Raw genomic sequence first — 42,566 nt, 5'->3', positions numbered from 1 at the left:
GCGGGCTCGCTGCTGCTGTTGTCGATGACGCCGGCGGTGGCGGTCCAGGGGGCGGCGCTGCCGGTCTCGAAGCCGGCGTTGCCGAGGAGCTGGGAACCGCAGCCGCTGCCGCCGCCGCTGACGGTCCAGCTGAAGCTGGCCGAGCCGTTGGCGCCGGTGGTGTCGGTGGCCTTGACGCTCACGCTGTAGGTGCCGGCGGTGGAGGCGGTGCCGGAGATCAGGCCCGAGGAGCTGATCGACAGGCCGGTCGGCAGGCCGGTGGCGGAGTAGGTCAGGGTCTGGCCGGAGGCCGAGTCACTGCCGTTGACCTGGAGGCTGACCGAACCGCCGGTGGTGGTGGTCTGGTTGCCGGGGCTGGACACCGTGACGGTGTTGCCACCGGTGGAGCCGGTCTCGGTCCAGCTGAAGGAGGTGCTGCCCGAGGCGCCGGTGCTGTCCGTGGCCTTGACGGTCACCGAGCTGGTGCCGGCAGCGGTCGGGGTGCCGGAGATCAGGCCGCTGGAGGCGTTGATGCTCAGGCCCGCGGGGAGACCGGTGGCCGAGTAGGTCAGCGAAGCGCTACCCGAGTCGGAGGCACTGATCTGCAGCGAGGCCGCGGTACCGACGGTGCCGCTCTGGCTGCCCGGGTTGGTCACCGTGACGGTGTTGCCCTGGCCGCCGCCGCCCACGATCGGGTGCGAGATGGAGCACGCGTTGGTGTCGTTGGACCAGCTGGCCTGCTCGGCGAAGGTACCGGCGGTGCCCATGGTGACCATGGCCGCGCCACCGGCGGTGCCGGGCGCCAGCCACGCGCACTCGTCGGAGTTCTCCTGGCCGTTGAACGAGCTGCCGCTGACCTGGTTGGTCCAGCCGCCGGCCGGGAACTGGTCGGACATCATCTCGTGCCACTCGTGGCCGAGGGTCATCGTCCAACCGTCCAGGGTGCCGGGCGAGGTGACGAAGCCGACGCCACAGCCCTGGCCCGAGTCCATGTTGTACGGCTGGTTGCTGAACGCGAGGTCGCCGTAGGGCGAGTTCACCGCGCCACCGGTCAGCGAGGAGTCACCGGTGTAGTCGTGCCAGGCGCAGTACTGGCCCTGGTAGCTGTCCGGGTTGGTCCCGGTCGGCGACATGATCACGTAGTACGCGTGCCGGTTGGACGCGGCCGTGGTGTTGCCGAAGTGGGCGGCGGCCTTGACGGCCTCCGCGCCGAGCTGGTTCCCGGTCGTGGCACTCGGCGAGGCGGCCGAGTTGTCGTAGTACACGCCCGAGAGGATGCCGCCGGCCTGGTACGGCACGAAGCTGGCGTTCGAGGGGCAACTGGTCGCGCCGGTGGCCACGTTCGGGCCGTCGCACCACTGGGTCAGGTCGGCCGACCACAGCTCGTTGCCGGTGCCGATGCCCTTGAACATCTGCTGGGCTGCGCCGGCGGCGCCGTCCGCGTCGCCCGAGAACTTCGCGTTCCCGTTGCTGTCGGTGCTCTGGCTGCCCCACTGGGAGCCGTAGAACACCAGGTAGACCTGGGACTTGCCGTCGTTGACGCCGACCCCGTTGACGCCGCCGCCGTAGGACAGCGTCTCCGGCCCGGTCGCCGCGTTCGGCGAAGCCTGGCCGGCGGCCCACGACTTCATCTTGGCGTTCTGCTGGATGGTCGGCATCGCCCCGTGCCGGTACGCGTGCTGGTACTCGGGGCTGTAGGGGTCGGTGACGCTGCTGCTGACCTGCGTCGGGTGCGCAACCGGCGCGGCCACTGCCTGGGGTGCGGCAACGGCCAGCATGGCACCGGTTACCAGGGACAGCGACGCGACGCCGGTCAAGGCAAGTCGGGCCGCGCCGCGGATGTGGGGGGTACCCATTCTGTGGGGGATCCTCTCTGCTGCTGATCGCCCGCTGCCGGTTCGGCAGAACGGGCGGTCGGCTATGGGGGTCAGGGCAGCGAGACGCACCAGAGGCGTGCATGGCCTCCTGCGCAGTGACGAACGCCTGGCAGCTGCACATCTGGGCACGGCGTGACGTGGAACCCGGTGGAGCGTGGAACCTGAACCGGTGGAACCAACCATGCGGGCTCGCACGGTGTTTGGCCGTATGACAGGTAGTGCGCCGTTCGCTGCCGTGAAGCAAAGCAGAGTTGACGAAGGGGGGTCAACGGGCTTGCACAGCCCGATCCGGCTACCGCCGATATTCAGAGAGAACTGAGAAGTTGGCTCCCCGCCTCGGCCGCGCGGAACGTCCCGTCCCGCATTCCGGCGGGATTCGCGCGGGCCTGCGCATTCGACCTCGGGTATTCAGAGGATTCTCAGAGCGGTGCGGGACTGGCCGCCGGGCCGACGGTGAGTCAGGATCGGTCCACCGCAACGGCGTCCGTGCGCCGGCGGCGGTCCGTTCGGGCGCCCGGAGTGGGTGTGCACCGGCCCGATCGTCGACAGTTCCCGTCGGGCCAGCCCGCGGGGTCGGGTGCGATGGGGTCGCACGCCCGACGGGAACTGCCGATCGCGCACTCAGCGCCTCAGGCGGTCCCAGACCTGGACGCCGGTCGAAGCCACCGTCGCCAACGCCGCAACGCTCGGCGTCCACCGGCGAACGGCCCGTCCCGCACGGCGAGTTGCCCGCCGCCGTCGTCCGCTCCAGCCACTCATGGACGGCCCTCCCTCGCACGACTCAGCACCGCCTGTCACAGCATCAGGACTCTAGGACCTCACGCGTCCCTGCTGTCCGCCCGCACGGCGTCCTGTACACAAAAACCCGGCCCAGCCGGAAAGATGGCCCAGCCGACCGGTCCGCCATAGTCACGCCACAGCCGCGCCATGCAGACCACCTGGGCAAGGTGTACACACTCCGGGCTTTCGGCTCCGGGGCCCCTCGCTGCCTCCCTACACTCCTGCCATGACCAAGGAGTTCGTCCCCGTCCGGGAAGCGCGCGCCCGGTTGGCGGACGTCATCGCCCGCGCCACCCAGGGCCGCACCACCGTCATCACCCGCCACAACCGCCCGGTCGCGGCCGTGGTGCCGACGGAACTGCCGATCGAACACCAGCAGTTGCAGGTCGAGAAGATCGACTGGCTGCTCAGGGAGGGCCGGCACGAGTCCACCCACAGCCTGAGCGAAGTGAAGCTCGCCATCCACGATCGACGGCGCAACCGCCGCCACGAACGCGAGCTCAACGAGCATCTGCAAGAGCGAGAGGACCGGTGAGCTACACGGTCCGGCTCATCGCTTCGGCCTGCTCCCAGGCGCTGCGGCTCCCCGAGCACACCGCGCTGGCCGTCCTGGAGGACCTGGAGGTGCTGAGGCACTCCCCGTGCGCCCCGCCGTCGGCTCCACTGAGCTCCGGGCCGAGCTCCACCGGCCTGCGCTACCAGCGGAAGGCCGCGAGTGGGCACCAGGTCCTGTACACGGTCGACGAGGAGCGGAAGGCGGTCGTGGTCGTCCACATCGGTCGCCGCCCCTGATCGGGCCGGTGGCCGGTCAGGGGCGGCGCAGCCGTCCTACTCGCCTACTCCCGCCTACTCGACCATCGTCGAACCGGCAGCGTCCACCATGCCGTCGGCGACCGCGACGCCGCTCGAACCGCCGTTGTGCGAGCCGACGGTGTTGTCGTTGGCCGCGTCGAAGATGTCGTTCGCGGCGAGCTGGTTGTCGTTGCCCATCACGAACGTGTTGTTCGAGACCGCGTCCGCGTCATCGTCGCTCGCCGTCCCGGTGCCAGTGCCGGTGCCGGTGCCGACACCGACGCCCGACTGGGCGCCGTTGTAGGAGCCGACCGTGTTGTCGTGGCCGGCGTTGAAGATGTCGTCTCCGGCGAGCTGGTTGTCGTTGCCGATCACCAGCGTGTTGTTCGAGGCGGGCACCGCGTCGTTCGCGAAGGCGGCGGTGGGCAGGCAGACAGCGCCGAGAGCGGCGAGCACGACTACCGCGATTCTGACCGGGCGTCCCATGTCGGATCCTTCCGTTTCCTGGTTAACTTCCTAACACGGAGAGTAAGGTTCCCAGGTCCAAGCCTCGTGGACCGTCCCCCGGATGGCGTGTGTCGCCCGCGCCGTCCGTCCCGGATGTGGCGCCGACGGCCCGGGTGGTCCGGGATGATGGGCCTATGTCGCATTCGTTGAGCCGGCACCAGAACCGGCGGCAGCAGGTCGAGGAGGCGCCGGTAGCGGGGCCCGAGGTGGTCCCGGGTCGGCGGGGGCGGGCGCGGCTGCGGGCGGCCTGGCAGTGGGTGGGGGCGTGGGTGGCGACCGCGCCCGGCAGCTACATCTGGCTGCTCATCCTGACCGTCACGGCCCTGCAGTTCGCCCAGCTCCCGGCCCGGACGGCCAACGTCGTGCTGCGGGTGGACAGCACCAACCTGTCGGAGCTCTTCCACCACCCGGTCGCCGTGTTCATCCTCAGCGCGCTGTGGACCCAGACGCCGTCGCTGCTGAGCTACATCGCGCTGTTCCACGTCTTCCACATCCCCCTGGAACGGTGGGTGGGCACGGCCCGCTGGCTGATCACGGTCGTCTCCGCGCACGTCGGTGCGACGCTGATCAGCCAGGGCACGGTCTGGCTGGCGATCCGCTGGGGCGCCGCACCCGCCCACATGGCGCACACCCTGGACGTCGGCGTCAGCTACAGCCTGGCCGGGGCCGCCGGGCTGCTGGGGTACCGCCTCACCAGGCCCTGGCGCTGGGTCTACTTCGCGGTGGCGCTGGCCTACCTGGCGGCCAAGGTCGGCATCGGGCAGACCTTCACCGACGTCGGCCACCTCGCGGCACTGGTGATCGGCATGCTCTTCTACCGCTTCACCCGCGGCCGCCCGCTCTGGGACCCGCCACAGCTGGCCCGCGCCCTGGCAGCCAGGATCCGGACCAGCCGGAGTCGGGCTCAGTAGAGCGCGGCGACCAGCAGAACTTCGGATCTACTCGGCTACGGACGGCGGGCCAGCAGGTGGGCGTCGAGGAAGCCCCGTTCGGAGGCCGGGTCGTGGAGCAGCCGGGCGAAGGGGACGAGCCCGGCGTCGGCCAGGAGTTCGGCGAGGCGGTCCACCGGCCAGCTGTAGGCAGGTGTCACCTTGTGGTCGAATCGGACCGGCTCCGGTCCGTGGGTCCCGAAGAACGAGACCAGGAGCAGGCCGCCCGGGGCCAGGACGCGTACCTGCTCGGCGAGCAGCTCCGGCAGTTCCTCCGACGGGGTGTGGATCATCGAGTAGTGGGCCAGTACTCCGCCGAGCGCGCCGTCCTCGACCGGCAGGGACTCCATCCGCGCCTCCTGGAAGCGCAGCGCCGGATGGGCCCGCCGGGCGTGGTCGACCATGCCCGGGGAGACGTCGAGTCCGAAGGCGTCCAGGCCCAGTTCGTGCAGCATGGCCGTCAGGTGTCCGGGCCCGCAGCCGACGTCCGCTGCCCGCGGGTTGCCCGTCGCGCGCACCAGTTCGGCGAAGGTGCCGATCATGGCCCGGGCGAACGGCTGCCTCTCCAGCCCGTCTGCGAACAGCGACGCGTAGAGCTCGACGACCCCGTCGTAGGCCGCCCTGGTTTCGTCCTGATGATCCGCCACGGGAAGGACTCTAGTGCTGATCCGATGAAGCTCTACGAGCCCCGGGGGTAGCTGCGCTTGATGGTGCCCTTGGGGTCGGCCTCCAGGTAGCCGCTGCCGTCGTAGGCGTCGGAGAGGTAGACGCTGATGCTCGGGCTGCCGTCCATGAGGTCGGGGCCGACGATGACGTAGCGGCTGGTCGGGTGGGCGACGTTGAGGGTGTCCTGGGCCTTCTGGAGCAGGGCCGGCAGGATGCTCCAGTCGAAGGTGCGCAGGTCCACCGTCGCGTTGTCGCCGCTGTCCACCGAGCCGCCGGGCGAGTGGGTGACGGCGCCGTCGCGGTAGTCGACCTCGTCGTAGTGCAGGGGGTCGGCGGCGGTGGGCACCTCGGCGCTCGCGTAGCCGGGGTAGACGACGAGCTGGACGACCCGGCCGTTGGTCATCAGCGGGCTGATCGCCGCGACGGTGCTGCGCATGCCGTCGGGGGTGAGCAGGTCCTTGACGTCAGCGGCGGGCGTGGACGCGGCGGCGGGTGCGGACCCGCTGCCGGTGGCGGGTGGGACGGCGGCGGCGCCGGGGGTGGTGCTGCTGGACGCGCGCGGGGTGCTGCCGCCGCTGGGGCTCAGGGACCAGACGAGGACGCTCGCCAGCGCGACCGCCGCGATCACCGCGACGGAGCTCGCGCCCACGACCCTGCGTGCGCGGCGCGCGGAGGGTGCCGGGTGGGCGGGGCCGCCCTTGTCCAGGTTCACCACCGGGCCGAAGGAGCCGACCGGGCCCGGGTAGTTCACCGTGGGAGCCGGGGCGGCGAAGGCAGCTGACGGCACGCGGTCGGTCGGTGCCCACGTGGTCGGGACGGCGTCGTGGGCAGCGTCGTGGGTAACGTCCTGCTCGGCCGCGGCGAGCAGGCGGTCGAGTTGCTCGGCGTCCGGGCGGGCGGCCGGGTCGCGGGCCAGCAGCGCCGCCAGCATCGGGCCGAGCGGTCCCGAGCGGACCGGCGGCGGCAGCGGCTCGTCGAGGACGGCGGCCAGCGTGGCGAGCGTGGTGCCCCGGCGCAGCGGGTGGTGGCCCTCGACGGCGACGTACAGCATCATGCCGAGCGACCACAGGTCGGAGGACGGATTGCCCTCCTCGCCGCGGATCCGTTCGGGAGCGATGTACTCGGGCGAGCCGATCAGCGCACCGGTCGCGGTGAGGGTGGCGGAGCCGTGCACGGCGGCGATGCCGAAGTCGGTGAGCACCGGGGTGCCGTCGGTGCGCAGCAGCACGTTGCCGGGCTTGACGTCCCGGTGCTGGATGCCGGCGGCGTGCGCGGCCCGCAGGGCGGACAGCACGCCGCGGCCGATCCTGGCCGCCTCCGGCACGCTCAGCGGGCCCTGGGCCAGCCGGTCGGCGAGGCTGCCACCGCCCACCAGCTCCATCACCAGCCACGGGTGGGCGTGCTCGGCGGTGTCGACGATGTGGTGGATGATCACGACGTTGGGGTTCTGGAGACGGGCCAGCGACCGCGCCTCGCGCAGCACCCGCTCGCGCATCTCCAGCTGGCCCGCCGGGTCGGCCGCGGCCATCGCCGGGTCGCCGGTGCGGACCTCCTTGAGCGCGACCTCGCGCTCGAGGGCGCAGTCGCGGGCCCGCCAGACCAGGCCCATGCCTCCGCCGCCGAGCTGGTTCAGCAGTTCGAAGCGGCCGTCGATGAGCCGTGTTTCCGGCCCGCCAGTGTTCATGACGGTCATCGTAGGGGTCGGGACCGACGCCCCGGTGCCGGGTACCCGGCACCGGGGCGGGTCAGCACCCGTCGTGCGTCACCGCTCGTTCTTGGCGAACCGTGCGATGGCCTCCAGGACCGCCTGCCCCATGGCGGGGCTGCCCGTGTGTCCCGAGTCGTCGATCACCTTCAGCTCGGCGTCCGGCCAGGCCTTGGCCAGCTCCCACGGGCCCTTCAGCGGGCAGCCCAGGTCGAGCCGCCCCTGGACGATCACACCCGGGATGCCGGCCAACCGGTGGGCGTCACGCAGCAGTTGACCGTCCTCCAGCCACGCGCCACGGGCGAAGTAGTGCGCGCAGATCCGGACGAAGGCCAGCAGCGCATCGTCCGGCCGGTCGCTGTAGACATGCGGGTTGCCGAGTGCCTCGTGGGCGACCACCGCGTCCTCCCAGGTGCACCAGTCGCGTGCCGCCTTCATCCGGGCCGCCTCGTCCGGGCCGTTCAGCAGCCGGTCGTAGGCCGCCAATAGGTCGCCGTCCCGGTCCGCGGCCGGCAGGGCGTCGCGGAACGCCTCCCAGGGGCCGGGCAGCAGCCGGCCCACACCGCGGTAGAGCCAGTCGATGTCCTCCTGCCGGCCCGTGAAGACGCTGACGATGACGATCTCGGACACCCGCTCGGGATACCGCTCGGCGTAGGCGAGGATCAGCGTCGAGCCCCAGGAGCCGCCGAACAGCATCCAGCGCTCGATGCCGAGGTGCTCGCGCAGGCGCTCCATGTCGGCGATGAGGTGCTCGGTGGTGTTGTGTTCGAGGCTCACGGCCGGGTCGGAGGCGTGCGGAAGGCTCTCGCCGGTGTTGCGCTGGTCGTACCGGATGACCCGGTAGACGTCGAAGTCGAAGCTGGTGTTCGGGCCGCCGCGGCGCCCTCCGGCGCCGGGGCCACCGTGCACGCACAGGACGGGCTTGCCCTGGGGGTTGCCGCTGACATCCCAGTAGATCCGGTTGCCGTCGCCGACGTCGAGCAGGCCGTGGTCGTACGGCGGGGTCCGTGGGAACGACTGGTACATGGCGGTCTCCTCCTGGCGGGCGCGAAAGCAACTCGCAAGGCTAGCCGGTGGCTTGAGCGACGTCTCCTGATTTATCCGCATCGGCGACGAACCGCAGCAGGTGTTCGTTGACCAGCTCGGGACGCTCCAGGTTGAGTCCGTGGCCGGCCCGTTGCACGATCTCGGCCCGGACTCCCGGGATCAGCGCGGTGACCCTGCGCAGGACCTGGCGCGGCCGCAGCAGGGCACTGCGGCTTCCCAGCAGGACGAGGACGGGCAGCTCGATGGAGCCCAGCTCCTCGTCGGTGAACGGCCGGGCTGCGGGCCGGGTGTTCGGCTTGTAGGTCCGCATGCCCAGCATCAGCGGAGCGATCATCTCGGGCGGTGAGCCGAGCGCGGGGTTGGCGAGCAGGCGTCCCAGCGCGGGACGCAGCCGCCGCGGGGCGAGCATGCCGGACAGGCCGCCGATCATGTGTGCGTAGAACCGCGCGGGGACCTTCTCGATCCCGCCCGGGTCCAGCGGCGCGATCGACGCGAGGCGCTCGGGCGCGTGGATGGCCTGGTTGAGGGCCAGCCACCCGCCGTAGGAGAGGCCGACCAGGTGGACCCGTTCCAGCCCGAGACCGGCGAGGACCTCTCCGAGCCAGGCCGCGTTCTGCGCGGATCCCGTGGCGACGGCGCGTTGGACGCTGCGGCCGGGGTCGTCCAGCGTGTCGATGGCGTAGACCGGGTGGTTCTCGCCCAGGGCGGCGACCTGCGGGTACCAGTTGGACGGGTGCCCGGCATGGCCGTGCAGCAGCACGATCGGCTCGCCGGTCCGGGAGCCGTAGCGATGGACGTGGACGGTGCCGTAGGCGGTCTCGACGTCCAGTTCCTCGCGCGGGCCCGGCCACAGGCCCATCGCTCGGTCGTAGGCCGCAAGGAACTTCGTCCGGGCTTCCTCGCTGACGAAGCGTCCGACGCTTGTCCTGGTCATGAATCCCTCCTCATGCACGTACAGCAGCGTTTGATGGTATGTTTGTACCATAAAAACGTTCGAAGGGAACCCGATGCCGAAGCTGGTGGATCACGAGGAGCGGCGGGCCCACATCATCGACGCCCTGCTGCGCACGGCCGCGGAGACCGGGCTGCACGCCGTCACCATGCGGTCGGTGGCAACCGAGGCAGGCGTCTCGGTGCGGCTCGTGCAGTACTACTTCGACACCAAGGAGCAGTTGCTGCTGGCCGCCCTGACCCGGCTGGCCGCGCGCATGGGTGAGCGGGTCCGCGACCGGGTGAGGACGGTCGGCCCCTCGCCGGCTCCACGGGACATCGTCGAGGCGGTCCTGCTCGAAGCCGTCCCCACCGACGAGGAGAGCCGGACCTTCCACCTCGTCTACACCGCGTACGCGGTGCTCGCCGTCACCGACCCCGCCCTCGCCGGCCAGCCGTTCCTCGCGGCACCCAACGAGATGGAGGACTTCCTGGTCGGCCAACTCGCCGCCGCCCAGCGGACCGGGCAGAGCGATCCGCGCCTGGACGCCCGCCAGGAGGCCGTCGTCCTGCTGGCCGTGTCCGCCGGCCTCGGCCTGAGCGTCCTGCTCGGGCAGCGGACGGCGCAGGACGCGGCCGCCGTCCTGCGCTACCACCTCGGTCGGCTCTTCCCCGAACGCCGTTGAGGGATCGTCAGCCGCAGGGTGCTATCAGGTGATAGCTTACGGCCATGGCGATCGTTCTGCATGTGGACCTCCCCTGGGTCCTCACGGTGACCGAGCGGGCCGGGCTGAGCGATCCGGCCCCGCTCGACTACGGCGTGGCCGTCGCCGCGGTGGAGCGCCACCGGGCCGTCCTGGCCGGTCAGGACGTCTACGGCGGCGCCTTCGCCCGGGCGGCGGCGCTCACCCACACGCTGGGCCGGCTGCCCTGGTTGGAGCGCTCCAACCTCCGGGTGGCCGTCGCCGTCGCGCACGGCTACCTGCGCGACAGCGGCGTCCCGGTGACCCTCGACCAGGACCGCGCGGCCACCCTCGCCTGCGCCCTCGAACGGCCCACCGGCACCGCCACCGAGATCGCCGATATCCTCAAATCCTGGCGCAGCTGACCAAGTCGACGAGGAGAACCGCGACATGACCGATCTCAGGGCCGACTTCCTGTCCACCGCCCGATCCGCCGGCCTCCTGCTGCACGATCCGGCGGTGGCCTCCGCCTGGGACAAGCCGAGCGCGCTGGCGGAGTTCGGCGTCGCCGGCCTCGCCGGGCACCTGGCCTACCAGGTGCTCTCCGTCGTTCCGGCGCTCTCCGGCGAGCAGGCACCGGAGCCGGTCATCTCGCTGCTCGACCACTACGCGCGGGCGCAGTGGCTCGGCACGGGCGTCGACTCCGAGGTCAACGTCGGCATCCGGCGAGGGGGCGAGGCCGCCGCCACCGAGGGGGCGCAGGCACTGGCGGCCCGCTTCGACAGCGCCCTCGCGGAGCTGACGGACAAGCTGGCGACGACGGCGAACCGCCCGGTGCGGATGCCGGTGTGGGGACCGTGGACGCTGCTGCTGGACGACCTGCTGATCACCCGGCTGATGGAACTCGCGGTCCACTCGGACGACTTGGCGGTCAGCGTGGGGATCCCGACGCCGGAGCTCGCGCCGGGCGCCGCCACCGCGGTGATCGACCTGCTCTCCCGGCTGGCCACCCGTCGGCACGGCCAGAGCGCCGTCCTGCGCGCGCTCAGCCGCGCCGAGCGTGCGCCGGACCGGATCAGCGCCTTCTGACGGGCGGCCGCCCGGCGGTGTGTCAGCTGGCTGCCTCCTGGGAAGAAGCCAGCTCGCGGCGCCGGCGCCCGATCCCCTCGGGGTCCCAGCCGGGATGCGGCACCGACGCCAACAGCAGCCTGGTGTACGGGTGCTGGGGCGCGGCGAGCAGCTCCGCGACCGGCTGGTGCTCCACGGTCCGTCCCCGGTACATCACCAGGGCCTCGTCGCAGACGTAGCGCACCACCGCCAGGTCGTGGCTGACGAAGACCAGGCCGATGCCGGTGTCGCGGCGGATGTCGGAGAGCAGGTTGAGCACCTGCGCCTGCACCGAGACGTCCAGCGCCGACACCGCCTCGTCCAGCACCAGGACGGCCGGCTCGACCGCCAACGCCCGCGCTATCGCCGCACGTTGGCGCTGACCGCCGGAGAGTCCGCGGGGCAGCGCGGCGGCCTCGCGCGCGCCGAGCCCGACCTGCGCCAGCAGCTCGCGCACCCGCGCGGCCCGGGCCGGGCGGTCGGCGCAGCCGTGCAGCCGCAGCACGCCGTCCAGGGTCGCCCCGATGCTGATCCGGCCGTCCAGCGAGAGGTAGGGGTCCTGGAAGACGATCTGGACAGCCTTGGCCCGGGCCAGCCGCGCGGCCCGGCCACGGGTGCGGGCGGCCAGCGGCGCGCCCTGGACCAGGATCTCCCCCTGGTCGGGGCGTTCCAGGCCGACCAGCATCCGGACGGTGGTGGTCTTGCCGGAGCCGGACTCGCCGACCAGGCCGAGGGCGCCGCCGGCGTACAGCGAGAAGGAGAGGTCCTCGACGGCGACCAGCCTGCTCCCGCCGGTCGGGTAGGTCTTGCGCAGGCCCGCGGCCTGGAGCAACGGGGTGGTGCTCAACGGTCCACCTCACTCAGTACGGTGTCGGCCAGGTGGCAGGCGACCAACCGCCCGCCCGCAGGCTCCAGTTCGGGCGCCGACTGGTCGCAGAGCCCGGGGCGGGCGAAGCGGCAGCGCGCGGCGAAGGCGCAGCCGGGGGCGCTCTCCAGCAGACCCATCGGCACGCCGGGGATCGGCGTCAGCCGCTGCGGCGCGCCGTGCAGCGGCGGGGAGGAGCCGAGCAGGCCCGCGGTGTAGGGGTGTCGGGGTGCGGCGAGCAGCTCGGCGGCGGTCGCCGTCTCCACGATCCGGCCCGCGTACATCACGTAGATCCGGTCGCAGCTGGCGGCGGCGAGGTCCAGGTCGTGGGTGATCAGCAGCAGGCCCAGGCCGCGGTCCTGCTGGAGCGCGCGCAGGACCGCCATGATCTCGGCCTGGGTGGTGACGTCCAGGGCCGTGGTGGGCTCGTCGCACAGCAGCAGCCGGGGATCGGCGGTGAGCGCGCCAGCGATCATGACGCGCTGGAGCATGCCGCCGGACATCTGGTGCGGGTACTGGCGCAGGTGCCGGGGCGGGTCGGGCAGGCCGACGGCGGCGAGCAGCTCCAGCGCGCGGGCCTCGGCCTCGGCCTTGCTCCGGCCGCCGACCAGGCGCAGCGCCTCGGTCAGGAAGTCGCCGACCCGGCGCACCGGGTTGATCGCCGCCCGCGGGTCCTGGAAGATCATCGACGCCTTGCCGGTGCGCACCGCGCGCAGGGTCGCGGCGTCCGCGCCGATCAGCTCGCAGCCGTCGACGGTGACCCGGCCGCCGGTGCTCGCGCCGGGCGGCAGCAGGCCGAGCGCCGCCCGGGCGGTCACCGACTTGCCCGAGCCGGACTCGCCGACCAGGGCGACGGCCTCACCGGCCTCGACCTGCAAGAACACGCCGTCCAGGACCGGCCGGGCCATCCCGGGCAGCAGGACGCTCAGGTCCTCGTAACTCAGCAGCGGCATCAGGACTCCCTCCCCGCGAGGCGGTCGCCGAGGTGCTCCCCGACGACGTTGAAGGCGACGACCACCAGGACCACCGCGACGGCCGGGACGATCGCGGACAGCGGCTGCCCCTCCAGGACGGCCGCCTGCCCCTGGTTGATCATCGCGCCCCAGTCGGGGGTCGGCGGCTGCACGCCCAGGCCCAGGAAGGACAGCGCCGCCAGGTCGAGCAGCGCGTAGCCGAAGTTCACCGTCGACTGGGCCAGCACGGTGGGCATGATGGTGGGCAGCAGCCGACGCAGCGCGACGAACACCGAGGAGTGGCCCTGTACTTGATAGGCGGCGATGTACGGCCGCACCTTCTCCTGGGCTGCCAGCCCGCGCACCAGGCGCGCGGTGTACGGCGTGTACGCGACGGCCATGGCCAGCACCGGAGCGGTCAGGCCCTTGCCGAACAGGGCGACCGCCAGGATCGCCAGCAGCAGCGCCGGGAAGGCGAACAGGATGTCGAGCACCCGGCCGAGCACGGTGTCGATCCAACCGCCGCGCCAGGCGCTGAACAGGCCGACCGCGATGCCGAGCAGCGTGCTGAACAGCACCACGGCCAGCGGTCCGACCAGGCTGGTGCGGGTGCCCTCGATCAGCGCCGAGAAGGTGTCGTGCCCGCCCTTGTCGGTGCCCAGCCAGTGGCCGGCGCCGGGGCCGACCAGGGTGTTGCCCAGGTCGCCGAAGGTCGGATCCTGTGGCGCGAGCCACGGCGCGAGCAGCGAGACCAGCACGAACAGGGCCAGTACCAGCACACAGGCCCGCAGCAGCGGTCCGCCGCCGATCCGCCGAGCCCAACTCAGGGCGCTCATCGGGCTCCTCCCGCCGCGCGCACGCGCGGGTCGATCAGCGGATAGACCAGGTCCACCGCGGTGTTGACGACGACGAAGGCGGCGACCACCAGCAGCACGATCGCCTGGACGACCTGGAAGTCCAGCTCGTCCACGCACTGCACCAGCAGCGATCCCACCCCGGACATGCCGAACGCGGTCTCCACGATCGCGGTGCTCACCAGCATCCCGGAGACCAGCAGCCCGCAGACGGTGGTGATCGGTCCGAGCGCGTTGCGCAGCACATGGCGCCGGATCACCGTGCCCCGCGGCAGCCCGCGGCTGAGCGCGACCTCGACGTGCTCGCGGCGCAGCTCGTCCAGCATCGCCGAGCGGGTCACCCGGGTCACCAGGGCCATGAAGGTCACCGAGAGGGCGATCGCGGGCAGCACCACGTGGTGCAGCCGGTCCAGCACCCCGGTGCCGTTGCCGATGGTCGGGAACCAGCCCAGCTTCACGCCCAGCACCGAGCGCAGCACGATCGCCGCGACGAAGGACGGGACGGCGGCGCCGACCGTCACCAGGAGCAGCACCGCCGAGCCGGTGCGGGTCCCGCGGCGCAGCGCGCCGACGATGCCGGCGCCGATCCCGACCACCGCGATCATCAGCGTCGACACCCCGACCAGCAGCAGGGTGGCCGGCAGCCGGGACCACAGCACCTCGCCGACGCTCTGGTGGAACAGGTACGAGCGCCCGAAGTCGCCGTGCAGCACGCCGTCCAGCCAGTGCCAGTAGCGCACCGGGAACGGGTCGTTGAAGCCGTACTGCTGCCGGATCGCGGCCAGCTCGTCGGGGCTGGGACTGCGCCCGCGCACCAGGAAGGCGGCCGGGTCGCCCGGCGCCAGGTAGAGCGAGGAGAACACCAGGAACGAGGTGACCAGCAGCGTCGCCGCCATCCCCAGCAGCCTGCGCAGCGCTGCGGTCATGACCGACGTCATCTGCTCGCCCCGATCTGGGCGGCCCACGGGTAGTAGAGGTAGGCGATGGACGGCTGGACGCCGCTGATCCGCTTGCCGAGGAAGACGCTGACCGGCTCGGTGTAGAGCGGCAGCCAGGGCAGCTGCTGCATGGCGACCTGCTGGGCGGCGGCGGTCGCGGCGGCGTGCGCGGCGGGGTCGTAGGCGGCGACGGCCTGGTCGACCGCCGCGTCGAACTGCGGGTTCGACCAGCTGCCGTAGTTGCTGAACGCCCCGGTCCGCAGCGAGCCGTACATGTCCAGCGGGTCGGTGATGGAGGTGTACCAGAAGGTCAGGAAGAGGTCGACGTTCTGGCGGGCGGCCGGGTCGGTGAAGAGCGCGGTGTACTTGTCGGCCGAGATGGTGTCGATCTCCGGCTTGAGGCCGATCGCGGTGGCGGCCTGCGCGACGGCCTGGGTGATGATCGTGGTCTGCGAGTCCAGCGGGCTGGTCGCGATCACCACCTTCTGCCCGGACACCCCGGCCTGCTGGGCGAGCGCCTTGGCCTTGGCCGGGTCGTAGGGGTAGGCGGGCAGCGCCTTCAGCGCGTCGGCGGCGGCCGAACCCGGCGCGCCGTTCCAGTTGTTGGCCGTCACCAGCGAGTCGGCCACCTCCCCGACCCCGCCGGCGCCGGCCTTGACGATGCCCTTGCGGTCGATGGCCATCAGCAGCGCCTGGCGGACCCGGGCGTCGCCCAGCGGGCCCTTGAGGTTGTTGACCACCTCGTCGGCGACCGTGGTGTTCTGGCCGAAGTAGAGCGAGCCGGCCGGGGTGGACTTCAACTGGTCGTACGCGTCGGCCGGCACCATCCAGCCGCCGTCGACCTCGCCGGTGCGGAACGCGTTCACACGGGTGGTCGGGTCGGACAGGAAGACGAACTTCACCTGGCCGGCCTTGGCCCTGAGCTGCGGGTCCCAGTAGTCGTCGAAGCGCTTGAGCACCAGCGACTGGCCCGAGGTCCAGGAGGAGAAGGCGAACGGACCGGTGCAGTTCACGCCGTCGGCGGGGTTGCCGTAGTCCTTGCCGTCCTTGGCCAGGGTGGCGGCCGACTCGACGGTGCCGGGGCTGGCCGCCATGTACTTGTTGAAGGTGGAGTCCGGCGCCTTGAGGGTGACGGTGACCTCCATCGGCCCGGTCCGGTCGATCGACTGGACGTTGCGGAAGGGGTAGGACCAGTCGCCGGCCACCGCGGGGTCGAGGTTGCGGCGCAGCGAGGCGACCACGTCGTCGGCGGTGAGCACGGTGCCGTCGTGGAAGTGCACGCCCGGGCGGATCTGGTAGACCCAGCTGGTGGGCGTCGGGTTGGTGTAGGAGGTGGCCAGGCCGGGCGAGGTGGTCAGGTCGGGGTTCCAGCGCAGCAGGCTCTCGCAGACGTTGGCGAGGATCTGGTTGGGCGGGAAGTCGAAGGAGTAGGCGTAGTCGATCGAGGCCGGCTCGGCGAAGAGCGACCAGGTGAACGAGTCGATCGGCCCGGCGGCGGCCGGCGTCGTGCTGCTCAGCTGGTACGCGGCCGCCACGGCGCCGCCGTCGGGGTGGGCGGTGCCGCTGCACGCGCTGGTGGCGAGCGCGGTGGCGGCGATCACGCCGAACACCAGGCTGGAACGAAGGTCGGGCATGGGGGTCTCCTCAGGAGTGGGAAAGCGACTCAGGAGTGGGGGGCAACGCGGGAGAGGGGGGCGACGAAGACCGCGCGGCCCTCGATGTACGTGCGCAGCACCCGGGTCCGGCCGATCTCCTGGACCGGGTGCGCGAAGGGGTCGCGGTCCAGCACCACGAGGTCCGCGTACTTGCCCGCCTCGACCGTCCCGGTGACGTCGTCCAGGTGGTTCACCCACGCGCTGCCGGCGGTGTAGGCGGTCAGGGCCTGGGCCAGCGTCAGGGCCTGCTCGGGGTAGAACGGTTCGCGCGGCTTGCGGTCGGCCGCGGCGTTGGGTGCCTGGACGGGCACCGCCCGGTTGACGGCGACGTGGATGCCCCAGAGCGGGTTGGGGCTGCTCACCGACCAGTCGCTGCCGGCCACCAACCGGGCGCCGGCCCGCTGGAGGTCGCCGAACGGGTACTGCAGGGCGGAGCGTTCGGGGCCGAGGAAGGGGATCGTCAGCTCGTCCATCTGCGGCTCGTGCGCGGCCCACAGGGCCTGGATGTTGGCGGCGGCGCCCAGTTCGGCGAAGCGCGGCAGGTCGTCGGGGTGGATCACCTGGAGGTGCGCGAGGTGGTGGCGGTTGTCGCTCACGCCGTTGGCCGCCCGGGCGGCGGCGAGCGCGTCGAGGGCCTGGCGGACGGCGCGGTCCCCCAGCGCGTGGAAGTGGACCTGGAAGCCGGAGCGGTCCAGCGCGCAGACCGCCTCGGTCAGCACCTCGGGGCCGACGAAGGTGAGGCCGGAGTTCGCGGTGGGGCAGCCGCAGCGGTCGAGGTAGGGCTCCAGCATGCTCGCGGTGAAGTTCTCCGCGATGCCGTCCTGCATGATCTTCACGGTGGTGGCGTTGAACCGGCCCAGCTGCCCGCCGCGGCGGCGCTCCTCCAGCTCGGGGAGCTGGTCGAGCCCGCGTTCGCGGTCCCACCAGAGCGCGCCGACCACCCGGGCCTGTAGCGACCCGTCGGCGGCGGCGCGCAGGTAGACGCCGTAGTTGTCGGGGTTGCCGGGGAAGGCGCCGATCATGGCGTCCTGCCAGCTGGTGACGCCGAGTGAGAACAGGTGCTGCTGGGCAGCGAGCAGGCCGGCGTGCGCCTCCTCGGGGGTGGCGGGTGGGACGTGCGCGGCGACCAGGTCCATCGCGCCCTCCTGGAGGGTGCCGATCGGGCTGCCGTCCGCCTCGCGCTCGATCCGGCCGTCCGCCGGGTCGGGGGTGTCGCGGTCGAGGCCGGCCCGGCGCAGGGCCGCCGAGTTGACCCAGGCGCCGTGCCCGTCCCGGTTGGTGAGCATGACGGGCCGGTCCCCCACCACCGCGTCGAGCATCGCGCGGGTGGGGATGCCGCCGGGGAAGACGTCCATCGACCAGCCGCCGCCGCAGATCCAGTCGGCGTCCGGGTGGGACTTCGCGTACGCGGCGACGACCGCCAGGTAGCCGTCCACCGAGCGCTCGGCGGACAGGTCGCAGCGCAGCATCTGGACGCCGGCCACCGCCGGGTGGACGTGGGCGTCCTGGAAGCCCGCGACCAGCAGGCCGCCGTTCAGGTCGACGAACTCGGTGGACTCGTCCGCCAACCGCCGCACCGCCGCCTCGTCGGCGACCGCCAGGATCCGGCCGCCGCCGACGGCCACCGCCGCGTCGATCGGCGCCTCGGAGAGGCCGGTGAAGACCCGGCCTCCGGTGAAGACGGTGTCGGCGCGCTGCCTGCTGTGTGCCATCGACGGTTCCTCCGGCTCTGCGTGGGTGTTGAGGAGGAGTGAACGGCAGCGCAACACTGTTGTCAACGTTGTTGTCAGAACTGTTGCGCTGGGTCCCTTTCAGCTCGATACACTGGCGGCACCATGTCGAAGCCATCTCTCACCCCCGCCCGGTCCAAGCGCGTCGGCTCGCAGCTGACGCCCGAGGCGATCATCGAAGCCAGCCTGCGGATCGCCGCCCGAGGCAGTGCGGACGCCTTCACCGTCCGGCGCCTCGGCGAGGAGCTGGGCACCGATCCGACCGCGATCTACCGGCACTTCCGCGACAAGGACGAGCTGCTGCTCTCCGTCGCCGACCGCACGCTCGGCGAGGTGCTGGACAGCATCCCGCCGGGCCTGGACTGGCAGGACCGGCTGCGAGCGCTGGCCCACGCCTCACTGGCGGTCGCGCTCAAGTACCCGGCCGTCAGCTCCGCGATGGCCAGCCGCACCACCCGGCGCGCCAATGAGTTCCGGATCGTCGAACTCATCCTCGGCGCCGTCACGGAGGCCGGCCTCGACGGCGTGGACGCGGCCGTGCACTACCGCATGGTCGGCGACTCGCTGCTGGCCTACGTCGGCCAGCGGGCCGCCTACCTGCTCTTCGACCCGGAGGTGCGGGCCGCCGACGAGTCGTCCTGGACCCGCGAGTACCGGCTGGTCGACGCCCACGGGTTCCCGCACATCACCCGGCTGGGGCAGGAGCTGGCCGAGGTGACGCACGACCAGATCTACCACGCCCGGGTCGAGGCGCTGATCACCGCGATCGAGCGGCGGGCGCAGGCCGTGCGCGGGGCCTGAAGCGGCGCCGTACGGACCGTGAGGCTTCCGTACGGTTTGCGCAACAGTGTTGACAACAGCACTGCGCCAGCGGTTCACTCCCCAGCAACTCGGTAGCCCTCCCCCACGAGACGAGGCACCCCATGCACCGTGAACCCACCAACCCCCCTGCCGCCGGCGGGCATCGGGCCGGTCTGCCCGACCCGCTGCGCGCCGTCCTGGCCACCATCGGCGAGGCCCGCCGCCGGGCGATGCCCGTCGCCGAGGTCGCCGGCGAACGGGCCGAGCGAGCCGAGCGCGCGCTCAGCCGCCGCCAACTGCTGGGCAGCGCAGGCGCCCTGGCCGCCGCGGCCACCGTGCCCGGCGCCCTGCTCACCCCGACCAGGGCCGCCGCCGCGACCCCCGCCACCGCCCCCCGGGTGGTGATCGTCGGAGCGGGCCTGGCCGGGCTGCGCTGCGCCCACCAGCTGTGGAATCGGAGCAAGCCGCTCGCCGCGACGGTCTACGAGGCCGACACCAGCCACCTCGGCGGCCGCTGCTGGTCGCTGCGCGGCTTCTTCGCCGGCGGCCAGGTCAGCGAGCACGGCGGCTCGTTCATCAGCTCCACCGACACCGCGGTGCTCAGCCTGGCGAACAGCCTGGGCCTGCAACGCGAGTACGCCAACGGCGGCGCGCTCGCCTCCGGCGCCTACACCTCCTGGATCAACGGCGCGCTGTACGGCGGCGCCCAGCAGCAGAGCGACTGGACCGCCGAGGCGTACACCGCCTTCAACGCCTCCTACCAGGCCATCGGCACGCCCCGCTACGACAGTTACACCGCCGAGGCCCACCGCCTGGACCAGCTCTCCTGCCTGGACTACCTCGCCGAGATCGGCCTGCCCGCGAGCTCCTCGCTCGGCCAGCTGATCCAGTCCATCCAACTCCAGTCGGGCGGCGAGCCCGGGCAGTCCTCCGCGCTGAACATGATCAGCTTCCTCGGCGCCTCCACCACCTTCGACGGCGCGAGCGGCTTCGACGAGAAGTACCACCTGGCCGGCGGCAACGACCAGCTGGTCAGCGGGATGATCGGCCAACTCCCGGCCGGGACCGTCCAGCAGGGCTACCAGCTGATCGCGCTCTGCCAGAACGGCGACGGCAGCTACACCTGCACCTTCCAGCACGGCGGCAGCACCGTCTCGGTCCCCGCCGACCACGTGGTGCTGGCCCTGCCGTTCAGCACGCTGCGCAACGTCGACCTCTCGCGGGCCAACCTCTCCGCCCTCAAGACGACCGCGATCACCCAGCAGGGCATGGGCCAGAACGCCAAACTGGTCACCCAGTTGACCAGGAAGACCTGGCCCGCGCTCGGCTACAACGGCATCACCAACACCGGCCCGACCGGCTACCAGACCGCCTGGGACGGCTCGGTCAACCTCGGCGCGAAGGGCGCACCGGCGCTGCTGGTCAACTTCCTCGGCGGCGACGGCGCCCGCAACTCGCTCACCGGCGCGGCACACGGTCCGGCGCCGACCGCCGACACCAACGCCTTCCTCAGCCAGATCGAACAGCTCTACCCTGGCACCACCGCCGCCTGGAACGGCCTGGCGTACGAGGACCACTGGTCGCTGGACCCCTGGCACCTGGGCGCGTACCACTACTACAAGCCCGGCCAGTACACCTCCTTCGCCGGCTACGAGGCGGTCCAGGAGGGGCGGATCCACTTCGCCGGCGAGCACACCGACGTGGACAACGCCACGCTGAACGCGGCGGTGGCCTCCGGCGTCCGGGTGGCCGGCGAGATCACCGCGCAGATCTGAGCGGTCACACTGACAGGCGGTCGGGCCGATTCGATACAGTCCCGACCGCCCCACCAGCGGCAATCCGTGAATAAATGCTCCAACTGACATCCACAGCCTCACGAAGGACAGAGGGCACCATGAGCACCGTCAACGGCGGCATCTCGTTCTGGTACGCGCAGACCGGCCTCCCGGCGCCGCGTCCGCCGCTGCCCGGGGACGCGAGCGCCGACGTGTGCATCGTCGGCGGCGGCTACACCGGCCTCTGGACCGCGTACTACCTGAAGAAGGCACTGCCCTCGCTGCGGATCACCGTGCTGGAGCAGAAGTTCTGCGGCTACGGCGCCTCCGGGCGCAACGGCGGCTGGCTCTACAACGGCATCGCCGGACGCGACCGCTACGCCCGCCGGCACGGCCACCGGGCCGCCATGGCACTCCAGGAGGCGATGAACCGCACGGTGGAGGAGGTGGTCGAGGTCGCCGCCGCCGAGGGCATCGACGCCGACATCCACCAGGGCGGCGTGCTGGAGGTCGCCTACACCCCCGCCCAACTCGCCCGCCTGAAAGCCTTCCACGAGGCGGAGGTCGGCTTCGGCGAGACGGACCGGCTGCTGCTGGACGCCGAGGAGTCGGCCCGGCGGATCCGGGTGGCCGGCACCCTCGGCGGCACCTGGACCCCGCACGGCGCGCGGATCCACCCCGTCAAACTGCTCGACGGCCTGGCCCGGGCCGTCGAGCGCCTGGGCGTCGTCGTGCACGAGTCGACCACCGTGACCGAGATCGCGCCGCACCGCGCGGTCACCGCGCACGGCACCGTCAGCGCCACGTACGTGCTGCGCTGCACGGAGGGCTTCACCGCCTCGCTCAAGGGCCAGAAGCGGACCTGGCTGCCGATGAACTCCTCCATGATCGCGACCGAGCCGCTGCCGCAGCACGTCTGGGACAGCATCGGCTGGGAGGGCCGCGAGACGCTCGGCGACATGGCGCACGCCTACATGTACGCGCAGCGCACCGCCGACGACCGGATCGCGCTCGGCGGGCGCGGCGTCCCGTACCGCTTCGGCTCGCGCACCGACAACGACGGGCGCACCCAGGACGCCACCATCGAGGCGCTGCGCGAGATCCTGGTCCGCTTCTTCCCGGCCACCGCGGGCGCGGCGATCGAGCACGCCTGGTCCGGGGTGCTGGGCGTGCCGCGGGACTGGTGCGCCGCCGTGGAGTTGGACCGCTCCACCGGCATCGGCTGGGCCGGCGGCTACGTCGGCAGCGGCGTCGCGACCGCGAACCTGGCCGCGCGCACCCTGCGCGACCTGGTGCAACTGGACTCCGGGGAGGGCACCGCCACCGAGCTGACCGGCCTGCCCTGGGTCAGCCACCCGGTCCGCCGCTGGGAGCCGGAGCCGCTGCGCTGGATCGGCGTGCACGGCCTGTACGCCGTCTACCGCGGTGCGGACCGCCGCGAGCTGACGGGTCGAGGCGCGAGCACCGACTGGGCGGCCCGCATCGCCGACCGCGTCTCGGGCCGCTAGCCGTCCATGGTGGGTTCGGTGCCGTCGGTGAGGAAGAACTCGGCGCGATCCGCGAGGCATACCGCCGCCTCATGACCGAGCACAACCGCGACGCTCCCCTCACCCGGAGCTGCGCCTGAACTCCTCGAGCTCGCGCTGCACCTCGTCGGCCGCCGGATCGCCGGCGGCCTGCAGCAGAGCCAAGGCGCTTGCCATCGTGGCGTGCGCGTCGTCCGCGCGCCCCAGATCACGGAGGCAGCGCGCACGAGAGCGCAGCGCGATGGCCTGACCGTGCGGGTAGCCGGAGTCCCCATGGGCGTTGGCGGCTTCGCCGAAGGCCGCCTGTGCGGAATTCAGGTCGCCCCGCAGCAGTGCGACCTTGGCCAGGCCGGTGAGGGCGAACCCGATGGTCTGTCGGTCGGCCGAGGCTCGCAGCTCCAGGCTCTCCCGGTAGTTCTGCTGAGCCGCCTCCGGGTTGCCCTGCGCCAAGTGCAGGTCGCCGAGCTGGCACAGCGAGATGGAAATCTCACGCTGATTTCCGAGCGAGCGGCGAATGCGCAGCGCGTCCTCCATCACCTGGGCCGCCTGCGCCAGCCGCCCCTGGGCGATCAGCGCCGTGCTCAGGTTGTGCAGGCTTTTGCCCTCGCCCTCGGCATCTCCCAGCGCACGCCACAGCGCCGCCGCTTCCCGATCCCTCTCGGCGGCTTCAGCGTTCAGGCCCAGTTCGTGCAGCGCGCCGCCGAGGCTCATCAGACTCCATGCCTCACCCCAGCTGTCCCCGGCCCGGCGGGCGGCGTCCAGCCCGATCTCGCAGACCTCGTGGCGGTCCGCGTGATAGGAGCGCAGGACAAGGGGGGTGATCAGCGCCATGGCGATGCGCCAGCACAGGTCGTCCTCGCCGTTCGCCGCTGCCGCCCGGACCATCGCCATGGAGTTCAGCCGCTCCGAGTCGCACCAAGCGAGGGCCTCCTCGTACGAGGTGAACGGTTCACCGGCCTCTTCGGCCGACAGCACGTGACGGCGCCCTGGAGCGAGGACGCGATCGGCCGCGTCGATGCGGGAGAGATACCGCGTCAGCAGTCGGCGCCGCGCCAGTCCGATTTCCGTACCGGGCTCGTCCTCCTGAGCGCGCTCTGCTGCGAACGCCCGCAGGAGGTCGTGAAATCGGAAGCGTGACCGATCCGATGGCTCCAGCAGGCTGAGCTGGACCAGCCGGTCCATGCGGCGCACGGCCTCGGCCTGTTCGACGGCCGCCAGCGCGGCGGCGTCGGCCGCGCTGAAGTCGGCTCCGGGATGAAGTCCGAGCAGCCGGAACGTCCGGGCTAGGTCATGGGGGAGGTCGGCATAGGACCAGGAGAGCACCACACGAAGCTCCGTAGATGAGTCGCCGTCCAGTGGGGAGAACGTGTCCAGAGCGGCACGAGCGTCCTGCAGCTCTTCGATGATCTGCGCGGCGCAGTCACCGAACGAGTCGAGGCCTCGGGTCGCCAGCCGTTCGAGAGTAATCCGCAGTGTCAATGGAAGGTAACCGCACTTGCGGGCGATGTTGTCGGCCAGCAGCAGTTCGGTCTCCGGCAAACCTTCCCGGTCATCGATGAGCATCTGAACTGCCACGTGGTCGTCGAAGGGTTCCAGGCCAATCCGCAGTGCCCCGAGCTGGACCGCGAGTCCGGTGAGCCTGTTCCGGCTCGTGATCACGGTAAGCGAGGTGCTGACTGAGGGGATCAACGGCCGGACCTGGCGAGCATCCAGGGCATTGTCGAGGAGCAGCAGAAAAGACCGGCCATGGGTGATCGACCGGAAGAGGGTGGCACGGCTGTCCTCGTCGTCGGGGATCTTGTCCGCGGGCACGTCCAGCGCACGCAGGAACTGTTCGAGCACCTGGCTCGCGGTGGCGGTGGGCCCGTCCGAGAAGCCGCGCAGGTTGGCATACAGCTGGCCGTCGGGGAACTGGTCGGCGATCGCGTGGATCCAGTGGACGGCGAGCGAGGTCTTGCCCACGCCACCCATGCCGCTCACGATCACGATCGCAGGCTCGTCGGCCAGCTGACGCCGCTCCAACTTCGCATTCAGGGTACTCAGGGCGTCTGCCCGGTCCCGGAAACCGGCAACTCGGGGCGGCAGCTGATGCGGCATCGGCGTAGGAGCTGCGGCTGCCTCGCCGATTGTGAGGTGGCTTATGACTCCGGCCTGTACGACGGTGTGCGCGGTGCCCGAGAAGTCGGCGTCGATTTGCAGGTATCCGGTGTTGGCGATGCTGCCTGCGGTTGCGTATGCGTGCCCTGTGTCGCTGACTGGTCCGAGGGCGGCAGATTCGGGGGCCGATGAGCGGAAGCCGGTTACCGCAGTCGAGCCGTCCGTGGCGTGGGCGTCTCCAGTGTCCGTGACGCCCACGGGGATGCCTGGTCCGTCCCGGCGGCCGGCCCCATCGGCGGCACCGGGGCGGCGCTTCCACCAGCGCATGGCAAACGAGCTCCCTTGTTCGCGAATTTGCCTGGGGCCGGGTCAGCTGTAGTCGACGCCGGTACTGGCAGTGCTTCCAGGACCGGTCGCGGTGGCATCGTCCGGCTTGTCCAGCAACCAGAACAACGGTGTGGAGACGATCCCCGCCGATGCAACCACCACGATCGCAGTCTTCCAGCCTCGCGACACGCTGACCCCTCCCCCTCGCCAGGGTGCACCCGGCCGGGTGCATAACCAACACTACGTCCTGATACCCGACTTGCATCACCGTTGGGGGAACGGCAGCCGCCTGGGGACGATGTCGCGAATGCTCACGTCCTTGGCAGGCTCGGGGCATGTCCTTCCACGGTCCTTACGGCGCGTCAGGTTCTGGCGGGGTGAAGCTTCACCCCGCCGAAAACTGCTCTGAACTGTCGCGCACCAGCCCTTGCGCGACACTTGTCACACACCGGAGAACCGGCAAAGCCGCACGTCAAACGACCTGCCAGAGCAACCGACACCGATAGAAAGGCCCTACATGAACTCCACGCAGCCGGTGTCCAGGGAGTAGTAGGCGCCCAGCACTTGGATGCGGTGCTCGGCGACGAGGGGGGCGAGCAGCGGGTCCTCGCGGAGCTGGTCGGCGGTGAGGCGGGTCTGGGCGCGGACGGTGTTGTCGACCTGGTCGCCGGGGAGGGGCTTGGCCGCCTCGTAGGCGGGCCTGAGGGCTTCGACGACCGCGACCAGGTGAGCCGGCACTTCGGTGCCGTTGTTGAGGGCGTCCACCGCGAACGTGACGGCGCCGCAGCGCTGGTGGCCCATCACCACGACCAGCGGGGTCACGGCCTCCTCGGCGCCGTACTCGACCGCGCCCTGGATCAGGTCGTCGTTGGTCTGGGCCGCGGTTCGCACGACGAACAGGTCCCCGACCCCGCGGTCGAAGACGATCTCGGGTGGCACCCGGGAGTCGATGCACGAGAAGACGGTCGCCAGCGGGTGCTGTCCCGCGGCCACGGCCAGGCGGCGGGCCACGGTCTGGTGCGGATGCAGGAGTTCGCCGGCCACCCAGCGCTCGTTGCCCTCGACCAGCCACCGCAGCGCCTCGTCCGGCCCCGGCGTGTTCGCGTCCGGCACCAGCGGCTGCGACGGATCAGCGATGCTGCGGGGCTGGGCGAACGCCCGGGCGGTACCGAGGAGCGGGGCTGCGGCCAGTGCGCCGGCGCCGCCGACGAGGAAGCGGCGCCGGGTGGCCGAGCCGCTGTCAGGTGGTGAGTCATGCATCGGTGATCTCGGCCTTCCTGGTGGTCAGTTCCTCTTGCCGCCCCGACCCCGAGTCTGGACGCCGACCCGCCGAACCCGCCTCGCCACACCGCGCCCGCCCCCGCCCGGCGGCTGCGGATCACCCGATCGGCCCCCGGGCTCGCTACCTCCGGCGGGCGATCGTGACGATCTCGCGACTCGTAGCGGTGATCGGCCCCCGATTCCAGTCGCCGTACCGCGCCTCGACCTCGAAACCCGCCTCGGCGAGGAACCCGTCGAGCGCCGCGACGTCCAGGAACCGCAGGCTGTCGCGGTCGACGCGGAGCACCGTCCCGTCGGGCTCGGCCGTGGTCTCGCGGAAGGTGACCACGCCGTCCAGGACGGACTCGACCTCGTGCCAGACGCGCAGGGCGCGGCCGCCCGCGTCGACGTCCCCCGCGTTCGAGGGGTTCCACTGCTCCCAGGCCCGCGCCTGGGGGTGGCGCGTCTCGAACGCGAACCGGCCGCCCGGACGCAGCGCGGCCCGGACCGCCGGCAGCGAGGCGCGCAACTCCTCATCGGTGACCAGGCACTGGAACGCGTGCCCGGTCATCGTCGCCAGCGCGAACCCGGCGCCGCCCGGCGCGTCCACCGCCCTGCCCTCGACCCACTCGATGTCCCCCCGCCGCCGAGCCCGGTCCAGCGAGGCGACATCCGGGTCCAGCCCGACGAGCCGGCCGCCGTGCCCGTGCTCACGCGCCCAGTGCAGCATGGCGCCCGTCCCGCACCCGACGTCCAGCACCGAGTCCGCGCCCCGCACCAGTTCGTCGTAGAAGCGGTCCCCGTCCCAGCCGTCCGGATCCCAGGGGTTGAGGACGTCGTACAGCGCGGCAGCGTCAACATCAGAGAACATCGCGCCAGTGTCCGCCCAACTCCCCTGCGCCATCAACCGATTAACACCTGGACGACCAGTGCGGGGCCGCTCCCAGCGGTGTTCTATGCGCGCGGCTTGCCCTTGCACTGGTCCCGGTAGCCGATCACGTCCGAGACCCACTTCTTCCAGTCGTCGGTGGACATGTTGAAGGACACCCGGTCGCAGAGTTCCTGCACGGGGTTCGGAAAGACGTGCCAGATATGCGCGGAACTGTCGGTGCTGCCAAGGGAGATGAGGTGGCCGCCGTCGGGGGTGAAGGCCAGGGCCACGACGGGATCGGTGTAGGCGGGGATCCGGGCGGAGATCAGTGTGGCGCCGGCCGGGTAGATGACGACGGCGCCGTCCGAACCGGCGGAGGCGTACCACCAGTTGTCGGGACTGTAGGCGACGGCCGTCACTCTGCCGCGGTGTACGCCGACCGAGTCGAAGGATTTGCTGCCATCCTCCAGCCGCCAGACCACGCCGTCGTCGGTCCCGTGGATCAAGGTGTGGCCGTCCGGACTCAGGGCCATGGCAGTGACGTTGCTCGGCGCGGTGTAGACGGGAAGTGATCTGGCGTTCGCCTCGGCGATGCCGACTTTGTTGCCGCAGCTGTACACGACGCGCTTGCCGTCGCGGCTGACGACGATGTCCTGGGCGGCGCAGCCGATGTCGATCGACGCCCCGGGTTTGCCCGTGAGGCTCGCATCGAGATCCTCGAAAACCAGCTTCCCGGACTCGGATCCGATCACGATCTCCTTGCCGGAGGGCATGAAGGCCGCGCTCGTGACCGAGCTGATGGATGGATCGAGTTTCAGTGGGCGGGCGGTGGTTCCGTCCCACCGGAGAAGTCCACCGGCACCGTCCGTGAGCAGCATCGATGTGCCGCCCGGCACATAGCTGATGACCTCGGCACCCGCGGGGACTAGCAGGGTCGCGGCTTCGGTGCCGGTCTCGTCGTTCCACAGGTGCACACCGGAGGGGCTGCTCACAACCACGTCAGTGCCACGCGGGTCGACCGCCATCACAGGCCCGGCCGCGGCGAAGCCGGTCATGGCGTCCCACCGGCGCTCGGTGGCGTCCGTGCTGAGTGAGATCAGGTTCTTTCCGTCCGAGGTGAACCGGACGTAGTTGACGACGTCGGCGTGGCCGGTCAACGGGTAGCCGATCGCCGTCCCGCTCGCCGCGTCCCACTCGCGGATGGTCTTGTCCTGACCGGCGGTGGCCAGGCGAGTGCTGTCGGGGCTGAAGGCGATGTCCTCGATGCGGCCTCGATGACCGGACATCACCGGGCCCTCGGATTTCCCGGAGGCCGGATCCCACAGCTGCAGGCTGCCGTCGTCGGTGCCGACGGCGAGGCTGCGTCCATTCGGACTGAAAGCGATGCTGGCGATGTTGGCGGTCGGATAGGGAATGCGGATCTCGTCGATGCCGTCAGCGCCGAGGCTGCGAACACGGACAGCCGATCCGCCGTCATCGGCGCTGTCAAAGGCCACCCTTCGGCCGTCAGGACTGAAGGCGACATGCCCTGCTGCGGAAATGACGGGTGCACCGATCGATTTTCCGGTACGGACGTCCCAGAGACGCAGTCCTCCCCCGCCGACCAGTGCGACGGTGTTCCCGTCCGGACTGAGCGCCATGGATTGGGTGATGATGCTGTCCGTGGCGAACTCGGCGGTCTTCTTCCCGGAGGCGGTATCCCATTCCACGATGTGCGTAGCGTACGCGGCGGCGACGCGACTTCCGTCAGGAGTGAACGCGATGGCGGCAACGGAGGAGTCGCTGGTCGCCGGGTGCTCCAGCGCGGGTCCGGAAAACTGCCCGGTCTGGGTGTTCCACAGCTGAAGTCCCCCCTTGTTCGCAGATACGGCGCGCAGACCGTCAGTGGTCAGGACGGTGAGGCCGGCCTCAACGTGCGGGGCGGGTTCGACGACGCTCAGGAGATTCGGACGGGCGTAAACGGCGCCGAGCGCGGCGTTGTATGCGGCGCCCTTCACATCGGATGACACGGCCAGCGACTGCGCGGCCATCAGCCATTGATAGGCGCGAACGTCGTCACCGGTCTCGAGGTCGGCCAGTTGGGTCTGTGCCCGCGCGATCAAGCTCAACGCGGTGGCATCGCTGGCGTTGCTGATCGCCCTGTTCTTCTCGGCGTTGGCCAGCAGGTACTCGCCTCCAAAGCTGATCGTCAAGAGGAAGATCGCCGACATGACCAACGCGCCGGTGGCCACCAGCATCCGATGTGCTTTGACGTCCTCGTTGTCGAGTTCGCGTTTCGAGCGGCCGTGCACCGGAGCCGCCATCGTCGCGATCGCGCTGCGGAACTCGCTGTGCCGCAGCGACAGATGGGGAACGTCGCGGGACCAGGTGAAGTCCTGCCAGAGCGGTTCCGCGTCGAAGTATCCGGACAGGCTTCTGGGTAACGCGTCGGTTAACTCCCAGTCGAAGTCGCCCTGCTCGTCATCCCAGCGGATCGTCCCGTCGGTCAGCGCGATGACGAACGTGTCGTTTCCCTTGGTGCGCTGCCAGAATTCGATCTCCTTGCGCACCCATTTCGACTCCGCGGCGGCCGGTGACGCCAGCAGCACGAAGAACCGTGCGTCGGCCAACGCCTGCTCGATCGAACTGCCGAGGGAACCGGACGCGGACAGGTCCGTCTGATCCCGGAATATGTGCAGCACGGGTCTCTTGTACCACTTCTTGGCGAGCCGCGAAAGACCACGCTGAATTGCCGGAGCGAGCCGGGAGTCGACCGCCCTGCTGTAGGAGACGAATACGTCGATCCGGTTGCTTCCGCGTTCTGCGCTGCGTCCTTTTCGCACCCTACTGCTGCGCGATCATTGCGGCAGCGTCCGGCACTCCTGCCAGCTTGGCGAAGCCCAGTGCATAACTGTGCATGCGGGCTTGCAGTGCCCGGAGTTCCTCACGGCAGACCCCGCTGCTCGACCACTCCGCATCAGGCCTGCCGGGGTGCAGATCCTCAAACTCCTTGAGGAGCGGATGCCACCTCGAAAGGAACGGGCGGAGTTCCTTGTTGAGCATGTTGATCGCGAGGTTCTCCACCGTCAGACCGCCGGCGGCCGGAACGGAGGGCCGACTGGACTTCAGTACCTCGCGAGTCGTGCTGAAGAGTCCATAGAGCGAGGTGAGCGCCTCGCGAATTATTCCTTCACCGTCACGCAGTGACTGGGTGGACGTCCGCGTCACCGTTTCGATGAAAAGCTGCCAGGCGACCTGCCGGGCATCGTTGTTGACCACGAAGGTCAGTTCGCTGAGCTGGGGAACGGTGATCTTCACCTCGGTCAGCCGGCCCGCGCGAACATAGAACTCGTACGCCAGGACGGCGGCCATTCCGGCGACTCCGCCCGCAATGCCGTACAGGACACATCCGTGCGTCTGGGCAACGGTGAACACTGCTAAGCCGGCGATGCACCCGGTGAGTATGGACACCGTCCTCAACGCGGCTCGCGATCGCAGAATCTGAGACACTGCACCGCCTTGGATGTGCATATCCGGGCCTTCCTGTTCTTGATGCCCTCGGGGCCACGGGTGCCCCACCCCATCTGCCCCTCAACCCCCATGAGGGTCCATCATGTCCCGACGCGCCGTCAGACGGAAGCGGTAGTGGAGAGCAGCGAGAGGCGGCTCGCGGTGCGGTTGACGTCCGGGGAGAGGGAGTCGCCGATGCACGAAGCCCCTGCAGAGCCATGGAGAGCCGTACAGGGGCTTCGTCGAGTGACGGCGCTTTTTGGGCGGTACGTGCTGTGGGCCGGTCAGTTTCCAGGGAGCCGGTAGAGGTGGAAGTCCATGTTGGCGCCGTAGGGGAGGGTCGGTTCGGGGGTGATGGTCCGCAGGTGGATCGCATCGCGGAAGGAGGTGGTGAGCGAGTCGCCGGCGATCTGGTCGTTGGTCTTGATGGCGACGAGGCAGGGCAGGCCCGCGCGGTGGCGGCGGATGTCGTCGAGGATGGCGGGCACCGGGGGTGAGGTGGCCTCGAGGTCGAGGCCGGCGGCGGTGAACGCCGAGCCCCACGGGGGTTCGACCACGTAGGTGTCGTGAGGCCCGCGCGGGGTGAGGGACGCGAGGAGCATGCGGTAGTCGGTCAACCGCAGGTCGATGGCAGAACCGATTCTGTCCAGGTTGTGGCGGGTGGCCTGGTACACGTCCGGGTCGAGTTCGGAGGCGAGGACCGGCAGCCCGAGGCGCTGCCCGAGGTGGAAGCCGAAGTTGCCGGAGCCGCAGAACAGGTCGACGATCATGCCGCCCTGAGTCGGCAGCGGCCCGCTGCGCAGGTCGGCGAGGGCGTCGGCGACGGCGGCCGAATATGCGTCGATGGAACACTCGATGGTGGTGCGGCCCAGCAGGCGCAGGCCCTTGGCTTCCATGTCGGGGGCGGGGATGCCGTAGAGGGACAGGCCCTCGGGTCGGCCGTAGATGAGCCGGCCCGCCTCGCAGAGTTCGGCGCCGGTCAGGACCCGGTTGCGGGAGGGACCGAGGAGCTCGTCGCGGAAGCGGAAGTACGCGGCATGGCTGCTCTCGACGGTGCTGGCGGCTGGCTCGACAGTGCTGGTCACGGGTGCGGGCTCCTGGGTCTGGGCATGGAAAATCACACCGATATGCACGGTGCGTGAGAAGTCGACTCCGCAGTGTAGTGTCCGTGGCGACGTGTTGTTGACCATGGAAATGGACCGCTCGCGATGACCCCTGAAGCGACCCTCGCTCCCTCGGCGTGCCCGGATTCCGCCGAACTCGCCGCCCGCCCGTTCGACGCCCTCGGCCTGACGTACGAACAGACCTACGTCCACCTGCCCGCACAGCGCGCCGCCATCGACTGGCTGATCGCCCGGCTGCCCGCCCGGGCGAAGGTGCTGGACATCGGCTCGGGCACCGGCCGCCCCACCGCCGACCTGCTCGCCCGCGCCGGCCACCTGGTGACGGGCATCGACGTCTCCGCGACCATGGTGGACCTCGCCCGCAGCCAGGTGCCCGCCGCCCGCTTCGAGCAGGCCGACGTACGCACCGCTGGCTACCCGAAGGGGAGTTGGGACGCGGTCTGCGCGTTCTTCCCGCTCCTGCAGATGTCCCGCGCCGACCTCGACCGCACGCTGGAACGGATCGCCGACTGGCTGGCCCCCGGCGGCTACTTCGTCTTCGCCACCGTCCCGTTCGACGCCGAGAACCACCCCATGACCTGGATGGGCCACCGGCTCACCGCCACCAGCTACCCGGTCGAGGTCTACCTGGAACGCCTGCGCGCGGCCGGACTCGAGATCCTGCACCACCAACTGAGCGTCTTCCACCCCGACTTCCCCGGCATGGGCGCCGAGGAGCACTTCTTCGTCCACGCCCGAAAGCCCGGCGGACCCACCGTCCCCGCCCACGCCCTGGCCGCCCCTTATCCGCACCCCGAGGAGTACCGCGGCCCGCACGAGCTCACCCAGCACGGCTGGCTCGCCGTCGAGGCCCGCTTCGAACGCGAGGACATCGACCCGGTGGTCGAAGCCCTGGCCCGCAACGAGCGCGTGGTCGACGTCGGCGGCGGCAGCGGCGCGGTCGTGCGCGCCATCACCCGCCGCCTGGGGGCCTGCACGACCATCGAGCCGCACGCCGCCCGCGTCGAGAGCATGCAGGCGCTGTGCACCGACGGCGTCACCGTCCTGCCCGGATGCGCCGAACAACTCCCGCTGGCCGACGCCTCGGTGGACGCGGCCGTGGCCACCTGGATGCTCCACTACGCCGACGATCCGCAAGCGGCCGTCGCCGAACTGGCCCGCGTCGTGGATCCCGCCCACCCCGAGGCCAAGGTCGTCCTCGTCCAGGGCTCGCCCGACAACGAGCTCATCGACCTGTGGAACCGCGTCTGCGCCCCGCTCACCGGTGAACAGCCCGACCACCAGGGCCAGTTGCTGACTCTGGCCGCCCGGACCCTGGCCGAGCACGGCTTCCAGGACATCGCCCTGCACCCGGTCGCCGTCCGCGTCGCCTTCCCCGAGCCCGGCCCCCACGCCAAGGCCGAGGCCGCCGCCGACGCCCTCGCCGACTTCTGGCATACCGGCCACGCCCAGCGCGACCAGCTACGCGCAGCTCTCCTCGCGCCGCTGGCCGAACACTTCGCCACCGGCGCCGACAGCATCAGCGACAACGGCGTCATGCTCGTCGCCCGCCCCCGCCGCAGCCTCTGACCACCACCACTCCCCTCGGAAGCAGACGCCATGACCCCGCCGTCCCTCGCCCCCGTCGACCCGTCGCTGCCTACGTCCGCCGAGGTCGGCGCCTGGTACGACGCCGCCGACGACCTCTGCAAGCTGATCAGCGGCGACAGCTTCCACTACGGCATGTGGCGGCCCGCAGACCTCGACGGCCCACTGCCCGCTGCCCAACTGGCCACCCAGGCCCAGAACCGGATGACCGAGCACTTCTGCGAGCTGCTCCAACTCGAAGCCGGCCAACACCTGCTGGACGTGGGCTGCGGCCACGGCAGCCCCGCCATCCACGCCGCCCAGCAACGGCACTGCGAGGTCACCGGCTGCAGCATCAGCCACGCCCAGGTCCAGGAGGCGACCCACCGCGCCACCGTCGCGGGCCTGAGCGACAAGGTCCGCTTCGCCTTCGGCGACGCCATGGACCTGCCCTACGCCGACCAGGGCTTCGACGCCGTGTGGGCACTCGACAGCTTCCCCCACCTCAACAACCCCGTGCAGGGCCTGCGCGAACTGACCCGGGTCGCGCGCCCGGGCGCACCGATCCTGGTCACCTTCTACACCCAGCGCGTCCCCGCCACCGACGCCGAACTCGCCATGTGCCGCGACAGCTTCGCGTTCTGCCCGCTGCCCACCCAGGACCAGGTCCTCGACCAGATCCACGCAGCCGGGCTCCCCCTGGAACAGCTCCGCGACCTGACCGAGCACATCACCCCCACCAGCCAGGCGTACAGCCGGATCTACCGCGACAACCGCGCCCTGATCGCCGAACGGTTCGGCAACCAGTTCACCGACGCGATGGACACCACCCTGGCCGACACCCTCGCCTTCCTCTCCGACAAGACCGGCTACCTCGCCTGCCTGCTGCGTCGGCCCGCACACCGCTGACGCCCGATCCACACAGCACACACCCAAGGAAACCGATGACCGCCCCGCACCCCGACTGCCCGGCCCACGCACCCGGCGCCATCGCCCGGCACGCCGCCGAGGACTTCACCCAGCGCTACGCGCACCTGCGCAAGGACCACCCCGTCTACCACGACCCCGAACTCGACCTGTGGATCGTGGCCCGCCACCACGACATCGACACGGTCCTGCGCGACCGTGACCACGCCTTCACCCCCGCCCACAGCTACGACCCCGTCCAGCACATCAGCCCGGCAGCAACACGCATCCTGACCCAGGTGCAGGACGTCCCCGTCACCGCCTCCACCGACCCCCCGCTCCACAGCCGCTACCGCGACGCCCTCACCGCCGTGTGGCCGACCAGCGCGAGCCAACTGGCCCCCTGGCACGCACACATCGAAAAGCGCGCCACCGAAGCCGCGACCGCCCTCGCCGAACAGCCCTCCCGCCGCGCCGAGCTGCACCGCGACTTCGTACACCCCCTCACCTCCCGCATCATGGCCGACCTCATCGGCGTCGACCCCGAGGACGAGCAGATCGTCACCGCCGGCTCCGCCGCCATGGCCGACCTGCTCTGGGCCTTCCAACAACCCGCCGACCAGCAACCCAGCGCCCACGCCCTCGCCGACCTCTGGGCATACTGCGTCGACCTCGTCGCCCAGCGACGCAGCGAGCCCCGCGACGACCTCACCACCGCCTGGCTCGACCACCGCGACCCCCACGGCACACCCCTCACGGACGCGGAAACCGCCTCCACCCTCATGGAGATCCTCACCACCAACGCCGAGGTACTCCCCCTGTTCATCACCGCGACCCTCCAACACCTCCTGACCAGCGGCGACTACCAGCAACTCGTCCACCACCCGCAGGAGATCCCCGCAGCCGTCGAGGAGACCCTGCGCCACGACCCGCCCCTGATCGGCTGGCTCCGCAGCACCGTCAAACCGGTCACCGTCGGCAGCACCCCGATCCCCGCAGGTGCCCGCCTTCTGCTGCTCATGCACTCCGCCGCCCAGGACGAGACCCACAAAGTCCGCGAACCCCACACCTTCGACCACCGACGCGACGACACCCCACCCACCCTCAACTTCGGTGCCGGCATCCACTACTGCCCAGGAACGCAGTACAGCCGCCTCGTCGCCCACCACACCATCCGCGCCCTCACCCAGGCCCTCCCCGACCTGACCCTCATCACCCACAACCCGGCCCCACGACCCGCCAACCTCATGCTGCGCCGCCCCACCCACCTGACCGTCACCTGGTAACACCGCCGGACCCGCAAGTTCATCGCCGACGACAGCTTCCCCCACCTCAACAACCCCGTGCAGGGCCTGCGCGAACTGACCCGGGTCGCGCGCCCGGGCGCACCGATCCTGGTCACCTTCTACACCCAACGCGTCCCCGCCACCGACGCCGAACTCGCCATGTGCCGCGACAGCTTCGCGTTCTGCCCGCTACCCACCCAGGACCAGGTCCTCGACCGGATCCACGCAGATCCGTGATCGCAGTGGGCCGTTGTCTTCGATCCAGAGCGGCGGCCGTCGAAACGGGAGTCGCAGACAGCAGCCTCTCACGTCCCACCCCGGCAACCCGCCGAACCACCTGGCAGGAACTGCCCATGCGGCTCGGCGGGTTGGGTCCTCAGCTCGCGCCGGGGCCGGGTGGTGGGTCTCAGACGGTACCGAACTCGCCCGCCTCGACCCCCGCCACGAACGCCGGGAAGGCGTCGGCGGAGAAGAGCAGGGCGGGACCGGAAGGGTCCTTCGAGTCACGGACGGGCATGACGTCAAGGTAGCCGTCAGCAACCTCAACGCAGCCGCCCTGCCCGTTGCTGTAGGTGCTCTTGCGCCAGGGGGCGCCGGTCAGGTCAACGTTCATGGCGTTCCAGTTCCTTCCGTACCGCACGGATCATGGCCAGGGTGACTTTCCCGCCGATCGGGCGGCGCAGCACCCCTTCGTCCAGGACGGCATGCACGGCCGGCATCCGCTCCAACAGGCGCTGCCGCACGGCGAGGAGACTCAGCCGCTCGTCCGCCTGCTCTCGGGTGGCCTCGCCCCGCCGGACCGGCGCCAGCACGCCGTTCTCCGGGAACTGGCCCCGCTGCGAGTGTCCCCGACATCGACGCACCACTGAGCCGCGAGAGTCCAACCAAGAGTCCAGCTAAGTGACTGTTGTCTTTCCGGCCTTGAGGGCGGCGTTTTCGCTGTTCAGGCATAGGGTCGGTGGTCTCGGGGAGTGGTGACATTGTTGAGTCGTCGCTCTGCTGGAGGTCGGGGATGCCGTCGGTCGTGGGGCTGCTGGAACAGCGTGAGCTGACCACTCGCCGTCGCATGGACGAACTGCGAGAGGAGGCCGACCGAATCCAGGCCGAACTGGCCGTGGTCGAGCGGGACTGGAACGAGTGGGTCATCGCCCGCTCGCGCGTCGGCGAGGTCCTGGCCCCGGGCGACGACGTTGCCGACCCCGATGCCCGCGAGGATCTGACGGATCGCAGTCAGCCGCCGACAACGCCCGGGTCTTCGGGGTCGGCGAAGCCGAAATCGATGGTTCCGATGTGGCGTGCGGGGCTGGCCTGGTCGGCACTGTCGGTGGACTACCAGCGGATCCTGCAGGCTCTCGCGGACCGGAACCGATTGGGTCAAGGGCCGCTGGCGTGCCAGGAGATGGCCGCCTGCTTCGGCCTGGACCCGGTGCCGGCGAAGATCGAGGCACTGCGCTCGAAGGCAAAGCGGCTGGTGGCGAGGGGTTGGCTGGTCGAGTCGTCGCCGGGCCGGTTCACGCTCGCGAAGGACGTGGCCGGGCAAGCCGGCGGGTCATGAGCGTCGTCATCGACCAGTAGACCATCGCCTCCGCGCTGCTGGCGGACCGTTCGAAGTCGCGCACGAGGCGGCGGCTTCGCATCAGGTGGGCGAAAAACCGCTCCACAATCCAGCGCTTGGGCAGCACGACGAAGCCCCGCATGTCGTCACTGCGCTTGACGATGGCCAGGACCAGCGCGAGGGCGGCGAGGCAGTACTCGACAAGGCTGCCGGTGTAGCCGCCGTCGGCCCAGACCAGGGCCAGCCGGTGATGCGCGGCGGCGACTTGGGCGAGCAGGACCAGGGCTGCCGCACGGTCGCCGACATCGGCGGAGGTGACCATCACCGCGAGCAGCAGGCCGAGCGTGTCGACGACCGCGTGTCGTTTGCGGCCGTTGATCAGCTTGCCGCCGTCGAAACCGCGACTGTCGGAGCCGACGACAGCGTCCGCCTTGACCGACTGGGAGTCGATCACACCGGCGCTCGGCTCCGGATCCCGGCCCGCCTGCTCGCGGACCCGACGGCGGAGCCGGTCGTGGAACTCCTTGACCAGGCCGTGGTCGCGCCAGCGTCGGAAAAACGCGTAGACCCGGTCCCACGGCGGGAAGTCGACCGGGATGGCCCGCCACTTCGTGCCGTTGTCGACGAGGTAGTGGATCGCGTCCAGTATCGCTCGGTGGCAGTACGCCTCCGGCTGCCCGCCCCGGCCCCGCAGCCAGCCCGGCACCGGCAGCAACGGCCGGACCACTGCCCACTCGGCGTTCGACATGTCCGTCGGATAGCGGCGCTCGCGCACGCCGTGGTCGCCGGCGTTCCCGAACCTGTGGGCCAGGCAGTCACACGCAAGGGTGGCCGAAGTGGACCCCGCCTCGGAGATGCCGTAGAAATGCGACAACAGGGTCTCCTGGGCAGCTCGTTGGCGTAGACACCCACTGAGCTACCAAGAGGCCCTGCTTCCATGCACGGCAGCCGCCACGGTCACCCGATCGAGACTCCGGTTCGACCGCCACGCCTCAAGATTGAACGACAACAGCCACTCAGGTGTCTCAGAGGCGTGTTCAGTTGCGGGCCAAGGGTTCCGGTCCGCCCGCCTTGCAGCCGATGCGCTGTGGAAGACCCAGGCGTGTCGTGCGGGGAGCTCGTCACCTGGGTCTCACGCCGCGATACTCGGCCCAGTCCCGCGAGGCGGCACGCCAGCCAGCCTTTCATCACCACTCGGATACCCGTTCGAGTGAAGCAAGGAGCCGAAGCGACTGGTCCGACTGGGCTTGGTATGCGGCCGGGTGGCCGTCGGCCAGCCGACGGACGCAGGCGGTGGCCGAATTGAAGCAGAAGATGAGCGAAGCAGCGTAAAATCTGTCTTCGCACCGCATCGGTTTAGTCTGTGTCGGCCAGCCACTGGTCGATGAGCGCCTTGCCAATCGAATCGACCCGGTACGGGCCGCCGAGAGCAGCGTCCGCCAGCCGCGCGCGCAGTTCCGCGGCCGTGAACCAGCGTGCCTCCACCACTTCCACGTTGTCCACATCGATCGCATCGGAAACGGCCTCGGCGCGAAACCCGATCATCACCCCGGCCGGGAACGGCCACCCCTGGGAACCCTGGTAGGTCACCGCACCTACGGTGACGCCGGCTTCCTCCCGCACCTCGCGGCGCACCGTGTCCTCGAAGCTCTCGCCAATCTCGACGAACCCGGCCAGGGTGCTGAAGCGGTTCGGGCCGGATGCCGCATGGCGGCCGAGCAGGCAGCGCCGGGGCGTGCCCGGAAGCTCGACTAGCACGATCACGGCCGGTTCGATCCGCGGGAACAGCAGCTTCCCACAGTTCTGGCAGGTCCGCAGGTGGCCACCATTGCAGGACCGGGCCGGGCCCCCGCAGGCGCCACAAAACCGCTGATTGCGGTTCCAGTGCAGAATTCCCCGCGCGTACGCCAGCAGACCCGCTTCGTCCGGCGTGATGGTGGGAACCATCGCCCGCACATCCAGCATCCTGTCCGCGCCGGCCAGCTCGACGGCGCTCTCCCGTTCGAGCCCGGACACATCAGCCGCGAACACCGCCCTCTCGCCTTCGAGGCCGAGCAGCACCCGGTCGCCGGCCGCGACGAGGATGTCCCTCGCCTGGGCCAAGGGCAGCCGCAACGGCGTTTCGTTTCGCACCAGGCACTGGTCCTGCCACAGGGGAATGACCTGGGTACTGGCCCTGGTCAGCAGTGCCTCGATCCAGTCCGAGTCTCCCCGCCGATCAACGACACGGTCGAGCCCCAACCCGCTGTAGTACACCGCTCCTCCTGGATCACAGTGTCCGCCTGTCCTCGACACTAGCGGATACGTCCGCCGACACCCTCCGCAGCCAGAACTTGCCTAAGTGACTGTTGTCTTTCCGGCCTTGAGGGCGGCGTTTTCGCTGTTCAGGCATAGGGTCGGTGGTCTCGGGGAGTGGTGACATTGTTGAGTCGTCGCTCTGCCGCCACGCCTCAAGATCGGAACGACAACAGCCACTAAGGGCCCACCGTGCCTTGCACGAAGCTCCTGAGGTGCTCGCGCACGGTGTCGGGCTGCTCGAGCCATGGTTCGTGGCCGGCGTCGTCGATCCGCCTCAGCGGCACCTCCAGCCGGAGCGCGAGCGACTCCAGTGCCGACAGGGGGCGGGGATCGTGGACTCCGCCGAGGAGTTCCACTCGCGCCGGCAGGCACGTGCGCAGCTCGTCCAGGTGCTCGTCGAGCGGGTCCGCGCGTCCTTCCTTGCCGAGTTCGCTGTTCATGGCCCAGTTGACTGGGCGGCGCTGCCGAGCGCCCTGCGCCGCCCAGTCCCAACCCCGCTGCGGGTCGGCGTGGTCGGTGAACCACGCCAGCACGAGCAGCTCGACTTCCTGCTCCTCCGTGCGGTCGGACAGCTGCTCCAAGATGCGCAGACGCTCCTGCTGCGCCGCGGACATGCGGCGACTGCGTTCCGCCTGGTCCCCCGTGCGCCAGTCGCCGACGAACGGGCCGCACATCAGCAGCATGGCGGCCACCCGGTCAGGGTGTGCCAGGCAGAACCGGGCGGCCAGGTCCGTGCCGTAGGAATGCCCGATCAGTACGGCCTTGTCGGCGCCCCACTGATCGAGCAGATCGGCGAGATCGTCCACATGCCGAGCGAAGGTATGGCGGCCCTGCCACGGTGATCCACCTGTGCCGCGCTGGTCGTAGCGGTACACGGGCGCGAGATCCGCGATCATGGGGGCGACGTCGCCCAGGTAGTCCGGTAGGCCCGGGCCGCCGTGGAGCATGACCACGGGTGGCGTCCGCGTCGTGTCACCCAGTGCTGTCCAGGCTGTCCAGCGAATCTGCGCCCCGTCCGCCATCGGCGCGAGGCCCTCGGTCTCCATTAAGGTCACCACGGAGAACCTACAGCTACCCGTGCGAGACCGCATCGATGCCCCGTCACCGCCAAACACGGCGAACCTACGGGGCCACAGCACTACGGTTGCGGAATGAAGCTTCTCCTTACCGACTCCGGTGTCAGGAACCCGAGCGTGCTGGCGGCGCTGGTCGACCTCCTGGGCAAACCGATCTCCGAGGCCAGCGCCCTCTGCATCCCCACTGCGGGGTACGGGGGCCCGTACGGGGATCCGGGCGGGCCATGGCGTTTCGTCAGCGGACAGTCCCCCAGTCCCATGACCGAGTTGGGGTGGAGGTCGGTGGGCGTGCTGGAGCTCACCGCACTGCCCGGCATCGACAAGGAACGGTGGGTCTCCTGGGTCCGAGAGGCAGACGCCCTGCTGGTGAACGGCGGCGACGCGCTGTACCTGTGCCACTGGATGCGGGAGTCGGGACTGGCCGACCTCCTGCCCTCGCTGCGCGACACAGTCTACGTAGGGCTCAGCGCCGGGAGCATGGTCCTGACTCCCCGCATCGGGGAGGACTTCGTCGGCTGGAAGCCGCCCACCGGTGACGACAGCACGCTGGGAGTCGTCGATTTCTCCATCTTCCCGCACCTCGACAGCCCGGACTGTCCGGAGAACACCATGGCCGAGGCGGAACGGTGGGCCGCCGGGATAAACGGTCCGGCATACGCCATCGACGCTCAGACCGCCATCAAGGTGACCGACGGCGGCATCGAGGTCGTCTCCGAGGGCCGCTGGAAGCTGCTCAAGCCTGCCTCATGAAAATCGGTTCGAGACTCAGCCTCGGCAGATGCAGAAGGGATGACCAGCCGGATCGGTGAGAACCCGTGCCCTGGCGGCGTCATGAGGCTGGTGATCCGGCTTGCCGGCGCCCAGCTCCAACAGCCGGGCCTCGGCCTCGTCCAGATCCACGACGTCGAAGCAGAGGTGCAGCTGCTGGGGAACGGTCTGGTCAGGCCAGCGCGGAGCCCGGTAGTCATCGACGCGTTGGAAACCGATGAAGAGCCCGTCCTCGCGGTTGAGACCCGCGAAGTCGGAGTCCGACTTCGGGTGGGGTTCGAAACCGGTGGCCTGCTGATAGAAGGCCGCCAATGCCGGCGGATCAGGGCAGTCGAGCGTTATCGCAGCCAACTTCATCTGCAGGGACATGGCGCCTCCAGGCCGACCGGTGGACTTCCGCGATCAACAGTAGAACTGGGTGACCGTCAGACGCCCGGCAGGGCGGCGATTCGGGCGAGGTCGTCGTCGGGGGCGGAGAAGGTGACCAGTCGCTGCTCGGGGTCGTCGACGAGTTGCAGGACGACGTGCTGGAGCAGGAGTTCGCCGAGGACGGGATGGCGCATCCGCTTGGTGCCGGAGGCAAGCGGGGCGACCTGGTGTTGCGGCCACCAGGCTCTGACCTCTGGGCTCGCCGCGTGCAGGCGGTCGATCAGGGCGGCGAACGCGGGGTCGCCGGGGTGGCGCGCCGCTGCTGCGCGGAAGCGGCCGAGCAGGGCGGCCGCCTCGCTCTCCCAGTCCACCAGCGCCTGCCGGGCACCGGGGTCCGTGAACATCCAGCACAGCATGTTGCGGTCCTCGGGCGGTAGCGACGGCCAGTCGGTCCACAGCGCCCGGGCCGCCCGGTTGGCGGCCAGGACGTCCCAGCAGCGGCCGGTGACATAGGTCGGGCACGGGTCGAGCCGGTCGACCAGCGCCGCCACGGCAGGAGCGAGCGACTCGACGGCAGCAACGGCAGCCGGGACGAGCGGGTCGCCGTGGACCAGGGCGTAGGCATGCGCACGCTCCGCCGCGTTGAGTTGGAGCGCCGTACAGAGCGCGTCGAGGACCTGGCGCGAGGGCCGCAGCTCCCGCCCCTGCTCCAGGAACGTGTAGTACGTCGCGGAGATCGCCGCGAGCTGCGCGACCTCCTCCCGGCGCAGGCCCCGGGTGCGGCGCCGGGTGCCCGGCGGCAGGCCGACGTCGGCGGGCTGCAAGCGCTCGCGGCGGGAGCGCAGCAGCTCCCCGAACTCGCGGGCCCGGATCGCGGCATCCCGGATTTCAGACATCCTGGTACTTCCGTTACTAGGAAAAACGACCTGTGGATACCAGTGTACGAACGCGGCTACGGTCGAAGCATGAGCCTGAGCAAGAGCACGAGCGAGCGCGTCGAGATCGCGGTGGGCGACGGTCCGCCGATGGGCGGGTACCTGGCCCGGCCGGCCGGGCCGGGGCCGTTCCCCGGTGTCGTGGTGGCCATGGAGCTGTTCGGCGTCGACGCCGACGTCCGCGAGGTCTGCGACCGCCTGGCCGCGCTCGGACTGCTGGCGCTCGCCCCGGACTTCCACCACCGCACCGCCCCCGGCGCCGAACTGCCCCGCGACGCGGCAGGACGCGAACGCGGCTTCGAGCTGCTGCACCTGATGACCCGTCCGCAGGTGCTGGCCGACGCCGGCGCGGCGATCGGCCACCTGCGCGCGCTCGGCAGCGAGCGCGTGAGCATGGTCGGGCTGAGCCTCGGCGGCCACCTCGCGTACCTGGCGGCCACCGCGCTCGACCTCGACGCGGTCGCCGTCTTCTACGGCGGCTGGCTGACGTCCACCGAGATGCCCTTCAGCCGCCCCGAACCGACCCTGGCGCTGACGCCG

The 42,566-nt window shown here is 70.7% G+C and carries 41 protein-coding genes (1 of these 41 only partly in view); 16 read left to right on the top strand and 25 right to left on the bottom strand.

Annotated features, from left to right (window positions below):
- Positions 1 to 1,835, bottom strand: a 1,835-nt coding sequence (locus P3T37_RS13985) for an Ig domain-containing protein (RefSeq protein WP_280723908.1), incomplete at its 3' end; no start/stop codon positions are given.
- Positions 1,836 to 2,862: 1,027 nt separating this feature from the next.
- On the opposite strand from P3T37_RS13985, the gene P3T37_RS13980 reads away from it, so the two are divergent.
- Together P3T37_RS13980 and P3T37_RS13975 are read left to right on the top strand one after the other, a co-directional pair.
- Complete coding sequence (locus tag P3T37_RS13980) at positions 2,863 to 3,171, top strand: type II toxin-antitoxin system prevent-host-death family antitoxin (protein WP_280723907.1); 309 nt, start codon at positions 2,863 to 2,865, stop codon at positions 3,169 to 3,171.
- The gene (locus tag P3T37_RS13975; RefSeq protein ID WP_280723906.1) at positions 3,168 to 3,428 is read left to right on the top strand and encodes a hypothetical protein; all 261 of its coding nucleotides are present in this window, start codon (positions 3,168 to 3,170) and stop codon (positions 3,426 to 3,428) included. Before P3T37_RS13980 ends, P3T37_RS13975 begins: the two co-directional genes overlap by 4 nt.
- A gap of 54 nt (positions 3,429 to 3,482) precedes the next feature.
- Here the strand turns inward: P3T37_RS13975 and P3T37_RS13970 are convergent, their stop codons facing one another.
- On the bottom strand, positions 3,483 to 3,914 hold the full coding sequence (locus P3T37_RS13970; protein WP_280723905.1) for a hypothetical protein: 432 nt from the start codon (positions 3,912 to 3,914) through the stop codon (positions 3,483 to 3,485).
- A gap of 155 nt (positions 3,915 to 4,069) precedes the next feature.
- On the opposite strand from P3T37_RS13970, the gene P3T37_RS13965 reads away from it, so the two are divergent.
- Complete coding sequence (locus tag P3T37_RS13965; protein WP_280723904.1) at positions 4,070 to 4,846, top strand: rhomboid-like protein; 777 nt, start codon at positions 4,070 to 4,072, stop codon at positions 4,844 to 4,846.
- Positions 4,847 to 4,881: 35 nt separating this feature from the next.
- On the opposite strand, the gene P3T37_RS13960 is transcribed toward P3T37_RS13965, so the two are convergent.
- The 4 genes from P3T37_RS13960 to P3T37_RS13945 all read right to left on the bottom strand — a co-directional run bounded on the left by P3T37_RS13960 (position 4,882) and on the right by P3T37_RS13945 (position 9,216).
- Entirely contained in the window at positions 4,882 to 5,511 is a 630-nt protein-coding gene (locus P3T37_RS13960; protein ID WP_280723903.1) for a class I SAM-dependent methyltransferase, read from the bottom strand.
- 32 nt (positions 5,512 to 5,543) lie between these two features.
- Entirely contained in the window at positions 5,544 to 7,214 is a 1,671-nt protein-coding gene (locus P3T37_RS13955) for a serine/threonine-protein kinase (RefSeq protein WP_280723902.1), read from the bottom strand.
- 78 nt (positions 7,215 to 7,292) lie between these two features.
- Positions 7,293 to 8,261: a prolyl aminopeptidase gene (gene pip / locus P3T37_RS13950; protein ID WP_280723901.1), complete on the bottom strand. Its 969-nt coding sequence runs from the start codon at positions 8,259 to 8,261 to the stop codon at positions 7,293 to 7,295.
- 40 nt (positions 8,262 to 8,301) lie between these two features.
- Entirely contained in the window at positions 8,302 to 9,216 is a 915-nt protein-coding gene (locus P3T37_RS13945; RefSeq protein ID WP_280723900.1) for an alpha/beta fold hydrolase, read from the bottom strand.
- A gap of 73 nt (positions 9,217 to 9,289) precedes the next feature.
- Between P3T37_RS13945 and P3T37_RS13940 the strand changes: the two genes are divergently transcribed.
- Genes P3T37_RS13940 through P3T37_RS13930 form a run of 3 tightly spaced genes read left to right on the top strand, consistent with a single transcriptional unit; the run spans position 9,290 to position 10,984 of the window.
- On the top strand, positions 9,290 to 9,898 hold the full coding sequence (locus P3T37_RS13940) for a TetR/AcrR family transcriptional regulator (protein WP_280723899.1): 609 nt from the start codon (positions 9,290 to 9,292) through the stop codon (positions 9,896 to 9,898).
- Between the two features lie 44 nt (positions 9,899 to 9,942).
- On the top strand, positions 9,943 to 10,320 hold the full coding sequence (locus tag P3T37_RS13935) for a fic family toxin-antitoxin system, toxin component (protein WP_348533240.1): 378 nt from the start codon (positions 9,943 to 9,945) through the stop codon (positions 10,318 to 10,320).
- Positions 10,321 to 10,345: 25 nt separating this feature from the next.
- The gene (locus P3T37_RS13930; RefSeq protein WP_280723898.1) at positions 10,346 to 10,984 is read left to right on the top strand and encodes a maleylpyruvate isomerase N-terminal domain-containing protein; all 639 of its coding nucleotides are present in this window, start codon (positions 10,346 to 10,348) and stop codon (positions 10,982 to 10,984) included.
- A 22-nt stretch (positions 10,985 to 11,006) separates the two neighbouring features.
- On the opposite strand, the gene P3T37_RS13925 is transcribed toward P3T37_RS13930, so the two are convergent.
- Genes P3T37_RS13925 through P3T37_RS13900 form a run of 6 tightly spaced genes read right to left on the bottom strand, consistent with a single transcriptional unit; the run spans position 11,007 to position 17,979 of the window.
- Positions 11,007 to 11,849 (bottom strand): ATP-binding cassette domain-containing protein, encoded by an 843-nt coding sequence (locus P3T37_RS13925; protein WP_280723897.1) that lies wholly within the window; start codon positions 11,847 to 11,849, stop codon positions 11,007 to 11,009.
- Positions 11,846 to 12,820 (bottom strand): ABC transporter ATP-binding protein, encoded by a 975-nt coding sequence (locus tag P3T37_RS13920; protein WP_280723896.1) that lies wholly within the window; start codon positions 12,818 to 12,820, stop codon positions 11,846 to 11,848. Before P3T37_RS13920 ends, P3T37_RS13925 begins: the two co-directional genes overlap by 4 nt.
- A complete protein-coding gene (locus P3T37_RS13915; RefSeq protein ID WP_280723895.1) occupies positions 12,820 to 13,656 on the bottom strand; it encodes an ABC transporter permease in 837 nt (278 codons plus the stop codon). The genes P3T37_RS13920 and P3T37_RS13915 overlap by 1 nt, the downstream gene beginning before the upstream one ends.
- Positions 13,653 to 14,600: an ABC transporter permease gene (locus tag P3T37_RS13910; RefSeq protein ID WP_280723894.1), complete on the bottom strand. Its 948-nt coding sequence runs from the start codon at positions 14,598 to 14,600 to the stop codon at positions 13,653 to 13,655. The genes P3T37_RS13915 and P3T37_RS13910 overlap by 4 nt, the downstream gene beginning before the upstream one ends.
- A gap of 8 nt (positions 14,601 to 14,608) precedes the next feature.
- The gene (locus P3T37_RS13905) at positions 14,609 to 16,246 is read right to left on the bottom strand and encodes an ABC transporter substrate-binding protein (RefSeq protein ID WP_280723893.1); all 1,638 of its coding nucleotides are present in this window, start codon (positions 16,244 to 16,246) and stop codon (positions 14,609 to 14,611) included.
- A gap of 29 nt (positions 16,247 to 16,275) precedes the next feature.
- Positions 16,276 to 17,979: an amidohydrolase gene (locus P3T37_RS13900; protein ID WP_280723892.1), complete on the bottom strand. Its 1,704-nt coding sequence runs from the start codon at positions 17,977 to 17,979 to the stop codon at positions 16,276 to 16,278.
- 123 nt (positions 17,980 to 18,102) lie between these two features.
- Here P3T37_RS13900 and P3T37_RS13895 point away from each other — a divergent pair, with 123 nt between their 5' ends.
- The 3 genes from P3T37_RS13895 to P3T37_RS13885 all read left to right on the top strand — a co-directional run bounded on the left by P3T37_RS13895 (position 18,103) and on the right by P3T37_RS13885 (position 22,081).
- Entirely contained in the window at positions 18,103 to 18,798 is a 696-nt protein-coding gene (locus tag P3T37_RS13895; protein ID WP_280723891.1) for a TetR/AcrR family transcriptional regulator, read from the top strand.
- Positions 18,799 to 18,920: 122 nt separating this feature from the next.
- Positions 18,921 to 20,573 (top strand): NAD(P)/FAD-dependent oxidoreductase, encoded by a 1,653-nt coding sequence (locus P3T37_RS13890; protein WP_280723890.1) that lies wholly within the window; start codon positions 18,921 to 18,923, stop codon positions 20,571 to 20,573.
- Between the two features lie 119 nt (positions 20,574 to 20,692).
- Positions 20,693 to 22,081, top strand: coding sequence for an FAD-dependent oxidoreductase (locus tag P3T37_RS13885; protein ID WP_280723889.1), 1,389 nt, complete (start codon positions 20,693 to 20,695; stop codon positions 22,079 to 22,081).
- A 99-nt stretch (positions 22,082 to 22,180) separates the two neighbouring features.
- On the opposite strand, the gene P3T37_RS13880 is transcribed toward P3T37_RS13885, so the two are convergent.
- The 6 genes from P3T37_RS13880 to P3T37_RS13855 all read right to left on the bottom strand — a co-directional run bounded on the left by P3T37_RS13880 (position 22,181) and on the right by P3T37_RS13855 (position 31,228).
- Complete coding sequence (locus P3T37_RS13880) at positions 22,181 to 24,196, bottom strand: tetratricopeptide repeat protein (RefSeq protein WP_280723888.1); 2,016 nt, start codon at positions 24,194 to 24,196, stop codon at positions 22,181 to 22,183.
- A gap of 840 nt (positions 24,197 to 25,036) precedes the next feature.
- Positions 25,037 to 25,783, bottom strand: coding sequence for a carbonic anhydrase (locus P3T37_RS13875; RefSeq protein ID WP_280723887.1), 747 nt, complete (start codon positions 25,781 to 25,783; stop codon positions 25,037 to 25,039).
- Positions 25,784 to 25,925: 142 nt separating this feature from the next.
- A complete protein-coding gene (locus tag P3T37_RS13870) occupies positions 25,926 to 26,654 on the bottom strand; it encodes a class I SAM-dependent methyltransferase (protein WP_280723885.1) in 729 nt (242 codons plus the stop codon).
- 83 nt (positions 26,655 to 26,737) lie between these two features.
- A complete protein-coding gene (locus P3T37_RS13865) occupies positions 26,738 to 29,476 on the bottom strand; it encodes a TIR domain-containing protein (RefSeq protein WP_280723884.1) in 2,739 nt (912 codons plus the stop codon).
- Between the two features lies 1 nt (position 29,477).
- Positions 29,478 to 30,005, bottom strand: a complete 528-nt coding sequence (locus P3T37_RS13860; RefSeq protein ID WP_280723883.1) for a hypothetical protein — start codon at positions 30,003 to 30,005, stop codon at positions 29,478 to 29,480.
- A gap of 422 nt (positions 30,006 to 30,427) precedes the next feature.
- Positions 30,428 to 31,228, bottom strand: a complete 801-nt coding sequence (locus P3T37_RS13855) for a hypothetical protein (RefSeq protein ID WP_280723882.1) — start codon at positions 31,226 to 31,228, stop codon at positions 30,428 to 30,430.
- A gap of 123 nt (positions 31,229 to 31,351) precedes the next feature.
- Here P3T37_RS13855 and P3T37_RS13850 point away from each other — a divergent pair, with 123 nt between their 5' ends.
- The 4 genes from P3T37_RS13850 to P3T37_RS13835 are packed head-to-tail and all read left to right on the top strand — an operon-like array spanning position 31,352 to position 35,262.
- Entirely contained in the window at positions 31,352 to 32,836 is a 1,485-nt protein-coding gene (locus P3T37_RS13850) for a class I SAM-dependent methyltransferase (protein ID WP_280723881.1), read from the top strand.
- Positions 32,837 to 32,866: 30 nt separating this feature from the next.
- Positions 32,867 to 33,742, top strand: a complete 876-nt coding sequence (locus tag P3T37_RS13845) for a class I SAM-dependent methyltransferase (protein ID WP_280723880.1) — start codon at positions 32,867 to 32,869, stop codon at positions 33,740 to 33,742.
- Between the two features lie 35 nt (positions 33,743 to 33,777).
- Positions 33,778 to 35,025, top strand: a complete 1,248-nt coding sequence (locus P3T37_RS13840) for a cytochrome P450 (RefSeq protein ID WP_280723879.1) — start codon at positions 33,778 to 33,780, stop codon at positions 35,023 to 35,025.
- A gap of 57 nt (positions 35,026 to 35,082) precedes the next feature.
- On the top strand, positions 35,083 to 35,262 hold the full coding sequence (locus P3T37_RS13835; RefSeq protein WP_280723878.1) for a hypothetical protein: 180 nt from the start codon (positions 35,083 to 35,085) through the stop codon (positions 35,260 to 35,262).
- Positions 35,263 to 35,431: 169 nt separating this feature from the next.
- Here P3T37_RS13835 and P3T37_RS13830 read toward each other — a convergent pair whose 3' ends face one another.
- Together P3T37_RS13830 and P3T37_RS13825 are read right to left on the bottom strand one after the other, a co-directional pair.
- Positions 35,432 to 35,638 carry a DUF397 domain-containing protein gene (locus P3T37_RS13830; RefSeq protein ID WP_280723877.1) on the bottom strand — a complete coding sequence of 69 codons (207 nt, stop codon included), beginning with the start codon at positions 35,636 to 35,638 and terminating at the stop codon, positions 35,432 to 35,434.
- A complete protein-coding gene (locus P3T37_RS13825; protein ID WP_348533239.1) occupies positions 35,628 to 35,837 on the bottom strand; it encodes a Scr1 family TA system antitoxin-like transcriptional regulator in 210 nt (69 codons plus the stop codon). Before P3T37_RS13825 ends, P3T37_RS13830 begins: the two co-directional genes overlap by 11 nt.
- A gap of 200 nt (positions 35,838 to 36,037) precedes the next feature.
- Here P3T37_RS13825 and P3T37_RS13820 point away from each other — a divergent pair, with 200 nt between their 5' ends.
- On the top strand, positions 36,038 to 36,580 hold the full coding sequence (locus P3T37_RS13820; protein WP_280723876.1) for a hypothetical protein: 543 nt from the start codon (positions 36,038 to 36,040) through the stop codon (positions 36,578 to 36,580).
- Here the strand turns inward: P3T37_RS13820 and P3T37_RS13815 are convergent.
- From P3T37_RS13815 to P3T37_RS13805, 3 genes are all read right to left on the bottom strand, one after another.
- Complete coding sequence (locus P3T37_RS13815; RefSeq protein WP_280723875.1) at positions 36,537 to 37,355, bottom strand: IS5 family transposase; 819 nt, start codon at positions 37,353 to 37,355, stop codon at positions 36,537 to 36,539. The genes P3T37_RS13820 and P3T37_RS13815 overlap by 44 nt on opposite strands.
- Before the next feature lie 581 nt (positions 37,356 to 37,936).
- Complete coding sequence (gene nudC / locus P3T37_RS13810; protein WP_266301112.1) at positions 37,937 to 38,836, bottom strand: NAD(+) diphosphatase; 900 nt, start codon at positions 38,834 to 38,836, stop codon at positions 37,937 to 37,939.
- Between the two features lie 218 nt (positions 38,837 to 39,054).
- Positions 39,055 to 39,924, bottom strand: a complete 870-nt coding sequence (locus P3T37_RS13805; RefSeq protein WP_280723874.1) for an alpha/beta hydrolase — start codon at positions 39,922 to 39,924, stop codon at positions 39,055 to 39,057.
- A 105-nt stretch (positions 39,925 to 40,029) separates the two neighbouring features.
- On the opposite strand from P3T37_RS13805, the gene P3T37_RS13800 reads away from it, so the two are divergent.
- Positions 40,030 to 40,704: a Type 1 glutamine amidotransferase-like domain-containing protein gene (locus P3T37_RS13800; protein WP_280723873.1), complete on the top strand. Its 675-nt coding sequence runs from the start codon at positions 40,030 to 40,032 to the stop codon at positions 40,702 to 40,704.
- A 15-nt stretch (positions 40,705 to 40,719) separates the two neighbouring features.
- Here the strand turns inward: P3T37_RS13800 and P3T37_RS13795 are convergent, their stop codons facing one another.
- Entirely contained in the window at positions 40,720 to 41,091 is a 372-nt protein-coding gene (locus tag P3T37_RS13795; protein WP_280723872.1) for a VOC family protein, read from the bottom strand.
- Positions 41,092 to 41,147: 56 nt separating this feature from the next.
- Positions 41,148 to 41,987 carry a helix-turn-helix transcriptional regulator gene (locus P3T37_RS13790; protein ID WP_280723871.1) on the bottom strand — a complete coding sequence of 280 codons (840 nt, stop codon included), beginning with the start codon at positions 41,985 to 41,987 and terminating at the stop codon, positions 41,148 to 41,150.
- Positions 41,988 to 42,056: 69 nt separating this feature from the next.
- Between P3T37_RS13790 and P3T37_RS13785 the strand changes: the two genes are divergently transcribed.
- Positions 42,057 to 42,566, top strand: partial view of a dienelactone hydrolase family protein gene (locus P3T37_RS13785; RefSeq protein ID WP_280723870.1) — the 5' portion only. It continues 219 nt past the right edge of the window; the window shows 510 of its 729 coding nt (coding positions 1-510); its start codon is at positions 42,057 to 42,059; the stop codon falls past the right edge of the window.

The sequence above is a fragment of the Kitasatospora sp. MAA4 genome (assembly GCF_029893355.1).
Lineage (GTDB): Bacteria > Actinomycetota > Actinomycetes > Streptomycetales > Streptomycetaceae > Kitasatospora.
Note: the sequence above shows the minus strand (reverse complement) of the source record. Positions and strands in the feature narration are given on the sequence as shown.

What these genes read in the sequence shown, in the direction of transcription:
- P3T37_RS13980 (WP_280723907.1), top strand. Translation starts at nt 2,863, where the DNA reads ATGACCAAGGAGTTCGTCCCCGTCCGGGAAGCGCGCGCCCGGTTGGCG.
- P3T37_RS13970 (WP_280723905.1), bottom strand. Translation starts at nt 3,914, where the DNA reads ATGGGACGCCCGGTCAGAATCGCGGTAGTCGTGCTCGCCGCTCTCGGC.
- P3T37_RS13965 (WP_280723904.1), top strand. Translation starts at nt 4,070, where the DNA reads ATGTCGCATTCGTTGAGCCGGCACCAGAACCGGCGGCAGCAGGTCGAG.
- P3T37_RS13955 (WP_280723902.1), bottom strand. Translation starts at nt 7,214, where the DNA reads ATGAACACTGGCGGGCCGGAAACACGGCTCATCGACGGCCGCTTCGAA.
- pip (WP_280723901.1), bottom strand. Translation starts at nt 8,261, where the DNA reads ATGTACCAGTCGTTCCCACGGACCCCGCCGTACGACCACGGCCTGCTC.
- P3T37_RS13945 (WP_280723900.1), bottom strand. Translation starts at nt 9,216, where the DNA reads ATGACCAGGACAAGCGTCGGACGCTTCGTCAGCGAGGAAGCCCGGACG.
- P3T37_RS13940 (WP_280723899.1), top strand. Translation starts at nt 9,290, where the DNA reads ATGCCGAAGCTGGTGGATCACGAGGAGCGGCGGGCCCACATCATCGAC.
- P3T37_RS13935 (WP_348533240.1), top strand. Translation starts at nt 9,943, where the DNA reads ATGGCGATCGTTCTGCATGTGGACCTCCCCTGGGTCCTCACGGTGACC.
- P3T37_RS13930 (WP_280723898.1), top strand. Translation starts at nt 10,346, where the DNA reads ATGACCGATCTCAGGGCCGACTTCCTGTCCACCGCCCGATCCGCCGGC.
- P3T37_RS13920 (WP_280723896.1), bottom strand. Translation starts at nt 12,820, where the DNA reads ATGCCGCTGCTGAGTTACGAGGACCTGAGCGTCCTGCTGCCCGGGATG.
- P3T37_RS13915 (WP_280723895.1), bottom strand. Translation starts at nt 13,656, where the DNA reads ATGAGCGCCCTGAGTTGGGCTCGGCGGATCGGCGGCGGACCGCTGCTG.
- P3T37_RS13910 (WP_280723894.1), bottom strand. Translation starts at nt 14,600, where the DNA reads ATGACCGCAGCGCTGCGCAGGCTGCTGGGGATGGCGGCGACGCTGCTG.
- P3T37_RS13905 (WP_280723893.1), bottom strand. Translation starts at nt 16,246, where the DNA reads ATGCCCGACCTTCGTTCCAGCCTGGTGTTCGGCGTGATCGCCGCCACC.
- P3T37_RS13900 (WP_280723892.1), bottom strand. Translation starts at nt 17,979, where the DNA reads ATGGCACACAGCAGGCAGCGCGCCGACACCGTCTTCACCGGAGGCCGG.
- P3T37_RS13895 (WP_280723891.1), top strand. Translation starts at nt 18,103, where the DNA reads ATGTCGAAGCCATCTCTCACCCCCGCCCGGTCCAAGCGCGTCGGCTCG.
- P3T37_RS13890 (WP_280723890.1), top strand. Translation starts at nt 18,921, where the DNA reads ATGCACCGTGAACCCACCAACCCCCCTGCCGCCGGCGGGCATCGGGCC.
- P3T37_RS13885 (WP_280723889.1), top strand. Translation starts at nt 20,693, where the DNA reads ATGAGCACCGTCAACGGCGGCATCTCGTTCTGGTACGCGCAGACCGGC.
- P3T37_RS13880 (WP_280723888.1), bottom strand. Translation starts at nt 24,196, where the DNA reads ATGCCGCATCAGCTGCCGCCCCGAGTTGCCGGTTTCCGGGACCGGGCA.
- P3T37_RS13875 (WP_280723887.1), bottom strand. Translation starts at nt 25,783, where the DNA reads ATGCATGACTCACCACCTGACAGCGGCTCGGCCACCCGGCGCCGCTTC.
- P3T37_RS13870 (WP_280723885.1), bottom strand. Translation starts at nt 26,654, where the DNA reads ATGTTCTCTGATGTTGACGCTGCCGCGCTGTACGACGTCCTCAACCCC.
- P3T37_RS13860 (WP_280723883.1), bottom strand. Translation starts at nt 30,005, where the DNA reads ATGGCCGCCGTCCTGGCGTACGAGTTCTATGTTCGCGCGGGCCGGCTG.
- P3T37_RS13850 (WP_280723881.1), top strand. Translation starts at nt 31,352, where the DNA reads ATGACCCCTGAAGCGACCCTCGCTCCCTCGGCGTGCCCGGATTCCGCC.
- P3T37_RS13845 (WP_280723880.1), top strand. Translation starts at nt 32,867, where the DNA reads ATGACCCCGCCGTCCCTCGCCCCCGTCGACCCGTCGCTGCCTACGTCC.
- P3T37_RS13840 (WP_280723879.1), top strand. Translation starts at nt 33,778, where the DNA reads ATGACCGCCCCGCACCCCGACTGCCCGGCCCACGCACCCGGCGCCATC.
- P3T37_RS13830 (WP_280723877.1), bottom strand. Translation starts at nt 35,638, where the DNA reads ATGAACGTTGACCTGACCGGCGCCCCCTGGCGCAAGAGCACCTACAGC.
- P3T37_RS13820 (WP_280723876.1), top strand. Translation starts at nt 36,038, where the DNA reads ATGCCGTCGGTCGTGGGGCTGCTGGAACAGCGTGAGCTGACCACTCGC.
- P3T37_RS13805 (WP_280723874.1), bottom strand. Translation starts at nt 39,924, where the DNA reads ATGGAGACCGAGGGCCTCGCGCCGATGGCGGACGGGGCGCAGATTCGC.
- P3T37_RS13800 (WP_280723873.1), top strand. Translation starts at nt 40,030, where the DNA reads ATGAAGCTTCTCCTTACCGACTCCGGTGTCAGGAACCCGAGCGTGCTG.
- P3T37_RS13795 (WP_280723872.1), bottom strand. Translation starts at nt 41,091, where the DNA reads ATGTCCCTGCAGATGAAGTTGGCTGCGATAACGCTCGACTGCCCTGAT.
- P3T37_RS13790 (WP_280723871.1), bottom strand. Translation starts at nt 41,987, where the DNA reads ATGTCTGAAATCCGGGATGCCGCGATCCGGGCCCGCGAGTTCGGGGAG.